Origin of the sequence: Ensifer sp. ENS06 (assembly GCF_014852205.1) — a bacterium.
Taxonomy (GTDB): Bacteria; Pseudomonadota; Alphaproteobacteria; order Rhizobiales; family Rhizobiaceae; genus Ensifer; species Ensifer adhaerens.
This window is the reverse complement of record NZ_JACVBC010000015.1, coordinates 1-57671: the sequence shown is the minus strand read 5'-3', so window position 1 is coordinate 57671 and position 57671 is coordinate 1. Positions and strand designations below refer to the sequence as shown.

General features: G+C 63.3%; 47 protein-coding genes, 1 tRNA gene and 1 pseudogene (1 of these 49 running past the window's edge). 21 read left to right on the top strand and 28 right to left on the bottom strand.

Annotated elements, in window-relative coordinates:
* The 3 genes in view from fdhF to IB279_RS31380 are tightly spaced (at most 21 nt apart) and all read left to right on the top strand, a layout consistent with a single transcriptional unit that may run on beyond the window.
* Positions 1-1244 carry the 3' portion of a formate dehydrogenase subunit alpha gene (gene fdhF / locus IB279_RS31390; protein WP_060586411.1) on the top strand. 1636 nt of this gene lie to the left of the window's left edge, so 1244 of the gene's 2880 nt are visible here — the last part of the coding sequence; its start codon lies off the left edge, out of view; the stop codon is at positions 1242-1244.
* 21 nt (positions 1245-1265) lie between these two features.
* On the top strand, positions 1266-2105 hold the full coding sequence (gene fdhD / locus IB279_RS31385) for a formate dehydrogenase accessory sulfurtransferase FdhD (protein ID WP_034802424.1): 840 nt from the start codon (positions 1266-1268) through the stop codon (positions 2103-2105).
* A complete protein-coding gene (locus tag IB279_RS31380; protein ID WP_034802422.1) occupies positions 2095-2328 on the top strand; it encodes a formate dehydrogenase subunit delta in 234 nt (77 codons plus the stop codon). Before fdhD ends, IB279_RS31380 begins: the two co-directional genes overlap by 11 nt.
* 146 nt (positions 2329-2474) lie before the next feature.
* On the opposite strand, the gene IB279_RS31375 is transcribed toward IB279_RS31380, so the two are convergent.
* The 4 genes from IB279_RS31375 to rocF all read right to left on the bottom strand — a co-directional run bounded on the left by IB279_RS31375 (position 2475) and on the right by rocF (position 7711).
* A complete protein-coding gene (locus IB279_RS31375) occupies positions 2475-4259 on the bottom strand; it encodes a PAS domain-containing methyl-accepting chemotaxis protein (protein ID WP_192340500.1) in 1785 nt (594 codons plus the stop codon).
* Between the two features lie 421 nt (positions 4260-4680).
* A complete protein-coding gene (locus IB279_RS31370) occupies positions 4681-5160 on the bottom strand; it encodes a chemotaxis protein CheW (RefSeq protein ID WP_034803080.1) in 480 nt (159 codons plus the stop codon).
* Positions 5161-5444: 284 nt separating this feature from the next.
* Positions 5445-6650, bottom strand: a complete 1206-nt coding sequence (rocD, locus tag IB279_RS31365) for an ornithine--oxo-acid transaminase (RefSeq protein WP_112772958.1) — start codon at positions 6648-6650, stop codon at positions 5445-5447.
* Between the two features lie 137 nt (positions 6651-6787).
* Entirely contained in the window at positions 6788-7711 is a 924-nt protein-coding gene (gene rocF / locus IB279_RS31360; protein ID WP_112772957.1) for an arginase, read from the bottom strand.
* A 155-nt stretch (positions 7712-7866) separates the two neighbouring features.
* On the opposite strand from rocF, the gene IB279_RS31355 reads away from it, so the two are divergent.
* Together IB279_RS31355 and IB279_RS31350 are read left to right on the top strand one after the other, a co-directional pair.
* Positions 7867-8301, top strand: coding sequence for an Lrp/AsnC family transcriptional regulator (locus tag IB279_RS31355; protein WP_192340498.1), 435 nt, complete (start codon positions 7867-7869; stop codon positions 8299-8301).
* A 111-nt stretch (positions 8302-8412) separates the two neighbouring features.
* The gene (locus tag IB279_RS31350; protein WP_034802409.1) at positions 8413-8895 is read left to right on the top strand and encodes a VOC family protein; all 483 of its coding nucleotides are present in this window, start codon (positions 8413-8415) and stop codon (positions 8893-8895) included.
* A 66-nt stretch (positions 8896-8961) separates the two neighbouring features.
* On the opposite strand, the gene IB279_RS31345 is transcribed toward IB279_RS31350, so the two are convergent.
* Positions 8962-9750, bottom strand: coding sequence for an APH(3') family aminoglycoside O-phosphotransferase (locus IB279_RS31345; protein ID WP_234824602.1), 789 nt, complete (start codon positions 9748-9750; stop codon positions 8962-8964).
* A gap of 231 nt (positions 9751-9981) precedes the next feature.
* Here IB279_RS31345 and IB279_RS31340 point away from each other — a divergent pair, with 231 nt between their 5' ends.
* Complete coding sequence (locus IB279_RS31340) at positions 9982-10476, top strand: MerR family transcriptional regulator (RefSeq protein WP_112772954.1); 495 nt, start codon at positions 9982-9984, stop codon at positions 10474-10476.
* Positions 10477-10678: 202 nt separating this feature from the next.
* Here the strand turns inward: IB279_RS31340 and IB279_RS31335 are convergent, their stop codons facing one another.
* The 4 genes from IB279_RS31335 to IB279_RS31320 all read right to left on the bottom strand — a co-directional run bounded on the left by IB279_RS31335 (position 10679) and on the right by IB279_RS31320 (position 18840).
* Entirely contained in the window at positions 10679-14857 is a 4179-nt protein-coding gene (locus IB279_RS31335; protein WP_112772953.1) for a translocation/assembly module TamB domain-containing protein, read from the bottom strand.
* Between the two features lie 103 nt (positions 14858-14960).
* Positions 14961-16874 carry an autotransporter assembly complex family protein gene (locus IB279_RS31330; protein ID WP_082566522.1) on the bottom strand — a complete coding sequence of 638 codons (1914 nt, stop codon included), beginning with the start codon at positions 16872-16874 and terminating at the stop codon, positions 14961-14963.
* Positions 16875-17131: 257 nt separating this feature from the next.
* On the bottom strand, positions 17132-18361 hold the full coding sequence (locus IB279_RS31325) for an MFS transporter (protein WP_112772951.1): 1230 nt from the start codon (positions 18359-18361) through the stop codon (positions 17132-17134).
* A 221-nt stretch (positions 18362-18582) separates the two neighbouring features.
* Positions 18583-18840, bottom strand: coding sequence for a glycine zipper domain-containing protein (locus IB279_RS31320; RefSeq protein ID WP_034802400.1), 258 nt, complete (start codon positions 18838-18840; stop codon positions 18583-18585).
* A 430-nt stretch (positions 18841-19270) separates the two neighbouring features.
* Here IB279_RS31320 and IB279_RS31315 point away from each other — a divergent pair, with 430 nt between their 5' ends.
* From IB279_RS31315 to hemA, 4 genes are all read left to right on the top strand, one after another.
* The gene (locus tag IB279_RS31315) at positions 19271-19759 is read left to right on the top strand and encodes a (2Fe-2S)-binding protein (protein ID WP_060582864.1); all 489 of its coding nucleotides are present in this window, start codon (positions 19271-19273) and stop codon (positions 19757-19759) included.
* A 99-nt stretch (positions 19760-19858) separates the two neighbouring features.
* The gene (locus tag IB279_RS31310; protein WP_112772950.1) at positions 19859-22204 is read left to right on the top strand and encodes a xanthine dehydrogenase family protein molybdopterin-binding subunit; all 2346 of its coding nucleotides are present in this window, start codon (positions 19859-19861) and stop codon (positions 22202-22204) included.
* Between the two features lie 15 nt (positions 22205-22219).
* The gene (locus tag IB279_RS31305) at positions 22220-23017 is read left to right on the top strand and encodes a xanthine dehydrogenase family protein subunit M (RefSeq protein ID WP_060582866.1); all 798 of its coding nucleotides are present in this window, start codon (positions 22220-22222) and stop codon (positions 23015-23017) included.
* A 327-nt stretch (positions 23018-23344) separates the two neighbouring features.
* Entirely contained in the window at positions 23345-24559 is a 1215-nt protein-coding gene (gene hemA, locus IB279_RS31300) for a 5-aminolevulinate synthase (RefSeq protein ID WP_192340496.1), read from the top strand.
* Positions 24560-24604: 45 nt separating this feature from the next.
* On the opposite strand, the gene dxr is transcribed toward hemA, so the two are convergent.
* Complete coding sequence (gene dxr / locus IB279_RS31295; protein ID WP_060582921.1) at positions 24605-25780, bottom strand: 1-deoxy-D-xylulose-5-phosphate reductoisomerase; 1176 nt, start codon at positions 25778-25780, stop codon at positions 24605-24607.
* Between the two features lie 209 nt (positions 25781-25989).
* Between dxr and IB279_RS31290 the strand changes: the two genes are divergently transcribed.
* From IB279_RS31290 to IB279_RS31280, 3 genes are all read left to right on the top strand, one after another.
* On the top strand, positions 25990-26712 hold the full coding sequence (locus IB279_RS31290) for an META domain-containing protein (RefSeq protein WP_034802387.1): 723 nt from the start codon (positions 25990-25992) through the stop codon (positions 26710-26712).
* Positions 26713-26866: 154 nt separating this feature from the next.
* Complete coding sequence (locus IB279_RS31285; RefSeq protein ID WP_089044368.1) at positions 26867-27028, top strand: Thivi_2564 family membrane protein; 162 nt, start codon at positions 26867-26869, stop codon at positions 27026-27028.
* A gap of 126 nt (positions 27029-27154) precedes the next feature.
* Positions 27155-27523, top strand: a complete 369-nt coding sequence (locus IB279_RS31280; protein ID WP_192340494.1) for a VOC family protein — start codon at positions 27155-27157, stop codon at positions 27521-27523.
* A gap of 40 nt (positions 27524-27563) precedes the next feature.
* On the opposite strand, the gene IB279_RS31275 is transcribed toward IB279_RS31280, so the two are convergent.
* Both IB279_RS31275 and IB279_RS31270 read right to left on the bottom strand, forming a co-directional pair.
* Complete coding sequence (locus IB279_RS31275; protein ID WP_034802382.1) at positions 27564-27833, bottom strand: hypothetical protein; 270 nt, start codon at positions 27831-27833, stop codon at positions 27564-27566.
* Positions 27834-28115: 282 nt separating this feature from the next.
* The gene (locus tag IB279_RS31270) at positions 28116-28838 is read right to left on the bottom strand and encodes an SDR family NAD(P)-dependent oxidoreductase (protein ID WP_089044371.1); all 723 of its coding nucleotides are present in this window, start codon (positions 28836-28838) and stop codon (positions 28116-28118) included.
* A 112-nt stretch (positions 28839-28950) separates the two neighbouring features.
* On the opposite strand from IB279_RS31270, the gene IB279_RS31265 reads away from it, so the two are divergent.
* Positions 28951-29853 carry a LysR family transcriptional regulator gene (locus IB279_RS31265; RefSeq protein WP_112772949.1) on the top strand — a complete coding sequence of 301 codons (903 nt, stop codon included), beginning with the start codon at positions 28951-28953 and terminating at the stop codon, positions 29851-29853.
* Between the two features lie 7 nt (positions 29854-29860).
* On the opposite strand, the gene IB279_RS31260 is transcribed toward IB279_RS31265, so the two are convergent.
* Both IB279_RS31260 and IB279_RS31255 read right to left on the bottom strand, forming a co-directional pair.
* The gene (locus IB279_RS31260; RefSeq protein ID WP_234824601.1) at positions 29861-30397 is read right to left on the bottom strand and encodes a GNAT family N-acetyltransferase; all 537 of its coding nucleotides are present in this window, start codon (positions 30395-30397) and stop codon (positions 29861-29863) included.
* A gap of 54 nt (positions 30398-30451) precedes the next feature.
* Positions 30452-30528: transfer RNA gene (locus tag IB279_RS31255), tRNA-Arg, on the bottom strand.
* A gap of 252 nt (positions 30529-30780) precedes the next feature.
* On the opposite strand from IB279_RS31255, the gene IB279_RS31250 reads away from it, so the two are divergent.
* From IB279_RS31250 to metH, 4 genes are all read left to right on the top strand, one after another.
* Positions 30781-31677 (top strand): ROK family protein, encoded by an 897-nt coding sequence (locus IB279_RS31250; RefSeq protein ID WP_112772947.1) that lies wholly within the window; start codon positions 30781-30783, stop codon positions 31675-31677.
* A 5-nt stretch (positions 31678-31682) separates the two neighbouring features.
* Positions 31683-32177 carry a heme-degrading domain-containing protein gene (locus IB279_RS31245; protein ID WP_034802370.1) on the top strand — a complete coding sequence of 165 codons (495 nt, stop codon included), beginning with the start codon at positions 31683-31685 and terminating at the stop codon, positions 32175-32177.
* A gap of 9 nt (positions 32178-32186) precedes the next feature.
* Entirely contained in the window at positions 32187-33341 is a 1155-nt protein-coding gene (locus IB279_RS31240; protein WP_181529629.1) for an AGE family epimerase/isomerase, read from the top strand.
* A 165-nt stretch (positions 33342-33506) separates the two neighbouring features.
* Positions 33507-37277: a methionine synthase gene (gene metH / locus IB279_RS31235; RefSeq protein WP_112772945.1), complete on the top strand. Its 3771-nt coding sequence runs from the start codon at positions 33507-33509 to the stop codon at positions 37275-37277.
* A gap of 48 nt (positions 37278-37325) precedes the next feature.
* Here the strand turns inward: metH and IB279_RS31230 are convergent, their stop codons facing one another.
* The 3 genes and pseudogenes from IB279_RS31230 to IB279_RS31220 all read right to left on the bottom strand — a co-directional run bounded on the left by IB279_RS31230 (position 37326) and on the right by IB279_RS31220 (position 40647).
* A complete protein-coding gene (locus tag IB279_RS31230; protein WP_112772944.1) occupies positions 37326-38153 on the bottom strand; it encodes an alpha/beta fold hydrolase in 828 nt (275 codons plus the stop codon).
* Between the two features lie 34 nt (positions 38154-38187).
* Positions 38188-39211 (bottom strand): annotated as a pseudogene (locus IB279_RS31225) (DUF1254 domain-containing protein).
* Positions 39212-39228: 17 nt separating this feature from the next.
* On the bottom strand, positions 39229-40647 hold the full coding sequence (locus tag IB279_RS31220) for a DUF1254 domain-containing protein (protein ID WP_112772943.1): 1419 nt from the start codon (positions 40645-40647) through the stop codon (positions 39229-39231).
* 170 nt (positions 40648-40817) lie between these two features.
* Here IB279_RS31220 and IB279_RS31215 point away from each other — a divergent pair, with 170 nt between their 5' ends.
* Positions 40818-43037, top strand: a complete 2220-nt coding sequence (locus IB279_RS31215) for an adenylate/guanylate cyclase domain-containing protein (RefSeq protein ID WP_060611018.1) — start codon at positions 40818-40820, stop codon at positions 43035-43037.
* Between the two features lie 27 nt (positions 43038-43064).
* Here the strand turns inward: IB279_RS31215 and IB279_RS31210 are convergent, their stop codons facing one another.
* The 9 genes from IB279_RS31210 to IB279_RS31170 all read right to left on the bottom strand — a co-directional run bounded on the left by IB279_RS31210 (position 43065) and on the right by IB279_RS31170 (position 52260).
* Positions 43065-43568 (bottom strand): YHS domain-containing (seleno)protein, encoded by a 504-nt coding sequence (locus tag IB279_RS31210; protein WP_234824600.1) that lies wholly within the window; start codon positions 43566-43568, stop codon positions 43065-43067.
* A 22-nt stretch (positions 43569-43590) separates the two neighbouring features.
* Positions 43591-44181 carry an ankyrin repeat domain-containing protein gene (locus IB279_RS31205; protein WP_034802356.1) on the bottom strand — a complete coding sequence of 197 codons (591 nt, stop codon included), beginning with the start codon at positions 44179-44181 and terminating at the stop codon, positions 43591-43593.
* Between the two features lie 132 nt (positions 44182-44313).
* Positions 44314-44973: an aspartate/glutamate racemase family protein gene (locus IB279_RS31200; RefSeq protein ID WP_112772942.1), complete on the bottom strand. Its 660-nt coding sequence runs from the start codon at positions 44971-44973 to the stop codon at positions 44314-44316.
* Positions 44970-46433 carry an MFS transporter gene (locus IB279_RS31195; protein WP_034802351.1) on the bottom strand — a complete coding sequence of 488 codons (1464 nt, stop codon included), beginning with the start codon at positions 46431-46433 and terminating at the stop codon, positions 44970-44972. Before IB279_RS31195 ends, IB279_RS31200 begins: the two co-directional genes overlap by 4 nt.
* Before the next feature lie 292 nt (positions 46434-46725).
* On the bottom strand, positions 46726-47568 hold the full coding sequence (locus tag IB279_RS31190; RefSeq protein ID WP_034802348.1) for a MurR/RpiR family transcriptional regulator: 843 nt from the start codon (positions 47566-47568) through the stop codon (positions 46726-46728).
* Between the two features lie 122 nt (positions 47569-47690).
* On the bottom strand, positions 47691-48611 hold the full coding sequence (gene ppk2, locus IB279_RS31185; RefSeq protein WP_060530005.1) for a polyphosphate kinase 2: 921 nt from the start codon (positions 48609-48611) through the stop codon (positions 47691-47693).
* 116 nt (positions 48612-48727) lie between these two features.
* Entirely contained in the window at positions 48728-50206 is a 1479-nt protein-coding gene (locus IB279_RS31180; protein WP_112772941.1) for an aldehyde dehydrogenase family protein, read from the bottom strand.
* Between the two features lie 63 nt (positions 50207-50269).
* Positions 50270-51514, bottom strand: a complete 1245-nt coding sequence (locus IB279_RS31175) for an MFS transporter (protein ID WP_112772940.1) — start codon at positions 51512-51514, stop codon at positions 50270-50272.
* 257 nt (positions 51515-51771) lie between these two features.
* Entirely contained in the window at positions 51772-52260 is a 489-nt protein-coding gene (locus IB279_RS31170; protein ID WP_060521346.1) for a DMT family transporter, read from the bottom strand.
* 80 nt (positions 52261-52340) lie between these two features.
* On the opposite strand from IB279_RS31170, the gene IB279_RS31165 reads away from it, so the two are divergent.
* The gene (locus IB279_RS31165) at positions 52341-53270 is read left to right on the top strand and encodes a LysR family transcriptional regulator (RefSeq protein WP_234824599.1); all 930 of its coding nucleotides are present in this window, start codon (positions 52341-52343) and stop codon (positions 53268-53270) included.
* A 74-nt stretch (positions 53271-53344) separates the two neighbouring features.
* Here the strand turns inward: IB279_RS31165 and IB279_RS31160 are convergent, their stop codons facing one another.
* Both IB279_RS31160 and IB279_RS31155 read right to left on the bottom strand, forming a co-directional pair.
* On the bottom strand, positions 53345-54388 hold the full coding sequence (locus tag IB279_RS31160; RefSeq protein ID WP_375292968.1) for a Tim44 domain-containing protein: 1044 nt from the start codon (positions 54386-54388) through the stop codon (positions 53345-53347).
* A gap of 202 nt (positions 54389-54590) precedes the next feature.
* The gene (locus IB279_RS31155) at positions 54591-56186 is read right to left on the bottom strand and encodes a GMC family oxidoreductase (protein ID WP_112772939.1); all 1596 of its coding nucleotides are present in this window, start codon (positions 56184-56186) and stop codon (positions 54591-54593) included.
* Between the two features lie 331 nt (positions 56187-56517).
* Here IB279_RS31155 and IB279_RS31150 point away from each other — a divergent pair, with 331 nt between their 5' ends.
* Positions 56518-57462 carry a LysR family transcriptional regulator gene (locus IB279_RS31150; RefSeq protein ID WP_060521343.1) on the top strand — a complete coding sequence of 315 codons (945 nt, stop codon included), beginning with the start codon at positions 56518-56520 and terminating at the stop codon, positions 57460-57462.
* Positions 57463-57671 lie beyond the last annotated feature (209 nt).

Genomic DNA, 57671 nt, shown 5'->3' with positions numbered 1-57671 from the left:
ACGGTCTCGGCGTCACCGAGCACAGCCAGGGATCGACGACGGTCATGGCGATCGCCAACCTCGCCATGGTCACCGGCAATATCGGCCGGCCGGGCGTCGGCGTGAACCCGTTGCGCGGCCAGAACAACGTGCAGGGTTCCTGCGACATGGGTTCGTTCCCGCACGAGCTGCCGGGCTACCGTCACATCTCCGACGATGCCACCCGCGAGACCTTCGAGAAGCTCTGGGGCGTCGAGATCTCCAACGAGCCGGGCCTGCGCATCCCCAACATGCTCGATGCCGCGGTCGACGGCACCTTCAAGGCGCTCTACATCCAGGGCGAGGACATCCTGCAGTCCGACCCGGACACCAAGCATGTGGCAGCCGGCCTCGCCGCGATGGAATGCGTCGTCGTGCACGACCTGTTCCTGAACGAAACGGCCAACTACGCGCACGTCTTCCTGCCCGGTTCGACCTTCCTCGAAAAAGACGGCACCTTCACCAATGCCGAGCGCCGCATTAACCGCGTGCGCAAGGTGATGACGCCGAAGAACGGTTATGCCGACTGGGAGGTCACGCAGAAGCTCGCCCAGGCCATGGGCCTCAACTGGAACTACCGCCATCCGTCCGAGATCATGGACGAGATCGCCGCGACGACGCCGAGCTTCGCGCTGGTTTCCTACGATTATCTCGAAAAGATGGGCTCGGTGCAGTGGCCCTGCAACGAGGCGCATCCCGAGGGTTCGCCGATCATGCATATCGACGGTTTCGTGCGTGGCAAAGGCAAGTTCATCCGCACCGAATATGTGGCGACGGATGAACGCACCGGCCCGCGCTTCCCGCTGCTTTTGACGACCGGCCGCATCCTTAGCCAGTACAATGTCGGCGCCCAGACGCGACGCACCGACAACGTCGTCTGGCATGCGGAAGACCGGCTGGAGATCCACCCGCACGATGCCGAGCAGCGCGGCATCCGTGATGGCGACTGGATCCGGCTCGCAAGCCGCGCCGGGGAGACGACCCTGCGTTCGCTGATCACCGATCGCGTCGCGCCCGGCGTCGTCTACACCACCTTCCACCACCCGACGACGCAGGCAAACGTCATCACCACCGACTTCTCCGACTGGGCCACCAACTGCCCGGAATACAAGGTGACGGCGGTGCAGGTGATGCCGTCGAACGGCCCGTCGGACTGGCAGGTCGACTATGACGAGCAGGCCCGCCAGTCGCGCCGGATTTCCGGAAAGCTGGAGGCGGCGGAGTAATGCCTTTCGCTGCGACCGATCATGGCGACGTTTAGGACATCCAAGACCGTTCCCGAGGCCGCTCGCCGCAACGGCGCGCTTCGGGACGGTGCGCGCGCCGTGCCGGAGGAGACGCCGGTCGCCTTCAGCTATGGTGGTTCGACCCATGCGGTGATGATGGCGACGCCCGGCGATCTCGAGGATTTCGCCGTCGGCTTCAGCCTGACCGAAGGCATCATTACCGATCCCGGCCAGATCGAAACGGTCGAGGTCGTCTCCGAGACGGTCGCCGGCAATCTCGGCATCGACTTGCAGATCGTGCTTCAGGACGAAGAGAACGACATGCTGCGTCAACGCCGACGGCACATGGCGGGGCCGGTCGGTTGCGGTCTTTGCGGCATCGAATCGATCGAGCAGGCGGTACGGCCGACGCCGGACGTTTCCCGTTCGAGACTGACGTTGTCGCAGGAGGACGTGGTTTCGGCCGTAGCGCTGCTCAATGGCCAGCAGCCGCTGCATTTCGAAACGCGCGCCGTGCACGGTGCCGCCTTCTATGTGCCGGGCCGCGGGCTGATCGCTGTGCGTGAGGATGTCGGCCGCCACAATGCGCTCGACAAGCTGGTCGGTGCCGCCGCACGCGCCGGCTTCAAGGGCAGCGAGGGCGCCGTGGTCGTCACCAGCCGCGTGTCCGTCGAGATGGTGCAGAAGACGGCAGTCGTCGGCAGCCCTGTGATCATCGCCATTTCGGCGCCGACGGCGCTTGCCATTCGCACGGCGGAAGCTGCGGGCATGACGCTGATTGCGCTCGTGCGCGGCGACGAATTCGAGATTTTCACCCATGCCGAACGCATCAAGTCCGGAGCTGCCGTCGATGTCGCATGACAATACCAACGCCAAGCTGATCTATATGGCGAACCAGATCGCCACGTTCTTCAAGAGCCAGCCCGAGAGCGAGGCGGCGCAGGGCGTTGCCACCCATATCAACAAGTACTGGGAGCCGCGCATGCGGCGCAAATTGTTCGAGCATATCGACAATGGCGGCGAGGGGCTGACGCCGCTGGTGCTGGAGGCGGCCGCAAAGATCAAACGTCCGGAAGCGGCCTAGCCTGCATTCTTTACCCGCCAGCGCTTTCTGCACGCTCATCGAGGGCGCGTTTTCCTAAGCGGGCACTCTCCTGAAAAGATTTAAGGGAAGGCGGCTACCGGTCGCCGCCCTCCCCATTCCCGAGCGCGGGGTGCAGGGATGTGCGCTCAGAAATTCTGCCAGCCATCCGCAGCCGGTGCCGCGGCCAGGCTTGTTCGTTGTCCGCCGCGCATGGCGCGGGCGGTGGCATGCAGGCGTGATGGCTGCGCGCGATCTTCGAGGAGGCGGTTCGCGTCGACGACCTGGGCCTGCTCGCCGTAGCGGAACTGCCGGAGCAGTTCGTGCAGGGCTTCGGCCTCGCGGGCCATGGCGTGGCTTGCGGCCGTGCTTTCCTCGACCATCGCGGCGTTCTGCTGGGTCGCCTGGTCCATCGAGTTGACCGCCTGGTTGATCTCCTTGAGGCCGGTCGACTGTTCGCGTGCCGCCTCGACGATCGCCGAGACGTTGGCGTTGATCTCCTGGACCTGGACGAGGATTTCCTCAAGCGCCGCCCCGGTCTGGCCGACCAGCGACACGCCGTTCTTGACGTGTTCGGTCGAGGTGCCGATCAGCGACTTGATGTCCTTGGCGGCACTGGCGGAGCGTTGGGCCAGCTCACGCACTTCCTGGGCGACGACGGCGAAGCCCTTGCCGGCTTCACCGGCGCGCGCCGCCTCGACGCCGGCGTTCAGCGCCAAAAGGTTCGTCTGGAAGGCGATGTCGTCGATCACGCCGATGATGTTGGAGATTTCGCGTGACGACTGTTCGATCTGGTCCATGGCGCCGATCGCACTCTTGACCACATTGCCGGAGCGTTCGGCACCGGCCTTGGTCTTGGCGACCAGGCCTCCGGCCTCCTCGGCGCGGCGGCTGGAGTCCGAGACGGTCGTGGTGATCTCGTCGAGCGCTGCGGCGGTCTCTTCCACGGAAGCGGCCTGTTGCTCGGTGCGCTTCGACAGGTCGTCGGCGGCAGCCCGGATCTCGCGGGCGCCGGAGGCGATCGCGCTGGCATTGTCGCCGACGGTTCGCATCGCCCCGCGCAGCTTTGCGGTGGCATCGTTGAAGTCGATCCGCACCGCTTCCATGCTTGGTACGAAGGGCGTGTCGAGGTTGCGCGTCAGATCGCCTTCGGCGAGCGCCCGCAGGCCCGCGCCGAGGCTGTTGATGGCGCTCATGCGCTCGCTGACATCGGTCGCGAACTTGACGACCTTGTAGACCTTGCCGCTGAAGTCGCGGATCGGGTTATAGGCCGCCTGGATCCAGATCTCCTTGCCGCCCTTGCCGTAGCGCACGAACTCGTTGGAAAAGAACTCACCGGCGGCGAGCCGCTTCCAGAAGTCGGCATATTCGGCGGTGCGAGCATAGTTGGGCTCGCAGAACATGCTGTGGTGCTTGCCCTGGATTTCCTGGAGGCTGTAGCCGAGCGCGGCGCAGAAGTTTTCGTTGGCGGTCAGGATCTCGCCCGATGGCGTGAACTCGATCACCGCCTGGGAGCGGGAGATCGCGTCGAGCTTGCCGGCATCTTCCGTGGCCCTTGCCTTGGCGGCAGTGATGTCGCTTGCGAACTTGACCACCTTGTAGGGCTTGCCGCCCCGAAGCACCGGGTTGTAAGTCGCCTGGATCCAGATTTCGCGGCCGCCCTTGGCGACACGCTTGTAGGCATTGGCGTCGAATTCGCCGCGGCCGAGCCGGGCCCAGAAGTCGCGGTATTCCTGCGTCTGGGCGTAGTCGGCGGGGCAGAACATGCGGTGGTGATGCCCGACGATTTCGCTGAGGTTGTAACCGAGTGCCTGGCAGAAATTCTCATTGGCGGTCAGGATCTTGCCGGTCAGGTCGAACTGGATGATAGCCTGCGACTTCGATAGCGCGGCGATGATCTGGTTCGCGTCTGCAATTTTTCCGAGAGCGAACATTGTAACCCTCTTCTCGTTTGTTGGCTCAAGCCGGGGGCTTCGTGCCTTCTTTGACAGGGTTTGCGGAGCCGAAGCGGCGCAAACTCCCGGACTAAGACAAATGCCGGCCTGCCGAAACATGTCTGGTCGTCCCGCGCCGGCCCACCGGGTCAGCGATTTAGTGCTTCGTGAGGGGAGTTCGAACTGGCGGGCTTCATGCCCAGGCGCCGTGTTTATGCAATCTAGGTTAGTGATAGGACTATTAAGCAGGTGTTAAAATAGCAACTATCAAATTTCAGTTGTAAGAACTCGTAGATCCCAATTTTAGTTGAATTAGTTTCTCCTGTTTTTCTAAAATATTGCCCTCCGGCTGAGCAAATAACCAACAAAAAAGCCGCCCGACGAGACGTCGGACGGCCTTGAATATCGCTGAGCTGTTGCTTTAGGCGGCCAGTTCCTCGACCTCGCGTTCCTTGAACATGCGGGCAAGGTTCAGGAAGCAGATCATGCCGGTTTCGTTGGCGATGATGCCTTCGGCGAAGCTCTTGTCGAAGGAGGCCGTCACTTCCGGCACCGGCTGCACCTGGCTGCCCTGGACCGTGAGGATATCCGACACGCGGTCGACGACGAGGCCGATGACCATGTTGTGCACTTCGGCGACGACGATGGCGCTGCGCTCGTTGGCGGTGGTCGATTTCATGCCGAGCTTGTGGGCGAGGTCGATGATCGGGATCACCGTGCCGCGCAGGTTCATGACGCCGATCACTTCCGGCGGCGAATGCGGGATAGGCGTCGAGGGCGCCCAGCCGCGGATTTCACGGATCGTCGTCGTCTTGACGCAGAATTCCTGATCGTGGAGGCGGAACGCAATGATTTCCAGCGTCTCGCCGTCGAACCCGGCCGTCCTGAGTGTGCTTGTCATCGAAGGTCCTTCCAGCTTTCCGGTCGACGCCTCTGGGCGCGACACCGCCAAACTCCAGATCTCTCCGCATGGCTGACGGCGCATCAGGCGCGGTCAATGATCCGTAAAGGAGAGATCCTTCCAGTCCGCCGATCACATCCGGCAGGGCGCAGCTGCATCATGCGCGGAGGAACCGCTTTGCGCTTTGGGAAAGGACTATAGGCCGGGATTCGTTAAGACTTGCTTTTGCAAGTGCTTACGAAGATCTCGCCCCGGGCGTGACCCAGGGCGGAAGCGATTTGCGATCAAGCGGAGGCGAGAACCTTGGCAAACTGTTCGACCGCCCAATCCACCTGCTCCGCGGTGATGACGAGCGGCGGCGCGATTCGGATCGTGTCGCCGTGGGTGTCCTTGGCAAGGATGCCGAGCTGCTTCAGCGCTTCGCAATACTTGCGCGCGCCGCCGGCTTCCGGCACCAGTTCCACCGCCAGCATCAGGCCGCGACCGCGCACTTCCTTGATGATGTTGGAACGGATGTCGGTGAGGCCCTTCTGGAAGCGCTCGCCCATCTTTGCCGAGTTCTCGATCATGCCTTCCTCGGTCAGCGCCTTCAGCGCCGCGCGGGCAATGGCGCAGGCGAGCGGATTGCCGCCGAAGGTCGAGCCGTGCTGGCCGGGCTTCAAGACGCCGAGCACTTCGGAATTCGAAAGCACCGCCGAGACCGGATAAAAGCCGCCGGACAGAGCCTTGCCGATCAGCGTCACGTCGGCTTCGATCGCCTCATGCTCTTCGGCAAGCAGCTTGCCGGTGCGGCCAAGCCCGGTCTGGATCTCGTCGAGGATCAGCGTGATGCCGTGCTTGGTGCAGAGCTCGCGCACCGTCGTGAAGTAGCCGACCGGCGGGACGATGACGCCGGCTTCGCCCTGGATCGGCTCGACCAGGAAGGCGACGGTGTTTTCGTTGATCGTCGCACGGAAGGCGTCGATGTCACCGAAGGGTACGACCTTGAAGCCCGGCGCAAACGGGCCGAAGCCGGTGCGGGCGTCCGGATCGGTCGAGAAACCGACGATGCCCATGGTGCGGCCGTGGAAGTTGTTGGAGCAGACGATGATCTCGGCCTTGTTCTCGGCCACGCCCTTGACCTCGTAGCCCCACTTGCGCACGGCCTTGACGGCGGTCTCGACGGCTTCGGCGCCGGAGTTCATCGGCAGCACCTTGTGCGAGCCGGTCAGCGCAGCGATCTCTTCGTAGAAATGCGCCAGCTGATCGTTGCGGAAGGCGCGGGAGGTCAGCGTCAGCTTCTGCGCCTGCTCCATCATCGCCTTCAGGATCTTCGGGTGGCAATGGCCCTGGTTCACGGCAGAATAGGCCGAGAGACAGTCGAGGTAGCGGTTGCCTTCCATATCCCAGACATAGACACCTTCGCCTCGCGAAAGCACCACGTCGAGCGGCTTGTAGTTATGGGCGCCGAGCCGGTATTCGGTTTCGATCAGGGCAGCCGTCGTGTTCATATATCGTCCTCCGGTGTTTCTTTGTCTGAGCGGGATGAGGAAAAGTGTGCGCGGTTTTCCGCCCGCATCCCGCTCTGACTAATGAGAGCCGTTCACGCTTATGATCTTGGATCCAGTCGACCCAAGATCTCCGTGATCTAGGCGCTGCGGGTCGGCCGGTCGAGGACGCGGCGGCCGAAGAGGCTCGCCGTCAGTTCGACCAGGATGCGCGCGCTCTTGCCGCGATCGTCGAGGAAGGGGTTGAGCTCGACGACGTCGAGCGAGGAAACGAGCCCGCTTTCCCAGAGCACTTCCATGATCAGGTGCGCCTCGCGGAAGGTGGCGCCGCCCGGAACGGTGGTGCCGACGCCGGGCGCCAGTTCCGGATCCATGAAATCGACATCGAGGCTGACATGCAGCAGGCCATTGGCGGCGCGGACCTCTTCGAGGATCTGGCGCATGATGTGAGCCATGCCGAGTTCGTCGACGGCGCGCATGTCGAAGACGCGCACGCCATGTTCTGTGATCTCTTCGCGCTCGCGGTCGTCGACCGAGCGGATACCGACCTGGAAGACCTTCTTCGGATCGACGAGCGGACGGTCGGACGGCAGGATCGGGGCGAATTCGGCCTGGCCGCAGAAGAAGGCGACCGGCATTCCGTGCATGTTGCCGGAGGGCGAGGTCGACGGCGAGTTGAAGTCGGCATGGGCGTCGAGCCAGAGCACGAACAGCGGCCGGCCGACGTCTGCGGCATAGCGCGCCATGCCGGAGACGCTGCCCATCGAAAGCGCATGGTCGCCACCCAGAATGATCGGGAAATGGCCCTTGCGCGCGGTGTCGTGCACGGAATCATGCAGGGCGCGGGCGAAGGCTGCGACGATCTGCAGGTTGTTGGCGCCGGGATGGTTGGCGAGATCGCGCGCCGGCAGCGGCTTGACGTCGCCTTCGTCGTGAACCGTATGGCCGAGATCGCGCAGCACCGTATCGATGCCGGCGATGCGCAGGGCCGTCGGGCCCATGGCCGCGCCGCGTCGTCCAGAACCTTCCTCGATGGGTGCGCCGATCAGCGTGATGGTCGTCATGTCCGCCCGATTCCTTTTCAAGATGATTCCCATGTGATCCCGTCCGGGATGTGTGGATTATGGCCAAAATGGGCGTCAGCAAAAAGATGGAAAACTGCCGATTAGTGAGCTAGTTTCGACAGATTGCTAAGTCCGATTTTACAAAGTGGCAGGCTATGGATGATCTCGACCAGGCGCTGATAAGCGCTCTGCGCCAGAATGCGCGCATTCCCGTTTCGACGCTATCGGAAATGACGGGCGTGTCGCGGGCGACGGTGGCGGCCCGTATCGACAGGCTGGTCGCCAATGGTACGATCGCCGCCTTCACCATCCGCACCGGTGCCGAAATCCCGGCCTCCGGGGTGCGCGCCGTGGTCATGATCGAGGTGCACGGCAAGATGGCCGATCGTGTCGCCGAGCAATTTCGCGGACTGCCTCAGGTGCGGGCGCTGCACAGCACCAATGGCCGCTGGGACTTCATCGCCGAGCTTCAGGACCGCGATCTCGTCTCTTTCGACGAAACGCTGCGGCGCATCCGCCTGATCGACGGCATCACCGTTACGGAGACGAATATCCTGTTGAAAACCAGTAAGATGAGCGGGGCGTTCTGAGCATTTCTGGCCGCCCGAAGCGGTGAGGAAATTGCCTCTCAGAGTCGAATTGTTCTTGCTTTGTTCTAGTACTTCGCTATGATGGCCGCCTCACCCAAGATGGAGGATGTCATGGTTGCCAATGGCGGCAGGCTTGCCGATCGGCAGATCTGTGTGAAGCTGTTCGTCAGGCATGGCGACGAGGATCGCGCCATCGCCTTCTATCGCGAAGCACTCGGCGCCGAACTGCTGCAAAGGCATGAATGGCCGAGCGGCATTCTGACGAGTGCGGATCTGAGGATCGGGGAATCGGTGTTCCGTATTGCCGGGGCCAATCCGCGCCGCGATGCGGAACCCAAGCTCGGCGGGCCGCGCTCGCCGCATGCGCTCGGCACCACGGCGGTGATCCTGGAACTGCATGTGCGCGACGTCGATCGCGTCATCGGCCGAGCGATCGGCGCAGGCGCAAGCCTTCGCAATGCGGCCGAAACCTTGTCGACGGGCGATCGCGTCGGCGCCTTCATCGACCCCTTCGGCCACATCTGGGCGTTGTTCAACGCTATGGAAGATGCCGACGTCGTCGATCTGAGCATCGAGGCCCGCAACGCCGCCTGAGGCGTTGCGGGCCTTTCGCTGCCCGGGCATGTGCTCTGGGTGGATTTTATGCCTGCTGCCTGACGATCAGAAGAACTCGTCGAGCAGGCAGTAGAAGTCACGTTTCTCCGAATCGTCCTTGTCGAGGCCATAGCGGGTCAGAAACGGCTGAACCCACTCCTCGCCGAGATTGTGGACGATGCTGCGGCAGGCAAGAGCGATGTCCTGGTAGGGGTCGGCGACGCCCAGCCGGCTGCAATCGATGAAGCCGGAAAACCGGCCGTTCTTCTCGATGATGTTCGGCAGGCAGGCGTCGCCATGGGTGACGACGAGTTCGCCGGGTTGGGGCTCGCGCGCCTGCAGTTCGGCAAAGAGATCCGCCGTCGTTCGGCCGAGCCGCGTCTCGTCAAAGTCGCTTTCGATCACGCCTGCCTGGGTGCGCGCCTTCGCGATGGCGATGCGCACTTCGATCCGGTGATCGAAGGGGCAGTTGGCGATATCCAGCGCATGCAGTTGCTTCAGCGCGTCCGCGAGGATGACGATCTGGTCCTTGGGCGAGAGCGTCGTGGAGGCGAGGTCCGTTCCTTGCACTGCTTGCAGCAGCAGCCAGTTCGTCTCGGCGCCGAAGGCACGAGCGATCACCCGCGGGCAGGGCACGTCCTTTGATGCCAGCCAATCAAGCCGCGCCGCCTCGTCGACGAACTCGCTGAACGGGCCGGCTTCCTCGAGCTTCAGCACCAGCATGGGTCGATCGGGCGCCTTCAGAAGAAAGATGCTCGAGTCGGATTGCCCGAGCAGATCACGGTTCCACTGATAGCCAGCGACAAGAGGGCGGAATGGTTCGGGCAGTTCGGGACGCGGAAAAGAAGAGGGCAAGGCAATCACCTGAAAAAAGGAATGAAACAACGGGGCGCGCGGTCGCGCCTGGATGCCGATGTAGGTTTGGCAAAGTGGCATTTCCACGGAGCGGTCCCGCAAGTTTTGACGGCGCGTGCCGGTAAATCGCCTTTCACGGTGCGTCTTCGCCAAATCTCCATCAAAGCTTCGCAAAGCCCGCTCGGCTCGACCGCAAAGTCACCTTTTTAGAAGTGTTTCGAAGAGGTGCTCATGGGCGTGAACCACAATGAACTGCTGTCGGCGGCCGAATGCGCCGACCGTCTTGGCCTTACCATCCGCGCTCTCAAGGTCTATGAGGACCGCGGCCTGATCACGCCGCGGCGGACGGAGAAGAAGTGGCGGCTCTATGGTGCGGTCGAAATCGCGCGGCTGACCGAAATCCTGGCTTTGAGGCGGCTTGGCCTTAGCCTCACCCGGATTACCGAAATGCTCGCCGGTACTGCGCCGGCCCTCGGACAAACGCTAGCCGTCCAGCAATCGGCGTTCTTGGACCTGCGCGACCGTGTCGAACACAGCCTGTCCTTGATCGATGCGGCGCTCCAGAAGATCGAGCGCGGCGATGCCCTGTCGATCGACGAACTCCTCATGCTCGCCCGAAAAACCGAGATGACCGGCCTGTCGCCTGACGCCGTCGCATGGAACCGCTACGAGCTGACGCGCCCACGCCGCGAGGTCTCCTTCGTCCCCGAGAATGGCTGGGCCTGAAACAGGCGCAAGAAGGGCAGCGCGCTCCGCGCCGATGACATGCGACCGATCACGGCTTCAGACGCCGCCGGTGCCTCCAAAAGACCATAGTGAGTTTGCTGTCGAGCGGGCAACACAGGGGCTCTGGAGCCGGTGGATCGCGATCGACCCACCGGCTTCCTTGTCATGCGGGCGGGACAGGCGTGTTTACGCCCGCCGCCGCTCAATATTCCTTTTCGAAGAAGACGCCGCCCGAGGCCGAACCGTCGCCGGCGGCCGAGCCCTTGAGCTTCACGCCCTTGCCGACATCGAGATTGATGACCGCCTTGCTGGAGGCGGAATCGGAACCCTGCTGCAGCTCGATATAGGTGCGGTCGTTGAGATACTTGCCGGCGCGCACGGACGCGCCGCCATTCTCGTCGGTGGTGACGTCGAGATCGTCGACGCCGAGCTTGTTGCGCAGGCCGTCGAGCAGCGAGGTCGAGCCGCCACCGGCGAGCTGGCTGACGGCGGAGGCGAGCTGGGCGATCTGGAAGGCCGAGAGGTTTGACAGCGATCGGTTGAAGATGAGCTGCGCCAGGATTTCGTCCTGCGGCAGGGCCGGGGAGGACGAGAAGGCGATCTGCGGATTGTTGGCGAGGCCCGCGACCGCGACGGTGATGGTGGTCGCGCCGACGCTGGAGGTCGCCTTGAGGTCGAGCGTCGGGATCAGGTCGCCGCCAAAGCCGATATTGCCGTCGGTGAAGGTCAGGCGTTTGCCGAGGATTTCGAGCCGTCCGCGGCGCATCTCAAAGCCGCCGGAAACAATTGGCTGCACGGCGGTGCCACGGATCGTCAGGTCGCCGCCAAGCTCCGCGTCGATGCCGCGGCCGCGCACGAAGATCTGGTGGGCGTTGACGCCGAGATCGAAGGCAATCACGCCGCTGGCATTGGCACCTGCGGCCGGCACTTCGTCCTTGCGCAGGTCCTTGACCATCTTCCGCACCTTGGGCGGCGCATTCTTGTGCTTGATGTCGATGGCCGAAAGCGACGTCGGCAACTTCTCCGGAATGGTGATCGATGCCTTGCGGATCGTCACCTTGCCGCCGAGCGTCGGGGTCGCGACCAGGGGACCGGTCAAGGTCATCTCGCCGGCAACGTTGGCGTTGAACAGGGTGCCATCGACGTAGGTCGCGTTGTTCAGCTTGATCGTCAGGTTGGCCGGGAAGCCGGAACCGGGTACGGTGCCGACGGTACCGCTGGCTTCGACCGAGCCGCCGGTCGCGAGATTGGCCGAGAGCCTGGAGATCGTCGCCTGCTTGCCATCGAGCGCGACATTGGCGGTCAGGTCGTTGAGCGCCAGGTTGCGACGCACGTCGACGAGGCGCCCGCCTGACGTGGTGATCGTGCCGGCGATCTGCGGCGCCTTCGCGGAACCGGAGATTGCCACATCGACATTTGCCTGGCCCGTCAGCGTGAAGCCTTTCTCCGCCATCAGGTTGGCGATGAGGGCGAAGGGGACGTTGCCACTGAACTTCATCGCGATCGGCATGTTGCCGCCGATGTCGACATTGCCGCCGCCCTTGAAGGAAAGTCCGCCGGCGCCCGAAAGCGTCGTATCGAGCGTCACTTTGTTGTTGGCAAACTTGCCGTCCGCCGTCACATCGAAGGCCGCAACGCCCGCGGTGCGGGCTGCCGCGAGCGAGGCGCCCGACCATTTGAGGTCGTAGGCGACGACCGGGGCAGACGCTGCGCCCTCGACATCGACGGTGCCGGCGATCGTGCCCTCGGCGCCGAGGTCCGGTGCGAAGGCGTTGACCAGTGCTGCGGGCAGGGCGTTGAGCTTCGCAGTGATGTCGAGCTTTTCGCCAGCCGTGCCGTTGACTGCGATCGTGCCTTTCGATGCCTGGATCGTCAGCGCGTTGAGACGGACGGTGCCGTTTTCGATGGCGATCACCGTCGGCTGCGCCAGTTTCAGGGCAATGCCCTTCGGCGTTGCGCCAAAGGATGCGAGGCGGATTTCCGTGCGGCCCTTGGCGCCCGCGAGGTCGCCCTTCACCGTCAGCGGTCCGCCGTCATATTTGCCGTCGATGGCAAAACCGGTGCGGCCGGCCTGTTGCTCGAAATCGACGGCAAGTCCGGAAACACGGTTTTCGTCCTGCGCCACCGTTTCGGCGCGGATGCTGCCCTTGATCGCCAGGGCCGCGAGGTCGGCGATGGTGATGTCGGCGGTCGGCCTGGAGATCGTCAGTGCGTCACGTTTGATGCCGCTGCCGCCGGCCTTGACGACGACGGAGGTGATGCCGTTTTGAGTCTTGATGGCCGCCGAGCCGTTGAGGTCGCCGGATGCTTTCTGCCCGGCCATGGCGGCCAAGAGGCCGATATCGGGCAGGTCGAAGCTGACCGTGCCGTCCGGCTTGAAATCGGGGGTGAAGCTGATTGCCCCGGTCAGCTTGTTCTCGCCGATCCTGGCTTCGAGCACCGGGATTGCGGTCTGGCCATCCTTCGAGACGACGTCGGCCTTGACGTCGATGGCCTGGCCGTCGAGTGCACCGGTCGCCGTCAGGCTTGCCTGCGGGCTCGAAGGGTTGGCCTTGGCGTCGGCCTTGACGTTGAGGTCGCTGAGCGTGCGTCCGGCCAGTGTCGCGCCGCTCGACGTCAACTCGGCCTTGATGCCGAGTTCCGAAAGCGGGCCGGTCACGGCGGCGGTAAAGTCGGCCTTGCCCTTGGCATCGGCAAGCAGCTTGCCGAGATCAGGCAGGGTACCCCTAAGGTCGGCCGTCAGGTTGCTCTGCGCGAGCGCAACGGTGCCGGCGGCCTCGATCGTGCCCGACTTGAGCTCGAGGCCCTCCACGGTGACGCCGCCGTCGGTTGCCGTCTTCACTTCGCCCGAGAGTGCGATCGTGCCATCGAATTTCGCGGCGGCCGCCGGCGGCAACGCGTCCGGAACGGCAAAGAGCTTGAAGGCCGCGGAAACCGTGTTCTCGTCGCGATAAAACGCGCCGGTGAGCGAACCGCCGATACCGGGGCTTTCGATCGTCACCGGGTTGAAGGCGATGTTTTCCTTCGTCACGGAGAGGATTGCGTCCACCTTCAGCGGCACCTGGACCAGGCGGGCAAGGTTGGGGTCGTTGAAGCCGGCTTCGCCCACCTCGATTGCCGCCTTCACCGGACCGGATTGCGCCTGGAGATTGAAGCCGTCGCTGCGTGCCGAAAGCTTGACTGCGCCGAGCGCCACGTCGGGCACCGCCAGGGAGGTGACGTCTGCGGTGAGATCGAGGATCGCGGCTTGCGCGTCGCCGATCAGCGAGAAATCGACGGCATTGATCCTGGCCTGCGCTTCACCCTTCTGCAGCGGCCAGCGGAAGTCGACAGGGCCGTTGGTGCCGGCAAGCCTGGCCTTGAGGTTGTTCTCGCCCTTGCTGTCGTAGGTACCGAAAGCGGCAAAGGAGAGCGCGCCCGTCGTCACATGAGCCTTGTCGACCTGAACCAGCCCCTGGTCGTTGAACGCGGCGGCGATGTCGAGACTGGTGTCACCCTCGAACATCGGGCGCAGCGCCGGCGGCATCAGCGAGCCGAAACCGCCGCCGCCGTTGACGGTCAGCCGGTGCATTCCGTCGGGCGTCTGGACGTGGCGACCGTCGAGCTTGAGAATTTCGCTGCCGTCGAGTGCGGCCGTGGCGCTGCCGGCCCAGTCGGAAAGCGGGCCTTCGCCGGTCAGCTTGATGTTGACTGCGGGCTCGTTGGGCAGGCGAAGCAGCTTTGCCAGCACGCCGTTGTTGGGCTCGTCCACGGTCGCCTCGAGCTTCAGCTCGTTGCCTGCCGGATTGAAGACGATATCGGCAACCGCGCGCGCCTCCGGCCGGTCGCGCTGGGCGGCCGCAAGCTGAAGGGCGATGCTCTCGTTGGTCGCGTTCACCTTGCCGCTGGCGGTCAGGAACTGGTCCTCGCCGGTGATCGCCTTGCCGATGATGATCTCCTTGAGATCGATCGCGTCGATCTTGACGTCCACGGGAAGCGCAAAGGTCGAGCGGACTTCCTTGGTCTCGGTGGAGGGGATCGGCAGGCGCTCGACGCGCACCGAGCCGGCCGAGAGCGCCGCGGCTTCGAAGCGGAAGGAGAGAAGGGCGGCGGGCGACCAGGTGAGATCGAGGTCGCGCACTTCGGCATAGACGCCCTCGCCATCGAACAGCGTGATGCTTCCGGCCGTGAACTTGCCGGTCAACAGCGCGCTCGGATCGGCGATCCGCACGATCTGGTCAGGGGTTGCCGCATACTTCTCGATTGCCCAGGCGACGAGCCTTGCGCCGGGTGTGGTAAAGCCCACGAAGGCGACGAGAAGAAGGGCAACGACCGCAATCACGCCAAGCACACGAAGGCCATAGCGCAGCGTCGCGCGAAGGAAGCGGACGACCTGATTCATGATCTACCCATAACGCAAGTTGCTCCCAAGCGGAATCGCCGCCGGCAGAAACTATCCGGCAATGGCGGCGATTTGCCGGTTCTGATGGAAGAAACGGCCCGGATCAGAAGGATTGGCCGATACCGGCATAGATGCCGTACTTGGTGCCGCCGGGATATTTGTTAAGCGGAACGGCAAAGTCGAGGCGGATCGGGCCGAAGGGCGTGGCGTAACGCAGGCCGATGCCGGCACCGGCGCGGATGTCGGAGAAGTCCGGCGTCGTCTTCGCAGACACCGTACCGGCGTCGATGAAAGGCACGACGCCGATGGTGTCGGTGATGGCGATGCGGGCTTCGAGCGAGGCATTGACATAGGAGCGTCCGCCGGTCTCCTCGTTGTCGGAATTGCGCGGGCCGATCTCCTGGTAGGAATAGCCGCGTACCGAGCCGCCACCGCCGAGATAGAAGCGGCGGTTGGCAGGAATGTCTTCGAGCCCGCTGCCGCCGACGAGCATGCCGGCGCCGATCTTGCCGGCAAGCACGAAGCGCTTCTCGTCGCCGAGCGCATGGTAACCGGATGCCGAGGCTTCGAAGGACGAGAAGAAGGTCTGCCCCTTGATTTCGTAGCTCGGCTTGGCGTTTATCATCGCCCGGTAGCCTTCGGTCGCGTTCAGCTTGTCGTTGCGGGTATCGCGCACATATTCGAGCGGGATCGCGGCCGTCAGATAGGAGTTCGAGCCGAAGGCGTCGTCGATATTGGCCCAGCTGAGCTCGCCGCCGCCTGAGACGGTGTCGGTGTCCGAGAGCTCGAAGGTGGCGCCGGCCGCTGCCGTCAGGATCTTGGCGCGGTAGGCGTCTGGGTCCTGGATGTTGGCCTTGACGCTCGCGGTAAAGGTGGAAGCCGGGCCGAAGGCACCGGGTTTGGCAAACAGGATGCCAACCGAATAGTCGAGCTTGTCCAGTTCCTTGGTCTCGCCGATGCGGTCGACCGATCCTTCGATGCGCAGCGATTCGGCGCGGCCGAAAAGGTTGCGGTGTCCCCAGTAGCCCGAAAGCCCGAGGCCGTCGGTGGTCGAGACCTGGGCGCCGAAGCCGAAATACTTGTGCTTGCCTTCGGACACCTCGATCTTCATCGGGAGAGATCCATCGGGCGAAAGCGCATTGGCCTCCTTGATGGTGACGCTCGAGAAGACGCCGAGCTGGCGCAGGCGCTCGGAGGCTTTGCGGATGTCCGCGGGCGAATAGGGACGGCCTTCGTTGAGGCGTGAGTAGTCGCGCACGAAACCCGGGTCGACGGTCTTCGTTCCGTCGACGCTGACTTCGCCGACTGGGGCAACCGGGCCGCCGCTGGCGCCGATGACGATGTCGACGGTCGAGTTGGCGTGGTTGGCGACAGCGCTGCGTTCGGTGAGCTTGGCCAGGGGGCGACCCTGCTCGCGCAGATCGTTCACGACCTTTTCGCCGGCCTTGATGATCAGGGTGGAATCGGCACGCGCGCCGGCGGGCAGGCCGTAATCAGCGGGACTGAAACCGGCCGCATCGCCTTCGAACTTGACGGAACCGACGTTGAAGACCGGGCCCGGCGTCACGGTCACGGTGACCGGAATCGGCTTGCCATCCGGGAAAGACGGATCCGGCGGCAGACTGTCGATATCCTGGCCGTTGATGCGGATCGCGATGGTGCCGCCGTAGCGGGCCTTTTCGTAGAGTGCGGCAAGCAGCCGGTCGCGGTCGTCGCGCGCCCGAATTGCCAAGCCAAGATCGCCGGAGACAGGCTTTTCCTGGCCCTGCACGAGCTGCGAGCTGTTTTCCAGCGCTTCCTTCAGTTCCTTGTCTTCGGTGCCGGCGTCGAAGGTGAGGGTATAGTTGACCGGGTCGATGACCGGCGCCTCTTCCTCGTCGCTCTCGAAAAACTTCATGCCGAAGAGCTTGAAGGCATAGGCCTTCTCGGCGGAAAGCGGGCCGAGCGCGCACGAAAAGGCAACAGCAAGCGAAGTCGCTGCCTTCCAGTACGCAATACTCGACCGTGGTGGGGACATTCGCTTCCGCATCCCGTCTTCAGGCGACCCAATACAAACTGCCTGCTTATGCGGCTGGGTCACTATCGCATGCCTAAGGTTTTCCATCTGTTAACGATGACGATCCGCTGCATCCACCCCTGATGCCGAATTTCGGTGCCGATTCCGTCGAAAAAGCGCGGAAATGTTGTCGGCGCAGCACAACCACCGCCGACAACCAGTAGGGCGCTGCGCCTTTTGGGAGATTTAAATGCCGCCTTGTCCGCTGTATCGAGCCGCTACGCCGCCTCGGGCAGCGCCCGCAATTGCGGTACGCCGGAAGCGATGATGACGAGGAACTGGATGAGGAAACCGACCGCTGCGACGGCAAGGCACGCCTCGACGCCGAAGCGTGTGGCGACGACGGCGCCGAGCGCTGCACCGATCGGCCGGGCGCCGAAGGTGGCGGTGGTGATGAAGGCCGATACGCGCCCGAGCATCGCATTGGGGGTGACGGCCTGCCGCAACGTGAGCGTGGCGATCGACCAGAGCACCGGGCCGGCGCCGAACAGGAAGAAGCTCAAACCGGCAAGGGCGCCTGAGGGAACCCAGATGGTCGAGAGCATCACGGCCGCAGCCGTCAACCCGCCGAGCGGGCCGAGGGCGATCATCAGGCCGAAGGGGATCCGGCGCGCAATGGCGGGGGCTGCGAAGGCGCCGATCATCATGCCGGCGCCATAGATGCCAAGCGTGATGCCGACGCCGGTCGCCGTCAGCCCGAGGGTCTGAATGGCATAGGCGACATAGACCGCCTGCAGCACGAACCAGGCCGTGTTGAAGACGATGGCGGTCACCAGAATGGGCCTGAGTAGCGGGTGGCCGCCCAGGAACCGGGCGCCTTCGGCGAGATCTTGAAGGAGGTTGCGCCTGGGAGCGGTCGGTTGCTGCTGGTCGCCAAGGCCGGCGAGCAGGACGACAGAGAGAAGGGACAGGGATGTGGCGGCGACATAGGCGAGCGATGCGCCGGTCCATGCGACGATCGCGCCGCCGATCGCCGGTCCGCCGGAATAGGCGAGACTGCGGGCGAGCTCCAGCCAGCGATTGGCGTCGGCGAGTTGGTGACGGGGCACGATCGCCGGCACCAGGGCTGGGGCGGCGACATTGTAGCAGACCGTGCCGATGGCGCCGACGAAGCCCATGACGGCGAGCAGCGGCAGCGACAGCAAGCCGGCGAGCATCAGCAACAGCGTGACAACCAGCGACAGCGCGCGCAGCATCTCCGAGGAAACCATCAGCCTGCGCCGCGATGCGCGGTCGGCAACGAGACCGGCGGGAATGGAGAGCAGAAGGAATGGCAGCGTCTGCGCCATCTGCAGCCATCCGGTTTCCGCAGGGCCTGCGGCGAGCAGAAGCACGGCGGCGAGCGGAGCGGCGGCCAGCGCCATCTGCTCGGAAAACTGTGCGAACAGGTTGGACCAGCCGATGCGCTTGAAGGCCGGTGGCAGGGTGTCGCGTGGTGGGTTTGGCATGGAAGAACCTCGATCATGAAACGTCGAGGTCAGCAGACGGGATTGCTTCGGCGGTTGCCACCCGATTTCGGCGCGTTCGTTGGCCGCTGCGCGTTGTGTGCGGCAGAGGATGCGGTTGCCGCAACGAAAAACCCCCTCAGGGCGGTCAGCCGTGAGGGGGAAACATCAAACCAGGCCGTCGGGCGGCTCAAGCTGCAGCCGACGGCAGGCTGCCTGTCGCCTTAGCGCGGGCAGGAGTCGATGTAGCGGCGGCCGTAGCGGTCGCGATAGTAGCACTGGCCGGGCTGCTCGGTGACGTTGCCGATGACTGCGCCGGAAACACCGCCGATTGCCGCGCCGACTGCAGCGCCACGGACGTCGCCGGTAACAGCGCCGCCGATGATCGCGCCGGAAACGGCACCGATGCCGGCGCCCTTTTCCGTCTGGGTGCAGCTTGCGACCGCCAGGGCGACCAGCACAAGTGCGATGGCTTTCTTCATGTTGTTCTCTCCGATGTCTACGGATCTCAAGCCTATCGCTCAGTCCGTCCCGTGGATGATGGCGAAGCCGGGAACATCCCGCTCCACCGGAACTTGCGGTTCGGAAAATACGCGGTCCCCATCGAAAGTCTACGGGAGCGCTGCGGTTTCTTCCTGCCGGCAAGATAATGATATCGTTCCTGAACGGGACATGAAGGCAGTTCCCTTCGGCACAACCGGCGTGGAAAAATTTTGTCGTTCGGCGGGCAGGGGCGGTTGCGGCATTCCAAAAAAAGACAAATGATACAAACAAGCCTGCGAAAATCCGGAGGAGCGGATCCGTGGGCGACGGGCATTGATATCAGTTGGCGCGTACCCTAGTCGCGTGAACCATCTCACCCGACTTTCCGGCCGCGCTCGTGTTGGCATTGACCGACCCCGGAGGAGCGAAATGGCGAAAGTAACAATGACGGTCAACGGCCGTCAGGTGAGCGGTCATTGCGACGACCGCACATTGCTGGTGCAATTCATACGCGAAAATCTCGGACTGACCGGCACCCATGTCGGCTGCGATACCTCGCAGTGCGGCGCCTGCGTCATCCATTTGGACGGAAAGTCGGTCAAGAGCTGTTCCATCCTCGCCGCGCAAGCCGCAGGCTCTACGATCACCACCATCGAAGGGCTGGCGGCTGATGGCGAGCTGCATCCGGTGCAGGCGGCCTTCAAGGCCAATCACGGCCTGCAATGCGGCTTCTGCACGCCCGGCATGGTAATGACGGCCGTCGACATGATCCGCAGGCATCAGGGTCAGCTGGACGAGGCGACGGTGCGCGCCGAGCTCGAAGGCAACATCTGTCGTTGCACCGGTTACCACAATATCGTGAAGGCGATCCTTGCCGCCGCCGCCGAGATGAGCGGCGCCCGCGTGGCCGCAGAATAGCGGCAGAACGGGGGCGGGATCTCGCCCCTGACGCATGTCACTCAGGACCGATGCATGGCCGTCGGGACTGTCGCTGGATATCTCGGGAGGAGATAGGCAATGGGCGTTGAAGGCATTGGCGCGCGCGTGGCGCGCAAGGAGGACAAGCGGTTCCTGACCGGCAAGGGCCGCTATACGGACGACATGTCCGTGCCGGGGATGAAATATGCGGTGTTCGTGCGCAGCCCGCATGCGCATGCGAAGATCCTCAAAGTCGACGGGTCGGCGGCGATCGGCATGCCAGGCGTGATCGGCGTGCTCGACGGCAAGCAGTTGCTCGCCGATGGTATCGGCAACCTGATCTGCGGCTGGATGATCCATTCCAAGGACGGATCGCCGATGAAGATGGGCGCCTGGCGGCCGCTCGCGCACGAGACCGTGCGATACGTCGGCGATGCTGTGGCGATCGTCGTTGCCGACAGCGTCGCCGAGGCGCGTGATGCTGCCGAAGCCGTCGTCGTCGAATACCAGGAGCTTCCCGTCGTGATCGACGCCTCAAAGGCGCTTGAGTCAGGACAGCCGCAGCTTCACCCGGAAGCGCCTGGTAACCTGATCTTCGACTGGCAGATCGGCGACGAAGCGGCGACCGACAAGGCGATCGGCGCTGCGGCGCATGTCACCGAAATCACCATCCACAACAACCGGCTTTCGCCCAACCCGATGGAGCCGCGTGCGGCGCTCGGCATCTACGACGCCGGAGACGACCACTATACCTGCTACACGACCAGCCAGAACCCGCATGTGGCGCGGCTGGTGATGAGCGCCTTCTATAATGTCGCGCCGGAAAACAAGCTGCGGGTGATCGCGCCCGATGTCGGCGGCGGCTTCGGCTCGAAGATCTACATCTATCCGGAGGAGATCGTCTGTCTCTGGGCGTCGAAACGCACCGGCGTGCCGGTCAAATGGACGTCGGACCGCACCGAAGCGTTCCTCACCGATGCGCATGGTCGCGACCATGTGTCGAAGGTGAAGATGGCCTTTGACGCCAACAATCGCATCATCGGGCTCAAGGTCGATACGATCGCCAATCTCGGCGCTTACATGTCGCTGTTCTCCTCGGCGGTGCCGACTTATCTCTATGCGACGCTGCTTTCCGGGCAGTACGACATCCCGGCGATCCATGCGAATGTGCGCACCGTCTATACCAACACCGCGCCCGTCGACGCCTATCGCGGTGCCGGGCGGCCGGAGGCGACCTATCTCTTGGAACGCACGATGGAGACGGCGGCCCGCGAACTCGGCGTCTCGCCTGCCGAATTGCGTCGGGTCAATTTCATCCGCTCCTTCCCGCACCAGACGCCTGTCATCATGAACTATGACGCCGGCGACTACGACGCTTCGCTCGAAGCGGCGATGAAGGCGGCCGACTGGAACGGCTTTGCCGGTCGCAAGGCGGAAGCCGCCGGTCGCGGCATGAAGCGCGGCATCGGCATGAGCTGTTACATCGAGGCCTGCGGCATCGCACCGTCGGCAGCGGTGGGTTCGCTCGGTGCTGGCGTCGGTCTTTGGGAATCGGCCGAAGTGCGGGTCAACGCCGTCGGTACGATCGAGGTCCTGACCGGCTCGCACAGCCATGGCCAGGGCCACGAGACGACCTTTGCCCAGCTTGTCGCCGACCGCTTCGGTGTGCCGATCGACAGCGTCAACATCGTGCATGGCGATACCGACAAGGTGCAGATGGGCATGGGCACCTACGGCTCGCGCTCCGGTGCTGTCGGCATGTCGGCCGTCGTCAAGGCGCTCGACAAGGTCGAAGCCAAGGCGAAGAAGATTGCCGCTCACCTGATGGAAGCGGACGAAAGCGACATCGTCATCGAAAACGGCGAACTGAAGGTCGCCGGCACCGACAAGACCGTGCCGTGGTTCCAGATGGCGCTTGCCGCCTACACCGCCCACAATCTGCCGGCCGGCATGGAGCCGGGGTTGAAGGAGGGGGCCTTCTACGACCCTGCCAACTTCACCTTTCCGGCCGGCTGCTACATCTGCGAGGTGGAGGTCGATCCGGAAACGGGCCGAACCAAGATCATCCAGTTTGTCGCGGCCGACGACTTCGGCAACATCATCAACCCGATGATCGTCGAGGGACAGGTGCATGGCGGTATTGCCCAGGGCATCGGCCAGGCGCTGCTCGAAGGCGTGCATTACGATGCCTCCGGCCAGCTTTTGACGGCGAGCTACATGGACTACGCCATGCCGCGCGCCGACGACCTGCCGTCGTTCCAGGTCTCGACCTCGAACACGCCCTGCCCGAACAATCCGCTGGGCATCAAGGGCTGCGGCGAGGCCGGCGCCATCGGCTCGCCACCGGCGCTGATCAACGCCATCACAGATGCCATCGGCAACAACGCGCTTACCATGCCGGCGACACCGCAGAAGGTGTGGGCGGCGGCGCACGCGGCCAAGTGAACGGGAGGACACCTCATGTACGAGACCCAATATCACCGGGCGTCCTCGGTTCAGGACGCCGTCAGCCGAATGGATGCGGCCGGCGAAGGCAAGTACGTCTCCGGTGGCATGACCCTCATTCCGACGATGAAGCAGCGGCTGGCGTCGCCGAGCGATCTGATCGACCTTCGGCACATCGCCGAGATGCAGGGCATCTCAGTCAACGGCCGATCCGTGCGGATCGGCGCGGCCACGACACATTATGAGGTCGCCTCGTCGGCGGCGCTCAAAGCTGTGTGTCCGGCGATCTGCAGCCTTGCCAGCCATATCGGCGATCCGCATGTGCGACACATGGGCACGATCGGCGGCTCCATCGCCAACAACGATCCGGCGGCGGATTATCCGGCAGCGATGCTCGGGCTCGGCGCGACGATCGTGACCAACCGGCGGGAGATCGCGGCCGACGATTTCTTCACCGGTCTGTTCGAAACGGCGCTGGAAGACAGCGAGATCGTCGTCGCGGTCAGCTTCGACGCCCCGGCAAAGGCCGCCTACCAGAAATTCGCCAACCCGGCCTCGCGCTACGCGATGACCGGTGTCTTCGTCGCCAAGCGCGACAATGGCGAGATCCGGGTCGCGGTCACGGGTGCGGGCGCAAATGGCGTTTTCCGTCAGGCGGAGATGGAGGCAGCCCTTGCTGCCAACTGGACGCCGGATGCGCTCGGCAATATTAGCGTCGATGCCTCGGAGCTGCTCTCCGACATTCACGCGGATGCGGCCTATCGCGCCAATCTGGTGAAGGTCATGGCCAAACGCGCCGTTGCGGCGGCATGACCAGCCTTCGCCGTCACACCAACATTGAAAAAGGACGGCTTCGGCCGTCCTTTTTTCATCCTTGCTTGACTTCGATCAAGCTTGACGTGATGAACATGCACTAAGGCTTTCTTTGGAATGTTTCAAAACTAGGGCTGTTCCCGTTGAAACGGTTTCAGTGAAAGCAGCGAAGATGCTCAGGCTCAAAAATGCTAGATCATCTCGGATGCACTCGCTGGAAAGGCAGCGCGTCAAGGGCCTTTTGCCGCAGTTGGCAGATGCCGGGCATTCCGAGGTTGACCCCAGGTCGCTTTGATTGAAGAAAGCGGCCGGGCACTGGAGAAAATGATGGATTTCGAGAATTTCTTTAAGAACGAGCTGGACGGGCTGCATCAGGAAGGCCGCTACCGGGTTTTCGCAGACCTCGCCCGTCATTGCGGCCAATTCCCGAAGGCCGCGCGCCATACGGCTGAAGGCGTTCAGGAAGTCACCGTCTGGTGTTCGAACGACTATCTCGGCATGGGCCAGCATTCTGTCGTCACCGAGGCGATGAAGCGCGCCATCGACGAATGCGGCGCCGGCGCCGGCGGCACCCGCAACATTTCCGGTACCAACCATTACCACGTCCTGCTTGAGCGCGAGCTCGCGGACCTGCATGGCAAGGAATCGGCACTGCTCTTTACTTCCGGCTACGTGTCCAACTGGGCCGCGCTCGGAACGCTCTGTTCCAAGATTCCCGGTGTTATCGTCTTCTCGGACGCCGGGAATCACGCTTCGATGATCGAGGGGATCCGTCACTCCAAGTGCGAACGCGTCATCTTCAAGCATAATTCGGTCGCTGACCTCGAGGCCAAGCTCGCTGCCGCCGATCCGCGTGCGCCGAAGCTCATTGCTTTCGAGTCCGTCTATTCGATGGATGGCGACATTGCGCCGATCAAGGAATTCTGCGACCTCGCCGACAAGTACGGCGCCATGACCTATCTCGACGAAGTGCATGCGGTCGGCATGTACGGTCCGCGTGGCGGCGGCATTGCCGAGCGCGAAGGCCTGATGCACCGCCTGACGGTGATCGAAGGCACGCTCGGCAAGGCTTTCGGTGTCATGGGCGGCTACATCACCGGCTCCGCCGCACTCTGCGACTTCATCCGCTCGTTTGCCTCCGGCTTCATCTTCACGACGGCGCTGCCGCCGACGCTTGCCGCCGGTGCGCTCGCCTCGATTCGCCACCTGAAGGAAAGCCAGGTCGAACGTTTCGCGCACCAGGAGCGTGTGCGTCGTCTGCGCTCGCTACTCGACCAGCGCGGCATTCCGCACATGCCGAACCCGAGCCATATCGTGCCGGTCATGGTTGGCGACGCTGCCAAGTGCAAGTGGATCTCGGATCTCCTGCTCGACAATTTCGGCGTCTACGTGCAGCCGATCAACTATCCGACGGTGCCGAAGAAGACCGAGCGCCTGCGCATCACCCCGACGCCGCTCCATTCGGATGCCGACATCGACCATCTCGTCGGCGCGCTGCATTCGCTGTGGTCGCGCTGTGCGCTGGCCCGCGCTGTCGCGTAAGGCCAATCTTGCCGGCGCCATGCGCGCCGGTCAGAAAGCTCTGAATTACCGAAGCAGCCCGGCCGCCAAGTGCCGGGCTTTTTCGTCGGCGGCAAAGACGTCGTCCATCGTTGCGGCCCCCGGCAGGTCGGCAAGCTTGTCCATGACCTTTTCGACGATCTCTGCCATGGCGAGAAAGCCGGTGCGGCCGGCGATGAACGCGTCGAGCGCGGTTTCCTTGGCGCCGTTGAGGACCGCACCCTGCACGCCGCCTTCGACCATGGCGCGCCGCGCCAGGCGGATGGCCGGGAAGCGCACTTCGTCCGGCGCCTCGAAATCGAGGCGCGACAGCTTGGCGAAATCGAGCCGCTCGATCGGCAGGCTGCAGCGGCTCGGATAGGAGAGCGCATAGCCGATGGCGGTGCGCATGTCCGGGCAGCCGAGCTGGGCGAGCACCGATCCGTCGGTATAGCCGACCATCGAGTGGATCACCGACTGCGGGTGCACGATCACCTCGACCTGCTCGGGCTGAAGCGCGAAGAGATGTCTCGCCTCGATCATCTCCAACGCCTTGTTGAACATAGAGGCGCTGTCGATCGAGATTTTCAGGCCCATCGACCAGTTCGGATGGGCGCGCGCGACGTCAGCCGTCACGTGACGCATTTCTTCCAGCGACTTGGTGCGGAAGGGGCCGCCGGAAGCGGTCAGGATGATACGCTCGACCGCATGGCGCTGGTGTTCTTCCAGAACCTGGAAGATGGCATTGTGTTCGCTGTCGACCGGAAGCAGCCGACCGCCGCCTTTCTTCACCGCGTCGATGAACAGACTGCCGGCGGAAACCAGGCACTCCTTGTTGGCAAGCGCGATGTCGGCGCCGCGGCGGGCCGCGGCAAGCGTCGGCGCCAAGCCGGCATTGCCGACGATCGCCGCCATCACCCAGTCCGCGTTGCGCTCGGCCGCTTCGATCAGGCCGCTCTTGCCGGCGGCAACCTGAATGCCGGTGCCGGCGAGCGCGGCCTTCAGGTTTTCGTACTGGCTATCGTTGGCGGTGACGGCGAGTTCGGCGCGAACTTTCACGGCCTGCTCGGCGAGCAGGGGAATGTTGCCGTTGCCGGTGACGGCGACGACGTCGAAGCGCTCACGGCCGCCAAGGCGCTCGATAACGTCGAGCGTGTTGGTGCCGATCGAACCGGTCGAGCCGAGGATCGTCAGTCGGCGCTTCGCACTGTCGTGGGATGCCATGCCAATACCCATGTTCTTCTTTTCGGACGGAATGCCCGGCTGAGCCTTCGCCGCGGGCGCATGATCTTCACGAGATCGATCCGAGTCTTTTATGTTGTTTGCTAGGCTCTACAGGCGAAATCCGCCGGCAACAAGGGTGCGGTCTTCATTCCGTCTCGTCCGCAGGCTAAGAATTGGGTGCCTTGAGTCGGGGTCCGGAGGAGTTCGCGATGCTGAAAATCATAACCGCCGTTTCCTGCGCCTGTGTCGCGATCGAAATGGCATCGATGCAGCCGGTTGCGGCGGAAAACGTGCCGCCGCAGCTCGTCGCCACCTGGCTTGCCGAAGATATCGGTGGGGGTGGGGTCATCGACAATCTCCAGTCGACCCTGGAGATCCGCGAGGACGGGACCTATGGCGGCATGGCCGGCTGCAACCATTTCACCGGTACTTTCAGTCTCTCCGGCTCGAAGATCACCTTCGGCCCGGCGGCATCGACACGCAAGATGTGCGTGCCCGCGGTGATGAACCAGGAGCAGAAGTTTCTCAAGGCGCTCAGCAACGAGCTTTCCTGGTCGGTGGAAGGATCGAAGCTCGTGCTTGGCAAGGCCGGCGGCGGCATCGCCCTGAAACTGGCGTCTATGACGGCAGCGTCTGGAGGCGCCGACGTGACGATCCGCGTTCCCGGCGCCGATGCGGTGGACCGGCAATCGGTCCGCTACGACTGCGGCGGCAAGGCGATCGAGGCGGAATACATCAATGCCGGCCCGGTTTCGCTGGTGACCTTCACCATCGACGGCACATTCGTCGTCGCCTCAAACGTGATAGCTGCGTCCGGAGCCAAATATGCCGGCGGGCAATATGTCTGGTGGACGAAGGGCGAGGAAGCAACGCTGTATGATGCCACCAAAGGCGACGAGGATCGGGGAACCGCCTGCAAGCCGGCATCCTGAGCCGGCTTCTCGCCTGAGCGGAAACACCAGGCTCGGCCTGCGCCTGGGTGAACGAGTGGCATAAGTTGTCGCCTCGATTGGAACTTTTTCCTTCGCGTCCTAGTTACAATCCCGACGCCATCGCGGCGCTGTTGTGTGAAAATGGGAGTGTTCCATGGGGCTGCTTATCGGAATTCTGATTACCTTCCTCGTCATCGTGCTGGTGCTCTATCTCGTCCAGCGTCTGCCGCTCGACGCGCGCGCCAAGCAGATCGTCCAGATCATCGTCATCATCATCGGCATCATCTCTCTGTTGAAATATCTCGCCGTCTTCTGACGTGTCGCCTTCCAGCCAAAGGCCGCCGGATCGCAAGGCCCGGCGGCCTTTGGCTGTCCGGTTGATGCTGACAGGATCTGACAGCGGCAGTGCCTAGGGTCCGAGCATCGAAAAGGAGACCCGACGATGCTGTCACCGAACCTCATCCTGCTCTATGTCGAAGACCCAACCGGAAGCGCTGCCTTCTATACCGGCCTGCTTGGACGCGAACCTGTTGCATCCTTCCCGACCTATGTCGCCTTCCAACTCGAAAACGGGCTGACGTTCAGTCTCTGGTCCACCGGTGCACGGGATTTCGTTTCGTCGGGAAGCGGTCACCGCTCTGAAGTCGCCTTCATGGTGAAGGACGATATCGAGGTCGAGCGCCTTTATGCGGAATGGCGCAGCAAAGGGATCACGATCGAACAGGAACTGAAGACCGCCGTCTTCGGCCGCACCTTCGTCGCGCTGGACCCGGATGGACATCGGCTGCGCGTGTGCCGGCCCGATGATTGAAATCATCAGGTTTTGGTGGACCGAACGCGGATAGCAACGCTTATTGCGCGGCCGTCGGCGCTCTGCGGTCAAGGATGGCCTGGAACAGGGCGGCCTGACGCTCGGTCGCGGCGCGGATCGCGCTGAGCTGCCGCAGCATCGAGCCGAAAGCCGCGAGAAGTATGCCGCTCAGTATCGCGCTCAAGGCCCAAGGGAGCATGACGAGCGCACGAAGCTGCGCCGTTGCCGGATCGGCAACGAGCAGCGCGATCGCGGCGGCCAGAGCGGCCAGGATGATGACGATGCCGATGATTTGCAGAAGCTTACCCATGGTGTCCTCCCGTCATGCGCGCACCGTCAGGCAGACTGCATCTCCTGTCAAGCCAGCCGCCCAGCGCGGCAACCTTGCGATCGTGATCGAAGGAACGGGACCGGCCCAACAAAAAAGGCCGGGGCAAACCCGACCTTCCTCATCACCTTCCGTCGATGCCAGTTCATCCGTGGTCATCAGGAAGATGTGAGTGTTGTTTAGCGGTCGTTCGTGACAGGCGCATGACGTCAGCGCGTTTCTTTTCCCCTGCGCTGCTCTGCGCCAGCAACGGGCGCTCCCACTCTACCATTTGCCCAGATGCGCGCCGCCGTCCACGTTCAGCACCTCCCCGGTTATGCGCGGCGCCCTGGTCAGGAACAGGACGGCATCCGCGATCTCGGCCACGCTGGAAATGCTGTGCATCGGCGAGAGCGTGTTCAGGAAATCCCGCGGGTTGTCCTTGTGGAGCGGCGTGTCGACGACACCGGGGGCCACGACGTTGACGCGGATTCCGTCCCTTGCGTATTCCATGGCGATGTTCTTCGAGATCGCGTTGATGCCGCCCTTGGTCAGCATGGCGACCGAAGCGTTCATGCCTGCAATCGGTCGGTCGGCAAGGGGTGTCGTGATGCTGACGATGCTGCCGCCTCTTTTCTGCGAAAGCATCTGCTTGATCACAAGCTGGGTCGTGTGGAGGAATCCCTCGATGTTGGTGGCGCTCAGCTGCCGGTAGTCTTCGGCGGTGTAGTCGACGAAGGGCTTGGTGAAGAAGATGCCGGCATTGTTGACGAGCGCGTCGATCGAGCCGAACCGGGCGATCGCGGTTTCGACCACGCGTTTCGCCGTCTCCGGATCGGCGATATCGCCGTCGACCCGGGCCAGCCGGTCCGATTCGGTGATTTCGCGCGATTGGCTGACATTGCGCGAGGTTGCGACGACGCTGTAGCCCTCTGCCAGAAAAGCGTTTGTGAGGCCCGCGCCGATGCCCTGGGATGCACCGGTGATGATGGCGACTTTGTTTGTCATCTGATCTCTCCGTGGATGGACGGTTTCGGTCAGATCAATATGGCTGCTGCCAGATTGTGGGATTAGGCGGAAATATCTGGAATTACTTTTCCAGCGATGCAAAAATCTTCCCATGGTCGATCTGAACGATATCGCGGTCTTTGCGGCCGTTGCCCAATTCGAGAGTTTCAGCCGGGCGGCACGTTCGCTCGGGATGCCGGTCTCCACCGTCAGCCGCAAGGTCACGGCGCTCGAGGAGCAACTGGGCGTCACGCTCATCCAGCGCACGACGCGCAAGCTCAGTCTCACGGCGCCGGGGCGCGCCTATTATGCGGAATGCGGCGAACCGCTGAAGCAGCTTCGCGACGCGGAGCGGGTGCTGAGCGAGGCACAAAGAAGACCGGAGGGGTTGCTGCGGGTCACCGTTCCCATGACCCTCGGGCAGCCGCCCTTCTTTGATTTCCTGTCCGCATTTCTGAAGACGTATCCCGAGATCGAGGTCGATCTGCTCGTCACCAACATGTTCATGGACCTCGTTGCCGAAAACATCGACGTCGCAGTGCGGTTCGGCGAATTGCGCGATTCGTCGCTTGTCGCGCAGCGTTTGGGTCGAAGCACCCATTTCCTGGTGGCCGCACCCGGCTATCTCGACAAACATGGCACCCCATCGCGACCCGAAGACCTGAGTGGCCACCGCTGTGTCCTGGTCAATGCCCGGGGCAACGAGGTCGAATGGCATCTGGTCAAGGGTGGCGAAGCGGTCAGCCTGCGTGTGACCGGGGCGGTGTCGGTCCACGATATCCAGTCGGCGAGTGCCATGACCGAGCGCGGCCACGGCATCGGCCGGCTCCCGCCGATCTTCTGCGACAGCCTGCTTGCGAGCGGCAAGCTTCTGCGCGTGCTTCCGGGATGGTCCGCGCCGGATGTCTTTGTGCATGCGGTCTATCCGACGCGGCGCTTCCTGCCATCGCGGCTGCAGGTGTTTCTGCAGGAACTCAAAGCCTGGCGCGGCCCGGCGTGGCAGCCGCTTCGGTGAGCGTGCGTTAGGGCACGATCTCCTCGAGCTTCTGCGCAAAGGCGCTGAAGCCGGCGCGGCGATAGGTAGCCTGCGCCTGCGGATGATCCCATTCGTCCGTATATAGCCAGATCCGGTTTGCGCCACGGTCCCAGACGGCGCGCAGCGCGCTATCGAGCAGAAATGGCCCCAGCCTTTGGCCGTAAACATCCGGGATCAGGCCGAAATGGGTGAGCTCGACATCCTCGGTATCGGCGCGGTCGAATTCACAGAGCCCGACTGCGCGGCCATCCAGCCGGAGGATGTAGAGGATCGTGGAGGCGCTTCTGAGAAAGTCGTCGAGATCGGCCGTCGGCATGCGCAGCCGCTGATCCCAGCGTAACGGTTCGCCGACGGCGCGAAAGAGCGAAAGAAACGCAGCGGCATCCGGACGTTCGGACGCGACCACCGCTTGCGCGATCGGTGCCGGAAACGCATCGCCCGCCGGACGTTCGAGCATTTCCATATAGGTCACGAGCAGATGAACCGTGTTTTCTCCGGAGGGGGTTGCTTTGCTGTCATCCACGGCGTCAGCACGGCGTGCGCCGCGTCCAATTCCATTAAGAGGGGTCTTGGAAAATGGTGATCCCGCCGCGATTCGAACGCGGGACCCCCAGATTAGGAATCTGGTGCTCTATCCTGCTGAGCTACGGGACCACTTGAATAGCACCCATACAAAAGCAAGGGCTCTTCGCCAAGTGTTTTTGCGTGCGTGCCCGCGGAAATGCAGGTGGCGGCGAGCTTGGGTCGTCTCGTCCGGGTGGTGTGCCGACGCGGACCGGCAGGCTTGAAAACGACGATGAAACGGGGGCTGGTCTTCCATGTCCTCTGAATGCTAAGCAAAGCAGGCGCCGGCCCGAGGAAGCTGGCGCTCCCCATTGAGTCCTTCATCAGAGACCTGATCCACATATGTTCATCGGAATAGATTGGGGTGGCACAAAAATGGAAGTCATCGCGCTTGGCCGCGATGGCGAAACACGCGCCCGTCATCGCGTCTCGACCCCGACCAGCGGCTATGACGATTGCATCCGCGCCGTTCTCGATCTGGTTGCTGCCGCCGAGCAGACGGCGGGCGAACAGGGCTCGATCGGCATCGGCATTCCCGGCAGTCCCAATCCGCGCACCGGAATCGTGCGCAATTCCAATGCGGTGCTGATCAATGGCAAGCCCCTTGGGCGTGACCTCGAAACGGCGCTTGGCCGCCCGGTCCGGCTTGCCAACGACGCCAATTGCCTGGCGGTCTCGGAGGCGGTCGACGGCGCCGGCAAGAATGAGCATGTGGTCTTCGGCGTTATCGTCGGCACCGGCCATGGCGGCGGCCTTGCGATCGACAAGAAGGTGCACGCCGGCTACCAGGGCGTTGCCGCCGAGATCGGCCATTATCCGCTGCCCTGGATGACGAAGGACGAATATCCCGGCCACAAATGCTGGTGCGGCAAGCACGGTTGCCTCGACATGTATGCCTGCGGCACGGGTGTCGAGCTCGACTATCGCCTGACGACCGGCGTCGAAATGCGTGGGCGCGACATCATCGAGGCGAAGCGGGCGAGCGATCCGGTTGCAACGGGCGTCTATGAGCGCTTCGTCGACCGGCTGGCGCGCAGCCTGGCGCTGCTCACCAACATCGTCGACCCCGACGTCTACGTGCTTGGCGGCGGCATGTCGAATGTCGACGAAATCTATGACGACGTGCCGCCACGGGTGGTCAACTACCTCTTCGGCGACACGTTCGAAACCCCCATCCGCAAGGCCCTGCACGGTGACAGCTCCGGCGTGCGCGGTGCGGCCTGGCTCTGGAAGGACTGACCCCCATGAATATCGACAAGGACCTCGCCCGCATCGCGCGGCAGGAACAGGAATTGCAGTTCGAGCGCTTCGATCTCGATGCGGCGTGGGAGCTTGGCTCACTGCTGCGCAAGATGGCGGCCGAGCGCAAGCTTGGCGTCGTCATCGACATCACGCTCTTCTCGATGCAGGTGTTCTACGCCGCGCTCGACGGGGCGACGCCGGATAATCCGAACTGGGTGCGCCGCAAGCGCAACACCGTGTTCCGCCTGTTCAAGAGCAGCTATGCCACCGGCCGCGAGCTCGCCAAGGCGCAGACCAATCTGCAGGCCAAGCTCGGCCTTGCCGATGCGGATTATGCGGCGCACGGTGGCAGCTTCCCGATCGTCGTCAAAGGTACCGGCTGTATCGGTGCCGTCACCGTATCCGGCCTGCCGCAACGCGAGGACCACAACATGGTGGTCGAAGCGCTCTCGGCCTTGCTCGGCAAGGATCATGGCGCCTTGAAGCTCGAGGACTGAGAATTGGCATTGGATATAATTTCGCAATCACGCGTGCTGTCGGATTGGCTGGCAGACAAGGCCCTGCCGCTCTGGCGCGACAAGGGTGTCGATCATTCAGGCGGCTTCGTCGAGACGATCGATATGGCAGGCGAGCCGACCCGCGCCAACCGGCGTGCACGCGTTCAGCCGCGGCAGGTCTACTGTTTCGGCGAGGCCGGGCGGCGCGGCTGGTCCGGTGATTGGCGCGGTGCCGCCGAAGGCGGGCTTGCCTATTTCGATCGCATTTTCAAGCAGCCGAGCGGCTTTTACGGCGCGCTCGCCGATGCCGACGGCAATCTGCTCGATCCGTCCTTTGACCTCTACAACCAGGCCTTCGCGCTGCTTGCCTTCGCCTATCTGGGCGAGGTCGTGCCGGCCCGCAAGGCCGAGATGATCGAGCGCAGCAATGACCTTCGCTCGCGGATCGAGGCGCATGTCAAGCATCCGGTCGCGGGCTTCGAGGAAGACAATCCCTCGCGCCTGCCGCTCTGCTCCAATCCGCATATGCATCTCTTTGAGGCGTGCCTGGCGAGCGAGACGGTCGAGGGCTTCGATCGGGTTGGCTGGGCGAACCTCGCCGACGAAATTGCGCATCTGGCGATGGATTATTTCATCGATGCCGAGAGCGGTGTGCTGCGCGAATTCTTCGATCACGACTGGGCGCCGATGGCAGGCGAAAAGGGCCGGATCGTCGAGCCTGGACATCTGTTCGAATGGGCGTGGCTGCTTTTGCGCTGGGCGGAGCGCCGCGGCAGCGCCGAGGCGATCGTCAAGGCACGGCGGCTGTTCGATATCGGTGAGGCCCACGGCATCTGCGCGAACCGCAACGTCGCGATCATGACGCTTCTCGACGATCTGTCGGTGGCCGATCCGATCGCGCGGCTTTGGCCGCAGACCGAGTGGCTGAAGGCGGCCGTCCGCTTTGCCGCACTCACCAATGGTGCCGAGCGCGAGCGTTATCTTGCTTCGGCCGCGCGAGCAGCGGCGGCCCTTCAGACGTTTCTGGCGACGCCGGTTGCGGGCCTTTGGCGCGACAAACAGAAGGCCGACGGCACCTTCGTCGAGGAGCCGGCGCCGGCGAGCAGCTTCTACCATATCCTCTGCGCCATTTATGAAACCGAGGACTGCCTAGCCCGGATCTGATTTGCCGATCCAGAGTATCGCTTTCATTATGGCCCGTCGCGATTGCGGCGGGCCATTTTCTTTGCTCCGAGAGGTAAATGTGATTGCTGCATATGTTGACATAAAGATATCTTTATGTGATTGACTTGCCTTAGTGTTTGTCGTTTTCAGAACGGGAGATTTCCCATGTCCGCCATCGACGCCCTTTTCGGCGATGTTTCCTGCAAGCCGGATGGCTCCGAGATCAAGCGGGCGCTGGCCCAGGCTGCGCGCGAACGCATCCTGATCATGGATGGCGCGATGGGCACGGAGATCCAGCAGCTCGGCTTTGTCGAGCAGCATTTCCGCGGCGACCGATTCGGCGGCTGCGCCTGTCATCAACAGGGCAACAACGACCTTCTGACGCTGACCCAGCCGAAGGCGATCGAGGACATCCATTACGCCTATGCCATCGCCGGCGCGGATATCCTTGAAACCAACACGTTCTCCTCGACCCGCATCGCCCAGGCCGATTACGGCATGGAAGACATGGTCTATGATCTCAACCGCGATGGTGCCCGAGTGGCTCGGCGCGCGGCCAAGCGGGCCGAAGCCGCAGACGGTCGCCGCCGTTTCGTCGCCGGCGCGCTCGGGCCGACGAACCGCACGGCGTCGATTTCGCCCGACGTCAACAATCCCGGTTATCGCGCCGTCACCTTCGACGATTTGCGCGTCGCCTATGCCGAACAGATCCGCGGTCTGATCGACGGCGGCGCCGACATCATTCTGATCGAGACGATCTTCGACACCCTGAACGCCAAGGCGGCGATCTTCGCGACCAAGGAAGTCTTTGCGGAGAAGGGTATCGACCTGCCGGTCATGATCTCCGGCACGATCACCGACCTCTCGGGCCGCACCCTGTCCGGGCAGACGCCGACGGCCTTCTGGCACTCGGTGCGCCATGCCGAGCCTTTCACCATCGGGCTCAACTGCGCGCTCGGCGCCAATGCCATGCGCGCCCATATCGACGAACTTTCAAGCGTTGCCGATACCTTCGTCTGCGCCTATCCCAATGCCGGCCTGCCGAACGAGTTCGGCCAGTACGACGAAACGCCGGAGCAGATGGCCGCCCAGGTGGAAGCCTTTGCGCGCGACGGGCTGCTCAACATTGTCGGCGGCTGCTGCGGCTCGACGCCGGCCCATATCAGCGCGATCGCCAAGGCCGTTGCCAAGCATCCGCCGCGCGAGATCCCCAAGGTCGAGCCGCTGATGCGGCTCTCCGGGCTGGAGCCCTTCACGCTCACCTCCGACATTCCCTTCGTCAACGTCGGCGAGCGCACCAACGTCACCGGCTCGGCGAAGTTCCGCAAGCTGATCACTGCCGGCGATTATTCGGCCGCTCTCGACGTCGCGCGCGACCAGGTGGCGAACGGCGCCCAGATCATCGACATCAACATGGACGAGGGCCTGATCGATTCGAAGCAGGCGATGATCGAGTTCTTGAACCTCGTCGCCTCCGAACCCGATATCGCCCGCGTTCCCGTGATGATCGATTCGTCGAAGTGGGAAGTGATCGAGGCGGGCCTGAAATGCGTTCAGGGCAAGCCGCTGGTCAATTCCATCTCGATGAAGGAAGGCGAAGAGGCGTTCCTGCACCATGCCAGGCTTTGCCGCGCCTACGGTGCCGCCGTCGTCATCATGGCCTTCGACGAGGTCGGCCAGGCCGACACCCAGGCGCGCAAGATCGAGATCTGCACACGCGCCTACAAGCTCCTGACGGAACAGGCGGGCTTCCCGCCCGAAGACATAATCTTCGATCCGAACATCTTCGCCGTGGCGACGGGCATCGAGGAACACAACAACTACGGTGTCGACTTCATCGAGGCGACGCGCGAGATCATCAAGACCCTGCCGCACGTGCATGTGTCGGGCGGCGTCTCCAACCTCTCCTTCTCGTTCCGCGGCAACGAGCCGGTGCGCGAGGCAATGCACGCGGTGTTCCTCTACCACGCCATCCAGGCGGGCATGGACATGGGCATCGTCAACGCCGGCCAGCTCGCCGTCTATGACGCCATCGATGCCGATCTGCGCGAGGCCTGCGAGGACGTGGTGCTCAACCGCCGCGCCGATTCGACCGAGCGCATGCTGGAGATCGCTGAGCGCTATCGCGGACAGGGCGGCTCGCAGGGCCGCGAGAAGGATCTTTCCTGGCGCGAATGGTCGGTGGCAAAGCGCCTCGAACATGCGCTGGTCAACGGCATCACCGAATACATCGAGGCTGATACCGAGGAGGCTCGGCTTGAGGCAGCGCGGCCGCTGCATGTCATCGAGGGCCCGCTGATGGCCGGCATGAACGTCGTCGGCGACCTCTTCGGTTCCGGCAAGATGTTCCTGCCGCAGGTGGTCAAATCCGCACGCGTTATGAAGCAGGCGGTCGCCGTGCTCTTGCCGCACATGGAGGCAGAAAAGCTCGCCAATGGCGGCGAGGCGCGCGAAAGCGCCGGCAAGATCCTGATGGCGACGGTCAAGGGCGACGTGCACGACATCGGCAAGAACATCGTCGGCGTCGTGTTGGCCTGCAACAATTACGAGATCATCGATCTCGGCGTCATGGTGCCCTCGGCGAAGATCCTCGAAGTGGCGCGCGAGCAGAAGGTCGACATCATCGGTCTCTCTGGCCTGATCACGCCCTCACTGGATGAAATGGTGCATGTCGCCTCGGAACTTGAGCGCGAAGGCTTCGACGTACCGCTGCTGATCGGCGGCGCGACCACCAGCCGCGTGCACACGGCGGTCAAGATCAATCCGCGCTACGATCGCGGCCAGACGGTCTACGTGACGGATGCCAGCCGCGCCGTCGGCGTCGTATCGAGCTTGCTCTCGCCCGAAGCGCGCGACAATTACATGGAGACGGTTCGGGCGGAGTATCGCAAGGTCGCCGACGCGCATGCGCGCAACGAGGCGGAAAAGCGCCGGCTGCCCCTGTCGCAGGCACGTGCCAATCAGCATCGGGTTGACTGGTCGAATTATCAGGCCAAGACGCCCTCGTTCCTCGGCACGCGCGTGTTCGAAAGCTGGGATCTGGCGGAGCTTGCCCGCTACATCGACTGGACGCCGTTCTTCCAGACGTGGGAGCTGAAGGGCGTCTATCCGAAGATCCTCGACGACGAGGCGCAAGGTGCGGCTGCCCGCCAGTTGTTCGACGACGCGCAGGCGATGCTGAAAAAGATCATCGAGGAGGAGTGGTTTGCGCCGAAGGCGGTCGTCGGCTTCTGGCCGGCGGGCACGGTCGGTGACGATATCCGGCTCTTTACCGGAGAGGATCGGGCCGCTGAACTTGCGACCTTCTTCACGCTGCGCCAGCAACTCAGCAAGCGCGATGGCCGTGCGAACGTGGCCCTTTCCGACTTCGTCGCGCCTGTTGATAGCGGCTCCAATGACTATGTCGGCGGTTTCGTTGTCACAGCCGGCATCGAGGAAGTGGCGATCGCCGAGCGCTTCGAGCGCGCCAACGACGATTACTCCTCGATTATGGTGAAGGCGCTGGCCGATCGTTTCGCCGAGGCCTTTGCCGAACGCATGCATGAATATGTGCGCGCCGAACTCTGGGGTTATGCGGCGGACGAGACGTTTACGCCCGTGGAGCTGATTGGAGAGCCCTATGCCGGCATCCGCCCGGCGCCGGGTTATCCGGCCCAGCCCGATCACACGGAAAAGGCAACGCTCTTCCGGCTGCTTGACGCAGAAGCAACGATCGGCGTCAGCCTCACCGAGAGCTATGCGATGTGGCCGGGTTCGTCGGTTTCCGGCCTCTATATCGGCCATCCCGAAGCCTATTACTTCGGTGTCGCCAAGGTCGAGCGCGACCAGGTCGAGGACTATGCGACACGTAAACGCATGCCGGTGCGCGAGGTCGAGCGCTGGCTGTCGCCGATCCTCAACTACGTGCCGATGCCGGAGACCGAAGCGGCCGAGTAGCGTCGCCGGAGGGCGAGATGACGAGCCGACAAGGGCTCGTCACTCCCGTCATTGCGCGTCGCCTTTGGGCTCGTCTTCGAGTGCGACAAGGAAAGCCGTGAGCGCGGCATTGAAGCGGTCGGGCCGCTGCAGCGGGGCGAAGTGGCTGACGCCGTCGAGAAGGATGAACGCGGCGCCGGGAATGCTGTGGGCGAGATGGTCAGCATGCTCGTGTTTGATGAACTCGTCGTTTTCGCTTTGGACGATCACGACCGGCACGCGGATCTTGCCGAGATCTTCCGCCGTGTAGTTCGGCTCGGTTCTCTGCATTTCGCTGACGGCGTCGACGAAGGCGCTGAAATCGTCGGGCGTCGCCGACAGCGCGCGGTAGTCTTCGGCATGACGGCTAAAGCAACGGTCGAGCACCGGGCTCGGCTCGATGTCCTTCGTTCCGCTCGGGTCCATGTTGCAGGCGAAGAAGAAGACGCCGCTGACGCGTTCCGGCGTCTGTGAGGCGAGGGTAAGTGCGATGCAGGCGCCATCGCTCCAGCCGGCAAAGGCGGCCTTCTGAATATCCAGCCTGTCCATCACGGCAAGCACGTCCGCCGCCAACAGTTCGTAGGTGTAGGGCTTTCGGTCGCGGGTGCTGCGGCCATGGCCGCGGCTGTCGATCAGGATGACGCGGTGGCCAGTGTCAAGCAGGGCCGGGACTTGAAAGCCCCAGTTGCCGCTGTGGCCAAGGCCGCCGTGCAAGAGGATAACCGGTTCGCCCGATCCATAGGTCGCATACCAGATTCGTGCGCCGTCACGCTCGACACGGCCTTCACCCGTTGCTGCGGGCAGGGGCGTTGCGCCATGCTCGGCGAAGGCCGCAAGGTTGTCATCGCTGTGTTCCATGCATGCGGCCTCCGCTGCCAAATTCGCGGCACGCCTAGTTTACCGGCTGCGGCTCGGGAAAGTGCCAGGTTCCGTCGAGGATTTCCTTGCGCGGCCGGTAGAGCCGCACTGTATAGTTCCAGCCGTCGACCACGGGCAGGCAGTTGGCGATCTTGCCGTCGCAGCCGCCGAACTGGATCGAGACGCTGCCATCGTCGCCCTTCTTGGCGGTGATGTTGTTGATCGCGTAGGCATTGTAGGCGTTCTTTTCGTAGAAGCCTTGCGCGTCGTAGACGCTGACCGACCAGAAGGCATCGACCGGTACGTCCTTGACGTCGAGCTTGTAGATGGTCTTGCCGTCGTTCTTGGCGGGCGTGACGTTGAGATAGGACGCGTCCTTGTCGGGGTTGCCGCCCCAGCCGGTCGCGGTGCCGATCAGATGGCGGATCGGGTCGACGTCGGCCTTGGTGCCGAAGGCCTTCTTGAAGTCCGGCATGGTGGCGCCGAGCGCAAGCAGGGCTTCGCGCACCTTCTTCTGGCTGGCCGGGTCCCAGGCCGGGATTTCGAACGTGCCTTCCTTCTCCTGGGTCACCTTGATCGCATCCTGCAGGGCGTGGACTTCGGCGATATCCTTCTGGTCGGTCGGATCGACCAGGGTGCGGACGCCGACAACGGCGTAGCGCGTGCCGACCTTTTCCTTGGTCAACGTCACCTCTCCGGCGCCGTAGACGACCTCCGGCACATAGTGGTCCTCATTGACCACCTGCAGCGACATGAAGCGTTTTCCCGCGTCCGGCATGGTGGACCGTAACCGGGCCCGCGTCGAGATCGAACACGGCCGATGAATAGAGCGTATCGCGGTTGAGGCGGATGACGGTCTGATTGTCGATCGAAGCCGGTTCGCGCCGATGCACGAATTTGCCGAAGGCGCCGTCCTTGACCATGGAGGCGAGGTACATGTCGCTCTCGGCACGAACGAAGTTGTCGACACCGACGGTTCCGGGGTCGGCGGCGCTTGCCTGGGTTGCGGCAGCCATCGCCAGTGCACTGGCAATGAGGAACGAACGATAGTGTTTCATATTCAAATCCTCGTTGATCAGTTGGCGCGCCGCATCGGCGGCGCTTTCCATTTTCCGTCCAATGCGTCCGGCTTTGGCCAGTAGAGCCGCATGGCAGTGAAGAACGGGCCGCTCGGCGCCGGCAGCCAGTTTGCTTCCTTGTCAGGCCCAGGGCTCTCGTGCTGGACGTAGAGCGTCACGCCGCCATCGGCGTCCTTGTGCAGGTTCGGTAGCATCGGCGAGTTGATGAGATAGCGGTTAAGCGGATTGGCGTAGAGCAGGCTCGACGGCAGTTCGTAGAGGGTCAGCGACCAGAAGGCGTTGACCGGCGGCAGTTGCCCGGGTTCGAAGCGCAAGGTGTAGTGGCCCGACCCGGTCAGCGGCTTCTTCTGGTCATCGACGAAATAGGCGGGATAGAGAGCTTCGTCCTTCGAGTTGCCGTAGATACCGAGAACCGCGCCGGACATGCGCTGCATATAGTCGTTCTTCAGGAACTCCCGCGTGCCGAACGCGTCGGCACTCGAAGCCTTGCCGGTGTCGATTTCGGTTTCCTTGTGTTCCTTGAACGCCGCCCAGGCGTCCGCCATCCCGTCAGTGATCGCCTTCTGGATCTCCGGCGAGAAAGCCGTGATGTCGAACGTCTTGCCCGCACCGATGTTCAGATCGGCGAAACGCTGCATCAGCGCCGTTTCGGACGGGTGCGTCGGGCAGTACTGCAGGATAAAATTCAGGACCCTGTAGAAGTCAGGCGAGGTCTTTTCGTCAGCCGCGCTCAACGGGGCGATAAAATCGACGGCCGCGGCCGGTGCCGGAGCCGGCTGACCAAGGAAGCTCGACAGCAGCTCGACCCTGTAGCCCGCCTGGATCTTCTTGACGTTCTCGATGTCGGCGGGATCAAACATCTGCGTGCGGTAAAGCACGAAAGCGAATTCCGTTTCCGACCGGATCACCGCCTTGATCCCGGGCGGGGTTTCACCCTTCCAGCCCGGTCCCGCCAGCAGGAAGGTGCCAGCCTCGCTGCCGGTGGCGCGACTTCCGACATAGGCGAAATTGAAGGTGTACATGTCGACGAACTGGAGCGAGTAGTAGCGCTCCTTCTCGACCGCCGGCACGGTCAGGACCAGCGGCTCGGCGCGCAGGTCCGCGCCCAGGAAGGAGTAGGGCGTATCGGAATTTGGCGTCTGGATCGCCTTGTCGTCAGGCGTATAGACCCGCGCGGTATTGTTGAGCGTATTCCAGCCGCTCTTGAACTCGGGATTGCCGTGATCGACGAAATAGGAATGCTGCACCCTGTAGCTGTCGACCAGCGGGAAACCGTAGATATAGGCGTCCTTGGCAATGGCGCGCGCCTCGTCCGCAGAGAGGCCTGCATCGGCAGCCCTCGCGCTCGTCAACTTGAGTGCGGGAAGTGCCGTGGCAAGAGCGCCGAGCACCAGCAGAGACCGTCGTTTGAGCATGGCAGCTTCCTTCGGATGATCGCCTGTAATCGTGGCACTTCAGCGAGGTCCTGCAAGTACGTAACGGTTACGGCCTGGTCGACGCGTCTCATCCATGCGTGCCGATGGCGCCGCCCGCCAAGCTGCGGTACCATTGCCGCTGGAGTACATCGCACGTTGAGAGCCCGTCGATGGAGCGCCGTCTCGCAGCCGTCCTGATCGCGGATGTCGTCGGTTACAGCCGCTTGAGCCGGCTGGACGAGGAAGGGACGCGCTTGCGATTCCAGTCGGATCTCGGCGATATTCTCGAGCCGCTTTTCCGCGAGCATCACGGGCGTCTGGTGAAGACGATGGGCGATGGCCTGCTCGTCGAATTCCGCAGCGTTGTCGACGCGACCCAATGCGCAGTCGAGATCCAGCGGCGCAAGGCGGAGGCGGAAGCCGACAAGGCGCCAAATGGCGAGAGGCTGGACTTCCGCATCGGCATCAATCTTGGCGACATCATCGTCGAGGGTGACGACATCCATGGCGACGGCGTCAACATCGCCGATCGGGTCCAGGGACTTGCCGAGCCGGGTGGTATTGCGATCTCCGGCACGGCTTACGACCAGGTCAGCTCCAAGCTGAAAGTCGGATTTGCGTCCCTGGGTCAACAGACGGTCAAGGGGCTTGCCGAGCCGATCCGGGTTTACCGGGTCCTCCTCGATCCGGGGGCCGCCGGCAGGACGGTTGTCGAGAAGCCTCGACGCAATGCGGCCTGGGTGAAGGGATCGGTCGTTGGTCTCGTCGCGATTGCGCTGTCGACTGCGGTCGCCTGGTGGCAGCCGTGGACGTGGATCGGGCAGGAGGGGATGGCGCAGCGCTTCGCCTATCCGCTGCCGGACCAGCCTTCGGTTGCCGTGCTGCCCTTCATCAATGTCAGCGGCGACAGCGATCACGACCATTTGGCCGAGGGGCTGACGGACGATCTCATCACAGAACTCTCGAAAGTGTCCGGCCTCTTTGTCATCGCGCGCCATTCGGTGTTCGCGCTGAAGGGCAGTACCGACAAGATCCAGGACGTGGCCGCCGAACTTGGCGTACACTATGTGCTGGAGGGCACGCTGCAGCGGGCGGACCAGCGGTTGCGCATCAACGTCAAGCTGATCGATGCGATGAGCGGTCTTTCGCTCTGGGCCGAGCGTTACGATCGGCAATACGCCGACCTCTTTGCGGTTCAGGACGACGTGATCGGCAAGATCATCGCAGCGCTCGAGGTCAAGCTCAGCGAGGGCGAACGCGACCAGCTGGCGCGCATTCCGACGGACAATCTCGAGGCCTACGACAACTACATGCGCGCCGAGCAGCAGGGCTTGATCTGGCGCGACGTCGACACCTATCGCCAGACGCTTTCCTATTATCAGCGGGCGATCGATCTCGATCCGAAGTTCGCCGATGCGCATGCCGGTATCGCCCGGGTCGCCGTCGACGTCTGGCGCAACGACTACAACTATCTCTGGTCCGCGGCCGTGGCGCGCAAGATCGCCTATGATGCGGCGGGACAGGCCCTGAAGCTCGACGCCAACAACGCCCGCGCCCATACCGTGCTGGCGCTGCTGCAGCTGGTGGACGGCCGTCCCCTTGAGGCAAAGGAATCGGCGCTTCGAGCCGTCTCGGCGCAGCCGGGGGATGCCGAGGCGCTCGCCAATCTGGCGCTGATACTGGCCCAGACCGGTGAACACGAGCAGGCGCTCGACGATATCGAGCGGGCGCTGAGGCTTGATCCGTCGCCATCTTCGAGCCTGCAGCTGCTTTCGGGCATCGTCTATTACACGACGCGTCACCTTGAGAAGGCGATCCCCCTGATCGAAGCGGCCGGCGCATCCTTGCCAAAGGCGGAGGCGGTGCGGGAGTATCTGGCGTCGGCCTATGCCCAGCGCGGCGACCAGCAGAGTGCGGCCGCCGAAGCGGCCGAGCTGTTGAAGCTCTTCCCGGACACGAACCTGAGCTACTACGGCTATCTCTACGACTACTGGCGCGAAGAGGATCTCTATCGCCACCTCTTCGGCCTTCGCGTCGCCGGTATTCCGGAATGGCCCTTCGGCTTCGTCGGCGCCGCCAGCGACCGGCTCGGCCCGGCCGAGCTGAAACAACTGACCACCGACAAGACCTGGGTCGGCGTGCACAAGAACGGCACGGGCTTTGCGCAGTTCTTCGACAAGGACGGCAACACCGCCTATCGCACCAGCAACACCAACATCACCGGTCGGATTGAAGTGAAGGGCAACCAGCTCTGCGAAAAATATGACGGCTATTTTCTCGACCGCATGGTCTGCGGCTATGTCTACCGCAATACGGCAAAGGGCGAGCGCACGGCGGACTACATCAATGTCACGCCGCAGTCGCTGAAGTTCTTCTCGATCGAGAAGTGACGGTTGTCATCGCCGAGCCGCCGGCCTTCAGGGCCGGGGCTGCGTCCAGTTGATGTTCGCCTTCTCGGTGAGCAACGTCTGCTCGACCTCGGACCAGTGCTTGCGCGAATCGACCACCTTGTTCGGGTTCTTCACCAGTCCGTCGGCTGCGCCCGGATCGTAGCTGAGATAGAGCTTGTCCTTGATGATGCGCCAGGCCTTGGGATCGATGTTGGTCGTGACCGTGCCGAAGGAGACCCCATCGGCGCAGTAGCCGCCATATTGCGGCGCATAGCGGGTCGGCTCCTTGATGAACTGGTCGCGATGCTCGGCGCTGGCAAACTGCCAGGTGGCGCCAAGCCAGCGATAGCTGAATTCGGGTGATCCTTCGACAGCCTTGTTCTCGGTGAAATAGGCGACGGGATCGTAACCCTTGATCGCCACGTCACCAAAGTAGCCGGTGTTCACGGGCTCTTCTGCCAGTGACGGGACGGCCGGCGCAAGGAACGCCGCTGACGCCGCGATTATAAATCGTATGGAGTGTCGAGACATGCCGTTTCCTCCGTTTCCGGATCTATTGACGTTTCGTGCATTCGCCGTAGAGCCATTCGCCGACAAGCTCGGCCTTCTGGCAGGTGGCGCCGGCCTTCAACAGAAGTTCGGCGGCCGGCCAATAGGACCGCCAGCCGGCCTGGGTGAGCGGCGTATAGCCGTTGCGCTCCTTGGCTTCGATGTCTGCCTTGTTGGCAAGCAGGAAGGCGACCACTTCGGCGTGGCCTTCTTCGGCCGCCGCATGCAGCGGCGACATCTTGTAGAAGTTGGCGACGTCGTTGACCGCCGCGCCCTTGGCGACGAGTAGTTTGACGGTTTCGAGATTGCCGCCATAGGCCGCGGCGTGAAGCGCGGTGAGACCGCCCTTGTTGCGGATCTCGATGTCGTTGCCGCGGTCGATGAGAAGGGCGACGACCTCGGCGCGACCCTTGAGAGCGGCAATCAACAGCGCCGGTTCACCGGCCGCATCCGGCTCGGTTATATCGGTTCCCTGATCGAGCAACTGTTTGACGCGTTCCGTGTCGCCGTCCCGTGCCGCGTCATGCAAAGGACCCGCGTTCGCCGCCGCGGCGAAGAACGCCACCGCGACCAGCGAAGCAAAGAGAGATTTCATCGCGTAACCTCCGCCCCAGCTTCGGTCTCGCCAATTAGGAAGGGCGAAAATACCACAGGGCGGCCGGCGGAAACAGGCATTAGCGCCGCCCGATCCATACTCCTTTTGGGTGTCTGCGATGAGGAGTGCCTGTCAGGCGGCGACCTGCATCAGGTCGAGCATGCGGCCGATTGCGCTCGGGATGGGGGCGATGATCGGCGTCGAAAACATCGGCTGGAGCTCGTCGGCCGCCTGGCCGAGCGGGCCGCCGCCGATGATGACGGCCTCGGCGCCGTCGAGCTCGATGCATTGGCGGACCGCCTCGCCGAGAGCCGAAAGCAGCCGATCCGGGTGGGCGGAAAGCGCCAGCGGATCGCCCGAAGTGCAACGGATGCCGGTATATTGTTCCCAGACGCCGAGATCGCGGGCGCGGTCGTCGATCGCCTGGATCAGTTCCGGCGTCGTGGTGGCGACGCCGAATTTGCGGCCGCCCTGTGAGGCCTCGATCATCGAGGCCTCACAGATTCCGATGACGGGGATATCGAGCCGGTGCTTGAGCGCGGCAAGGCCGGGATCGCCGAAGGCGCTGACGACGATGCCGAGGCATCCGGCCTCATGCTTTTCGCCGATCTCGACGACCTCGGCAGCGGATGCGTCCAGCTGCTCCGGCGTGACGATCATCGGCGGGTTCCGCATGGCCGTGGCGACTGCCACGGCCATGCGTCCTGATGCCGCCCGGCGTGCGATGGCGACCATCATGTCGCTGGTGGCACGCGAACTGTTCGGGTTGATCAGAAGGATATGTGCGCTCACGTTCTCAGTTCCACGCCGACTTTGATTTCAGAAGTGTCAGCCTTTGCGAGGTCCGCATCGGCAGGCTGGGTGAGGTCTTCCATCGACATGCCGTAGGTTTCGGGGCCGAGCTGGATGCAGAAGGCAAAGACCGCATACATGCCGGCGGCAAGCCCGAAGACACCGACCATGCCGTAGACGTCGAAGAGGGCGCCGGCGATGGTGGGGACGAAGGAACCCGCGGCCGAACCGGTTGCCAGGATCAGCGCCACGCCGAAGGCGCGGATGCGGGTCGGAAAGAGTTCGGGCGCATAGATCCAGATCGAGGTGTTGAGCAGCAGCACGAAGAACTGGAAGATCGCGCCGAACATCAGCACCAGATAGATGTTGGTGCCGAGATAGGCGATCGAGACCGCCGCGAGGCAGGCGAACACGGCGCCGAGCGTCAGCACCTTTTTGCGCGGGAAGTAGTAGCCGAACATCGAGGCGGCGATGGCGCCAAGCACGCTGCCGCTCTGGATGATCATGCTGTAGAGCAGGCTGCCCTGCAGCGTGTAGCCCATGGAGACGAAGATGATCGGCATCAGCGTCAGCACGGAAAGCTGAGCGCCGTAGCTCATCAGGATGGCGATGGCGACGGGGATCGTGCGGCCGATGAAGGGGGCGCGGAAGAGTTCCTTCCAGTCGCTCTTGGCCGGCTCTTCGTCCTTCAGGTGATCCTTGGTCAGATATTCCTGGACCTTGAGATTGCGCGGGCGCAGCGAGCCGGAGGCAAGGATGGAGAGCACCTTGTTGGCTTCGTCGATCTTACCCTGCGAAGCCAGGAAGCGCGGGGTCTCCGGCACGAAGCGGCGGTAGAAGACGACGAGCAGGGCCGGGAGCGCGAGGGCGGCGAAGAGCCAGCGCCAGCTGTTTTCACCCGGGAAGAGGGTGAAGATCATCAGGCCGAAGGCGGGCGCCAGGAAGTTGCCGAAGCCGCCGGCGCCGACATTGACGAGGCCGGCCGCCGTGCCGCGGAATTTCGGCGAGCAGAATTCCGACAGCATGGTAACGGCCGTCGAGATTTCGCCGCCGACGCCGAAGCCGACGATGGCACGGGCAAAGCAGAGCGTGGCGAAGTTCGGCGCCATGGCGCAGGCGGCCGAGCCAATGGTGAAGAGCAGGAGGTTGATGGTCAGCATCACGCGTCGGCCGTAGCGGTCGCCGAGGATGCCTGAAAGCAGGCGGCCGATCGCCGCGCTGCCAAAGGTGATGGTGTTGAGGAAACCGATGTCGGTGCCGGTAAGGCCCCAATGTTCTTTCAGGATCGGGCCGGCGACGCCGATGGTGTTCTGTTCGAAGCTGTCGAACAGGCAGCCGATGAGCACGAGGGCGAGGATCTGCTTGTGGGCGCCGGTGACGCCGATCTTGGTGAAGGCTGATTCCAACTGTCTGATGACCGGCGATGACCTGCCGGACGGTACCATATTTTCCGCTGCCATGGTTCGTTCCCCTTTATGGCTTAACAACGTGAAAATGTGAAAACTCAGTTTCATGAAATCTACATCATGAAATCTGAGTTTCATAGGAGATTCTATGACGCGCTGCGAAAGGAATTGGCCGCTCGCAACCCAGGTTATGAAATGCAGATTTCGTGCCAGTCCGTGAGAAACGATAGTTTCTCGTTTGCTGTCAAAAGCTTGGCGACAGATTGCACTCTAACGGGCGGTTGAAACTCAGATTTCTTGTGCTCGAAAAATGTTCTGCCGTTTCAGGCAAATGCCCAATCGGCGCTCACAATTCGTCGAGCGCGTCGTTGATCGCCTCGATGCCGCGCAGGCGGTTTCGGCCGGCGGGACCGGCGATTTCGATGCAACGTGTGGTGAGCAGATGGCAGAGCGCCATCACCGAGACGTGGTTGAACAGGGGCCCCGGCGCCAGCGTCTGGCAGCGGAAATGCCATTCTGCCTGGTTGAGGAAGGGAACGCCTTCGTCGGTGATATAGAGCAGCCTTGCGCCCGATTTTTCGAGCTGCGCGAGGATCGGTTCCATCAACGTGACGCGCCGGCGCAGGCCAAAAAGGATGACGACGTCGTCGTTGTTGATGCTGACCAGATGTTCGCCGAGCGTCTGGCCGCCGCCGGGAATGGCCGAGATGTGCTCGACCACCTGTGTCATCTGCCATTGCAGATAGGTGGCGAAGGAATGGCTGGCGCGAAAGCCGATGACCCAGACTTTGCGGGCGCCAAGGATGGCGGTTGCTGCCGCCGTCACCTGGGTTTCGGAAATGGCGAGAAAGGTCGCTTCGATATTGGCCACGCCCTGCGCCACATGGGACGTGAGCGACTGCTCGCCGCCGCTGTCGGTGGCGGTTGCAAGGAACAGGCGCGAACCGGTCTGCTTGTCGGCGCGGGCATGCCGACGCGCTTCTTCGTAATTGTCGTAGCCGAGCCGCTGGATGAAGCGAGAGACCGTCGCCTTCGACACATGTGCGAGCGCCGCCAGTTCCTGGGCTGAGTAGCTGGCGACCTCGCCTGGAAAATCGCAGAGGAAGTCGCCCAGCCGCCGCTCGGCCGGATGCAGTTCCGGCAGCACTTGGCGAACACGGGTGAGGAAGGAACGTTCTTTCGGGCTCATGCGATGTCCATGAAACTGGCGTTTCACGGCAATCTCTGATTTTCGCAGGGATATTGCAAGCGAGGCGGGCGGATGCCGCCTCGCTTTCAATGGCTGCAGACGCGGGCAGTTGCCCGCGTGCGTCAGTATTTCGACGGCACGTAGAGTTCCGGCGGCAGAACCTTGCGCTCGTAGTCCGGGTTGAAGACGCGTTCCGGCAGGGAGATTTCCTCGTGCGGCACGTCCTCGTAGGGGATCTGCCTCAACAGGTGGTCGATGCAGTTCAGACGGGCGCGCTTCTTGTCGTTGCCTTCGACGATATGCCAGGGCGCTTCCGGGATGTTGGTTCGGGCGAAGGTCTCCTCCTTGGCCTTGGTGTAACCTTCCCAGCGCACCCGCGACTGCAGATCCATCGGCGACAGCTTCCACTGCTTCAACGGGTCGTGAATGCGCACCAGGAAGCGCATCTGCTGCTCCTCGTCGGTGATCGAGAACCAGTACTTCACCAGCCGGATGCCGGAGCGAACCAGCATGCGCTCGAATTCCGGCACGTCGTCGAAGAACTGCTCGACCTGGTCCTCGGTGGCGAAGCCCATGACGCGCTCGACGCCGGAGCGGTTGTACCAGGAGCGGTCGAAGAGCACGATCTCGCCGCCGGCCGGCAGGTGCGGCACGTAGCGCTGGAAATACCATTGCGTCTTTTCGCGGTCGGACGGTGCCGGCAGCGCGACGACACGCACGACGCGGGGATTGAGCCTCTGGGTGATGCGCTTGATGACGCCGCCTTTGCCAGCGGAATCGCGGCCCTCGAAGATCACCACCACCTTTTCCTTGTGATGGACCACCCAGTCCTGAAGCTTGATCAGCTCCGACTGCAACTTCAGCAGCGAGCGGAAGTAATCGATGCGCGGGATCGATGGCGGGTGGTTCTTGCGGTAGATCTTGCGGATCTCTTCCGACAGCGCCGGTTCGGAAAGCTCGAGTTCGTAGTCCTCGTCGAGCGTGTCGGCCAGTTCTGCTTCCAGCCAGTCCTGCGTTTCGATCTCGTCGTTCGACCTGTTCATCTGACCCTCCGGATTGCGTGTGTTCGACGACAACTTTGCGTGATGCCATCGTTAGTCGGCTTATTTCACAGCCGCATGAAGGGAATTTGACGCTGACCTCCACGCCCCGATCGGTGCTATCCCTTGATGTACCAGCCCCAGGGCTCGTCGGCGTCGAAACTGGTGATCTGCTTGGTCTCCAGATAATTGGAAAGGCCCCAGCGGCCGAGCTCACGGCCGATGCCCGATTGCTTGTAGCCACCCCAGGGTGCTTCGGTGAAGGTCGGCTGCGAGCAGTTGATCCAGACGATGCCAGCGCGAAATGCGCGGGCGACGCGCTCGCAGCGGTCCCTGTCGGCCGACATGACGGCGGCTGCAAGACCGAAGCGGCTGTCGTTGGCCATGCGGATCGCGTCGGCCTCTTCGCCAAACGGCTTGACGCAGACGACCGGACCAAAGATCTCCTCGCGCCAGACGTAACTGTCTTCGCGCATATCGGTCAGCACCGTCGGTTCGATGAAGTAGCCGCTGTTGAGGCCGGCCGGGCGGCCGCCGCCGGCAGCCACCGTGGCGCCGTCCTGGCGGGCGCGGTCGATCGCGCCCATGATCTTGTCGTACTGCCCCTTCGAGACGATCGGCCCGAGCAGGGTGCCGTCTTCCAGACCATTGCCGATGGTGATCTTCGCCGCTTCTTCGCAGAGGCGCTTGACGACGGTCTCGTAGATCGGCTCCTCGACGAGCACGCGCGAGGTCGCCGAGCAGACCTGGCCCTGGTTCCAGAAGATGCCGAACATGATCCATTCGACGGCCTTGTCGATGTCGCTGTCGGCAAAGACGACGAAGGGTGACTTGCCGCCGAGTTCGAGGCTGACATTCTTGATGTCCTGGGCACCGGCCATCATCACCTTGCGGCCGGTGACGACGGAGCCGGTAAAGGCAAGCTTGTCGACCAGCGGATGCTCGGTCAGCGGCTGGCCGGCGTCCTGGCCGGTGCCGGTGAGGATGTTGAGCACGCCGGCCGGCAGCCCGACTTCCTCGGCGATGACGCCGAGCTCAAGTGCTGTCAGTGGCGTCAGCTCCGACGGTTTGAGCACGATGGTGCAGCCGGCGGCCAGCGCCGGAGCCACCTTCCACGACACCATCAGCAACGGATAGTTCCACGGGGTGATCGCGCCGACGACGCCCAGCGGTTCGCGCACAGCGCGTGACGTGAAGCGGCTGTCGCCGACGGCGATCGCCTCCTCAGGGCTGGTGTCCAGTTCCTCGGCGAGGCCGGCATAATAGCGGAAGCAGCCTGCGGCATCGTCGATGTCCCACAATGCTTCCGGCAGCGGCTTGCCGTTGTCGGCGACTTCGAGCCGGGCCAGCGAGTGGCGCTTTTCCTCGATCTTGGCGGCGATTGCACGCAGATAGGCGGCGCGCTCGCTGCCCGAAAGTTTTGGCCAGGGGCCGCTGTCGAAGGCGATGCGGGCCGCCTTTGCGGCCCTGTCCACGTCTTCGTAAGTTGCCGCAGGCGCACGATGGATGATCTCCTCCGTCGCCGGATCGATCACGTCGAGCGTGCCGCCGCGCCGCGGTTTTTCCCATTTGCCATCGATGAACAACCGGTCCTGCATGCAATACCCCTTTATAGCCCGGTGCGAGTATGGCCAGTCAAAGTGAAACACGCCAGCCGTAAGTTACGGCTGGCGTTGATCTTTTTGCCGCGAGACACTGCTCTGACGGTCGGTCGCCGACCCGCGCCACGCGAGGAACGGCAGAACCGGAAGCACGGCGCAGGCGCTGGCAAAGAGCCAGAACTGCCCGAGGGTCACGAGATTGCTGGTATAGAAGGCTCCCGAGACGATGCCGGCGATCAAGCAGGCATCCATGAGTGGCAAGCTCACGGCGTAAAACACTGCCTGGCGCTCCAGGGACAGGCAGCGTTGCACAAGGGTAAAGTAGGTGGCGAAAGCGATCATCTCCGGTATGCCGCCGACGATCAGCAGTCCGCTGGCCACCAGGGAATTGGGGGCAAAAATCAGCGCGAAGGTCGAAAGGCCTTCGAGCAGGCTGGAGAGAAGATAGGCGCGAAGCAGCGCCTGCGTACTGGTCAAAGCTCCCGCCAATCGGTGCGAGACGACGGCACCAATCAGGGCGCCGGCGCCCTGTGCCGCCAGAAGCAAGGTCCACATGTCCGGGCCGAGATGAAACTGGTCACGATTGAGCCAGAACAGGAACGGCTGCAGTGTCCCGAGCGAGACCATGTAGCCGAAGGCCGGGAGCAGCAAAGCCCAGAGCAAGGGGTTCTCGCGAAACATCGCAAGGGTTTCCCGTCCGAAGCCCGATGCGTGCGAGGGTGCCGCGTTCTCTTGCACCGGCTTGTCGCGTGGTTGAAGCACCAGCAGAAGGGCTGCCCCGATCTGGGCAAGGGACAGCGCAAGAAGGGTTGTCACGATCGAGGTGGAGGCAGCTGCCAGACCCGCCGCCGGCGGACCGAAAATCTTGGCGAAGCGGTCGATCGCCTGGAAGGCGGTGTTGGCCTCCATGTTGCGGCCGGCTGGAACGACGGCGGCGCGCAGCATCAACAGACCCGGCGTGACCACCGCGTCCGCAGCGCCGATGACCAGGACGATCATGTGCAATGTCATTGCGTCCGGCGCGAACGCAAGGCCGGGAATGGCGATGGCGGTCACCGACAGGCAGCACAGCACCGGAAGCTGCGGGCCGCTGCGCCGTAGGAGCGAGGCGACGATCGGCGCAAGCAGGAGGCTCGGCAGCAGACGCAAGGCAAGACTGCCGACCAGTTCCGCACCGGCGCCGAAGCGGCTTGCAACGACGAGCGGCAGCGCGGCGACGAGCATCCAGGAGCAGAAGGAATCGACGGTGAGGACGAGGCTGATGCGCCGGAAGGCGGCATCGCCCCAAAGATTGGATTTGTCCATAGGAGAGCCCGATGAGACGCAATCGATCTCGGGTCTGCTGTATTGGGCAGGTTTGATGAGATCGAATGCGAACAGGATAAGCCCGCGCAAGAGGCGGACGGTTCTGGGCTCACAGATGCAAGCCCCGCCTTGCGGGGCAAATCAGGCCATCAAATGGGGTTCGCTCGACATGGTCAGCCATTTACCATGGGTGCTTCTCAGGTGACAAGCGGCAGCCTTGATCGTCATGGCTGCCGCTGCCGAGATGCGGCTCTGTGCTATCGCGGCGCGTTGGCCAAGGCCGGCGTGACATTGGCGATCTGGGTGATCACCATGCCGCCGACGATGAAGAACAGGCCGGTCAGCCGCGCCGCATTGACCGGCTTTTGCGGGAAACCCATCAGGCCGTAGTGATCGATCAACATGGAAATGACCATCTGGCCGGCGATGACGGCGACAATGAAGCTTGCCGCGCCGAGCTTCGGCGCAAGGAGAAGAGCCGCAGTGATGTAGATCACGCCGGCGAGGCCGCCGACCCAGATCCACCACGGACCCTTGAATGCCACAGCCAGGCTGGGCAACGGCGCCCGGAAGGCAATCAGCATCGGCAGGATGAGCGCGAGACTGACGCCGAGCGAGACGACCGTCGCCCAGAGCGGATGGCCGAGGAGGCGGCCAAGGTTGGCATTGGCGCCGGCCTGGAGGGGGACGACGGCGCCGGCGAAGATCGCCACGGCAAGCAACAGGAGGGAGGAGAGATTGGGCATTGTTTTTCCTTTTTGTTGCGGCGATCCTCCATCATCTATCTTGGGAATGGAAATTCCAATTTTTCACGTGCTATATTCGTATGATGAATAATCTTGGCGCAATCGACCTGAACCTGCTCGTGGTGCTCGACGCGCTCCTGGCGGAGCGCCACGTCTCGCGCGCGGCTCTGCGGTTGAACAAGAGCCAGCCTGCCGTCAGCCATGCGCTGGCGCGGTTGCGCGCTCTGTTCGACGATCCCTTGCTGGTTCGCCATGGCGGCCATCTCGAGCCGACGGTGCGGGCGCTGGAGATCGCGCCGCAGCTTGCCGAAGCGCTCGCGCATATGCGTCTGCTCATGGGGTCTCAGCCGTTCGATCCGGCGCGCGAGCCCCACGTCTTCCGGCTGGCGATGTCCGATTACGCTGCGCTTGTGCTGCTGCCGCAACTGATGACCGTGCTGCGCCGGCAGGCGCCGAACGTCGATCTCCTCGTCAGCCAGGCAAGCCGCGAAGTGATGATGGCACAGGCCGTCGACGGCGAAATCGATCTGGCGCTCGGGGTTTTCCCGACGCTTGCCGAGGATCTGAGGACATCATTGCTGTTCGAGGAGCACTTCGCCTGCCTGGCCGATCGCGCGAGCCTCGGCGGCGAAACGACGATGGATCTTTCGGCCTATCTGCAGCGGCCGCATATTCTCGTCTCCCTGCGTGGCGATACCGGCAACGAGATCGACCTTGCGCTTTCGGCTATTGGACACAAGCGCCGCATTGCGCTGGCCCTGCCTCATTGGAGTGCGGCGCCGGGTCTCGTTCCCGGAACCGACCTTGTGCTTACGGTTGCGCGCCGGATCCTGCCCCGCGACGGGGAGACCGGGCCGCTCGCCATCTTCGCGCCGCCCTTCGCGATCCCGCCCTTCGCCTTCCGGCAGATCTGGCATCGGCGGCGCGACGGCGACCCCGCCCATCGCTGGCTGCGGGATCTGATCACCGGCATCCTCGCGCCGTCGACTGTGGCCCCCGCGGCCGTGTGATTGGACAAGCCTGAAAACGGAAAGGCCCGGTGCGGCGATGCCGACCGGGCCTTTTCTATAGGCTTTGCTGCGCGTCAGTCGTGGCTGACGCCCTGGATCGCCGAAACCTGCCATTCGGCACCCGGCTTGCGCACGAAGGTCCAGAGCTCGACGGCTTCCGTCAGATTGTCCGGATCGCCGCTGATCACCTTGCCGGTGGTGCGGTCGCGCATGACGTCGATGCTCTCGTAACGCATGGCGACGGTCGCAAATTCGGTTCCGTTTTCCGACCACGCTTCGGCGACGTCGCCCTGAACGAGGTGCACGTCGCGCACATCGTTCTTGACGCCGCTCGTGGCGTTGTCGCTGAGCTCTTCGGCTAGGTACGACATGGCTTCCGGCGTCGTCAGGCGACGCAGCGTGCCGTAGTCTTCCGCGGCGTAAGCCGCCTGCACGTCCTTCAGCATCTTTTCGAACTGCTCGAGGTCGGACCCCTGGACGCCGATTTCATCGGCCGGGCCGTCGGTGACGGGCGCCGCCTGAGGGGCTGCCTGGGGTCGAGCCTGCGCCTGACCGCTTGCCTGGCCGCCGCCGATGCTCGGGATCTTGAACGACGGCATGCCGTTCGATGGCTGCTGGCCCGACGAGCGCTCGGACGGGCCGGCATAGGCTGTCTGCTGGCGGTTGCGGTTAAAGAAGCGCATGGCGAGCATGATCAGGCCACCGATCAGGAGCATCTGCACGATCAGGCCGAGGAAGCCGGCAGCGCCGCCGAAACCGCCGCCCATCAGCATGCCGATGAGGCCGCCGACCATCAGGCCACCGAGCAGCGAACCGCCGAAGCCGCTGAAGAAGCCCGGACGGGCGTTCGGCTGGGTGGCGTTCGGGCGCGTCTGGCCGGCTGCCGGATTGGTCGCGGCCGGGCCTGCGTCCTGGCGCGGCGTTATCGAACGGTCGATCGGTGCCGCGTTGGTCGGCGCGGTACGGGTGACCGGCGGCTGCGAGAAGGTGCGGGTGCCGCGGCTACCGAAGCCGCCGCCCGAACGCCGCGCTTCGGCGACGTCCACAACGGTCAGCGCGACGACCATGCCGATCGCCATCATTGCCAGAGTTCGTCCAAAACGCCCAAATCGCTGCATTGCCATCACAACCCCTAAATCTTGCTTGGGCTCAAACCGAGCCATCAGGACATGATATAGGGGCTCAACGCCTGAGATTTAAGCTTTTCGCGTCGCTTTTCGGCCAGTTTACCGTTATCCGACACCGCTAGCTGGCCGAATCCGGCATGGAATCAGCATCTTCGACGGGCGCCCGAGTGCTGCCCGCCCTTGCCGCTGACGCCTAACGATTGACTGCCAGGATCATCGTCGCCGCCTTTTCGGCGATCATAATCGTCGGCGAATTGGTGTTGCCCGAGGTGATCGTCGGCATGACCGAGGCGTCGGCGATGCGCAATCCCTTCAGGCCGCGCAGGCGCAGTTCCGGATCGACGACGCTGTCCTGATCGGCGCCCATGCGGCAGGTCCCAACCGGATGAAAGATCGTCGTGCCGATATCGCCGGCCGCGCGCTTCAGATCGTCCTCGGTCTCGTAGGACGGGCCCGGCTTGAACTCGACCGGGTTGAAGCGGGCGAAAGAGGGTTGCTTGACGATCTGCCGCGTCAGTCGGATGGCGCTGACCGCGACATCGCGGTCGGCCTCCGCCGTCAGGTAGCGCGGCCTGATGTCCGGTGCGGCGGCAAAATCCGGACCCTTCAGATGTACCGAACCGCGGCTTTCCGGGCGCAGATTGCAGACGCTGGCGGTGATTGCCGGGAAGGAATGAACCGGCTCGCCGAACTTGTCGAGCGACACCGGCTGCACGTGATACTGCAGATCCGGCGTTTCCTTTTCCGGTCCGGAGCGGGTGAAGATGCCGAGCTGGCTCGGCGCCATTGCCATCGGCCCGGAACGCTTCAGCAGATATTCGAGCCCGATCGACGCCTTGCCGAACAGCGAGTTTGCCTTTTCGTTGAGCGTCGGTACGCCGGTGACCTTGTAGGCCATGCGCAGCTGCAGATGATCCTGCAGGTTTTCGCCGACCCCGGCGCGTTCGTGGCGAAGCTCGATGCCGTTTGCCTGCAGCACGTCACCACGGCCGATGCCGGAGAGTTCGAGGATATGGGGTGAGCCGATCGCGCCGGCGGAGAGCACAGTTTCGCGGGTTGCGCCGGCGCGCTTGACTGTGCCGTCATGCTGGAATTCAACGCCGGCGATGCGATCGCCCTCGATGACCAGCTTGCGCACATGCGCCTTGGTCAGAACTGTGAGGTTGCCGCGCTTCTGCGCCGGGCGCAGGAATGCCTTTGCGGTGTTCCAGCGGATGCCGGAACGCTGGTTGACATCGAAATAACCGGAGCCTTCGTTGCTGCCGCGGTTGAAATCCGGCGTCTCGGGAATGCCGGCTTCGCTTGCCGCCTTCTGAAAGGCGTCGAGCACGTCCCAGCGCACGCGCGCCTTTTCCACCCGCCATTCGCCGCCGGCGCCGTGCATCTCGTTGGCACCGCGATAGTGGTCCTCGGATTTCCTGAAGAGCGGCAGCACGTCGTCCCAGCCCCAGCCGGTACAGCCGAGCTGGCGCCAGTGGTCGTAGTCCTCAGCCTGGCCGCGCATATAGATCATGCCGTTGATCGACGAGCAGCCGCCGAGCACCTTGCCGCGGGGATAGCCGAGTGAACGGCCGTTCAGGCCCTCTTCCGCTGCGGTCGTGAAACACCAGTCCGTGCGCGGATTGTTGATGCAATAGAGATAGCCGACCGGAATGTGGATCCAATGGTAGTTGTCGCGGCCGCCGGCTTCGAGCAGCAGCACGCGATGCCCCGGGTTTTCCGAAAGGCGGTTGGCAAGCACGCAGCCGGCGCTACCTGCCCCAACGACGATGAAGTCGTATATGTCCATGGTTCTCCCTCGATATGTACGGCGCGACCCTTCAGATCCCGGGTTCGGGCGACATCGCTCCTTCAGCCGCGCCCCGGCGCCGCATTCTTGAGCTTCGTCATCTTGTCTTCGTCCTGAACCGCCAGCCGCCGCGAACGAACGCAGGAATACTCCGGCGCCGGATGGTGGCCGCCGGGGGCGTTCGTTTCGGTCTGTTCATATTTGGCCAGACATGCTCCTCAGATGTCCGCTCTGACGCGTACAATCGGGAAAAAACCGCTTGGATGCAAGCGTCCGGAACCGTAAATTGCAAAACAGGATCTGTTCATTTTCGGACAGACGGGGAGTAGGCATGAATCCGAATTTCACCTGGGACGATCTGCAGTTCTTTCTGGCGGTGGCCCGCACCGGGCAACTGTCGACGGCGGCGCGGCGCTTGAGGACCAGCCATGCCACGGTGTCTCGTCGCATCGACAGGCTGGAATTCGCGCTCAAGGTCAAGCTGTTCGAGCGCAATCCGCGCGGCTACATCTTGACCGGCATGGGCCAGCGCTTCGTCGAAACCGCCGAGCGGATCGAGCGCGAGACCGAACAATTGCAGCTCGACATCAATGACGGTCTGACGGCGCAGCGCGGCGTCGTCCGTCTCAGCACACTCGAAGGCTTCGGCAACTTCTTTCTGGCCGACCGGCTGGCGGACTTTGCTGCGCGCTATCCGAACGTCTCCCTGGAGATGCTGGCGATCCAGCAGATCATGTCTCTGTCGCGCAAGGAGGCGGATATCCAGGTGGCCCTGACGGCGCCGAAGGCTGGGCCTTACCAATCCGAGGTGCTGACGCCCTATACGCTGCATGTCTATGGCGCCCGCAGCTATCTCTCGAAGCACCCGCCGATCACCGGGCGCAACGACCTCGCCGCACACCGCTTCGTCGGATACATCGACGACATGATCTTCGCGCCGGGTCTCGATTACCTGGGGGAGCTGCAGCCGGGCCTGCATGCCCATTTCCAGAGTTCGAGCATCCTGACGCAGTTGAAGGCCGTGCGGCAGGGGCTGGGCCTTTGCGTCTTGCCACACTTCATCGCGCAGCAGGAAGACGACCTGGAGATCGTTCTGCCGGAAGAGATCGAGCTCAAGCGCACCTACTGGCTGGTTTGCCATAGAGACCTGGTTGCCGTCCCGCGGGTAAGGGCGGTGCGCGAATTCCTGATGCAGAGCGTCAGGGAAAACCGCGGCCATTTCACCCGTGAAATGGCACTGCCGACCACAGACGTTAGGCACCTGTCGCGCTCCTAAATCCTGCCTGATTGTGGCGATATATGATCTTGCAACCAAGGGCAGTGGTTTGCGGACCGAAAGACCGCGGTCTCGCGGATCAAAATCGACCTAGTTTATCAACAGCTGGAATTATTGTGTAAATTCAGAGAGTTGTCGATTTTTGAAGTTTTTTTGAACGTGGCTGTTGACGTCTGTGAGGATGGGGGTCTATAAGCCCGATCACTGAC

Coding starts and splice junctions, on each gene's coding strand:
- hemA (WP_192340496.1), top strand. CDS start 23,345: ATGGATTTCGAGAATTTCTTTAAGAACGAGCTGGACGGGCTGCATCAG.
- IB279_RS31320 (WP_034802400.1), bottom strand. CDS start 18,840: ATGAAGAAAGCCATCGCACTTGTGCTGGTCGCCCTGGCGGTCGCAAGC.
- IB279_RS31350 (WP_034802409.1), top strand. CDS start 8,413: ATGGTTGCCAATGGCGGCAGGCTTGCCGATCGGCAGATCTGTGTGAAG.
- IB279_RS31265 (WP_112772949.1), top strand. CDS start 28,951: ATGGTCGATCTGAACGATATCGCGGTCTTTGCGGCCGTTGCCCAATTC.
- IB279_RS31290 (WP_034802387.1), top strand. CDS start 25,990: ATGCTGAAAATCATAACCGCCGTTTCCTGCGCCTGTGTCGCGATCGAA.
- IB279_RS31340 (WP_112772954.1), top strand. CDS start 9,982: ATGGGCGTGAACCACAATGAACTGCTGTCGGCGGCCGAATGCGCCGAC.
- IB279_RS31355 (WP_192340498.1), top strand. CDS start 7,867: ATGGATGATCTCGACCAGGCGCTGATAAGCGCTCTGCGCCAGAATGCG.
- IB279_RS31280 (WP_192340494.1), top strand. CDS start 27,155: ATGCTGTCACCGAACCTCATCCTGCTCTATGTCGAAGACCCAACCGGA.
- metH (WP_112772945.1), top strand. CDS start 33,507: ATGTCCGCCATCGACGCCCTTTTCGGCGATGTTTCCTGCAAGCCGGAT.
- IB279_RS31205 (WP_034802356.1), bottom strand. CDS start 44,181: ATGAAATCTCTCTTTGCTTCGCTGGTCGCGGTGGCGTTCTTCGCCGCG.
- IB279_RS31215 (WP_060611018.1), top strand. CDS start 40,818: ATGGAGCGCCGTCTCGCAGCCGTCCTGATCGCGGATGTCGTCGGTTAC.
- IB279_RS31175 (WP_112772940.1), bottom strand. CDS start 51,514: ATGGACAAATCCAATCTTTGGGGCGATGCCGCCTTCCGGCGCATCAGC.
- IB279_RS31325 (WP_112772951.1), bottom strand. CDS start 18,361: ATGCCAAACCCACCACGCGACACCCTGCCACCGGCCTTCAAGCGCATC.
- rocD (WP_112772958.1), bottom strand. CDS start 6,650: ATGAACACGACGGCTGCCCTGATCGAAACCGAATACCGGCTCGGCGCC.
- IB279_RS31155 (WP_112772939.1), bottom strand. CDS start 56,186: ATGGACATATACGACTTCATCGTCGTTGGGGCAGGTAGCGCCGGCTGC.
- IB279_RS31210 (WP_234824600.1), bottom strand. CDS start 43,568: ATGTCTCGACACTCCATACGATTTATAATCGCGGCGTCAGCGGCGTTC.
- IB279_RS31165 (WP_234824599.1), top strand. CDS start 52,341: ATGATGAATAATCTTGGCGCAATCGACCTGAACCTGCTCGTGGTGCTC.
- IB279_RS31245 (WP_034802370.1), top strand. CDS start 31,683: ATGAATATCGACAAGGACCTCGCCCGCATCGCGCGGCAGGAACAGGAA.
- IB279_RS31150 (WP_060521343.1), top strand. CDS start 56,518: ATGAATCCGAATTTCACCTGGGACGATCTGCAGTTCTTTCTGGCGGTG.
- IB279_RS31220 (WP_112772943.1), bottom strand. CDS start 40,647: ATGCTCAAACGACGGTCTCTGCTGGTGCTCGGCGCTCTTGCCACGGCA.
- rocF (WP_112772957.1), bottom strand. CDS start 7,711: ATGACGACCATCACGCTGATCGGCGCACCCATCGAGGAAGGTTCTGGA.
- dxr (WP_060582921.1), bottom strand. CDS start 25,780: ATGGCATCCCACGACAGTGCGAAGCGCCGACTGACGATCCTCGGCTCG.
- IB279_RS31180 (WP_112772941.1), bottom strand. CDS start 50,206: ATGCAGGACCGGTTGTTCATCGATGGCAAATGGGAAAAACCGCGGCGC.
- IB279_RS31375 (WP_192340500.1), bottom strand. CDS start 4,259: ATGTTCGCTCTCGGAAAAATTGCAGACGCGAACCAGATCATCGCCGCG.
- IB279_RS31380 (WP_034802422.1), top strand. CDS start 2,095: ATGTCGCATGACAATACCAACGCCAAGCTGATCTATATGGCGAACCAG.
- IB279_RS31315 (WP_060582864.1), top strand. CDS start 19,271: ATGGCGAAAGTAACAATGACGGTCAACGGCCGTCAGGTGAGCGGTCAT.
- IB279_RS31160 (WP_375292968.1), bottom strand. CDS start 54,388: ATGCAGCGATTTGGGCGTTTTGGACGAACTCTGGCAATGATGGCGATC.
- IB279_RS31195 (WP_034802351.1), bottom strand. CDS start 46,433: ATGGCAGCGGAAAATATGGTACCGTCCGGCAGGTCATCGCCGGTCATC.
- IB279_RS31190 (WP_034802348.1), bottom strand. CDS start 47,568: ATGAGCCCGAAAGAACGTTCCTTCCTCACCCGTGTTCGCCAAGTGCTG.
- IB279_RS31305 (WP_060582866.1), top strand. CDS start 22,220: ATGTACGAGACCCAATATCACCGGGCGTCCTCGGTTCAGGACGCCGTC.
- IB279_RS31275 (WP_034802382.1), bottom strand. CDS start 27,833: ATGGGTAAGCTTCTGCAAATCATCGGCATCGTCATCATCCTGGCCGCT.
- IB279_RS31310 (WP_112772950.1), top strand. CDS start 19,859: ATGGGCGTTGAAGGCATTGGCGCGCGCGTGGCGCGCAAGGAGGACAAG.
- IB279_RS31250 (WP_112772947.1), top strand. CDS start 30,781: ATGTTCATCGGAATAGATTGGGGTGGCACAAAAATGGAAGTCATCGCG.
- IB279_RS31285 (WP_089044368.1), top strand. CDS start 26,867: ATGGGGCTGCTTATCGGAATTCTGATTACCTTCCTCGTCATCGTGCTG.
- IB279_RS31335 (WP_112772953.1), bottom strand. CDS start 14,857: ATGAATCAGGTCGTCCGCTTCCTTCGCGCGACGCTGCGCTATGGCCTT.
- IB279_RS31370 (WP_034803080.1), bottom strand. CDS start 5,160: ATGACAAGCACACTCAGGACGGCCGGGTTCGACGGCGAGACGCTGGAA.
- fdhD (WP_034802424.1), top strand. CDS start 1,266: ATGGCGACGTTTAGGACATCCAAGACCGTTCCCGAGGCCGCTCGCCGC.
- IB279_RS31230 (WP_112772944.1), bottom strand. CDS start 38,153: ATGGAACACAGCGATGACAACCTTGCGGCCTTCGCCGAGCATGGCGCA.
- ppk2 (WP_060530005.1), bottom strand. CDS start 48,611: ATGAACAGGTCGAACGACGAGATCGAAACGCAGGACTGGCTGGAAGCA.
- IB279_RS31270 (WP_089044371.1), bottom strand. CDS start 28,838: ATGACAAACAAAGTCGCCATCATCACCGGTGCATCCCAGGGCATCGGC.
- IB279_RS31330 (WP_082566522.1), bottom strand. CDS start 16,874: ATGTCCCCACCACGGTCGAGTATTGCGTACTGGAAGGCAGCGACTTCG.
- IB279_RS31170 (WP_060521346.1), bottom strand. CDS start 52,260: ATGCCCAATCTCTCCTCCCTCCTGTTGCTTGCCGTGGCGATCTTCGCC.